The sequence below is a fragment of the Paenibacillus sp. J22R3 genome, from assembly GCF_056269305.1.
This window is the reverse complement of record NZ_JBWDNS010000009.1, coordinates 115,343-162,177: the sequence shown is the minus strand read 5'-3', so window position 1 is coordinate 162,177 and position 46,835 is coordinate 115,343. Positions and strand designations below refer to the sequence as shown.

The window sequence follows — 46,835 nt, the reverse complement described above, 5'->3', positions numbered from 1 at the left end:
TTCGAGGTGGAAGTGCAGCAATGCATGCAGCTGACGAATACTAATCGGTCGAGGGCTTATCCTACGAACATCTGCTCGGATGTTCAACTTCGGACAACAATCAGCTAATGATGACCTTCGCAAAGGTTCGTATCCAGTTTTCAAGGCGCAATACGCCATACATAATGAACCGACCAGAAGCAACTGGTCGGTTTTTTGTTGTGCAAAAATGAAGGATATGGTACCTTGATCTTCGAATACATGACGTTATGGAGAACGCTTACAGACAATAGATCAAGGGGATGCTGCGTGTGTGGAGAAGGATTCAAGGGAATGCAAGAAACTGCTTGCTCTATGAGCCGCTGTTTCTGATCCCATTTAACATGTACATGACCTACGCCTCGATCTATATGCTTGAACTGGGGGTAAGCGAAACTCAGATTGGGCTCATTACATCAATCGGGATGGCGATACAAATCTTCACGTCTTTAATCAGCGGTCATTTGACTGACAAAATGGGCAGGCGGCGTGCGCTGCTCGTTTATGATGTCATTAGTTGGAGCGTCGCGACCTTGATCTGGGCAGTTTCACAGAATTTCTGGTTCTTCCTGGTGGCCGCGGTCGTGAACAGTTTTCAACGTGTGCCGACTACCGCTTGGTACTGTCTGCTCGTGGAAGATACCGATCCAAAGGATCGTTCCATCGTGTTTACCATTCTTATGTTTATCGGCGTTATTGGAGGGTTGTTCGCGCCGCTTGGCGGCTTGTTTGTGAGTCAATTCACATTAGTGCCGGCAATGCGCATTATGTATGTGATTGCTTTTGTAGGGATGACTATCATGATGATTGTCCGTCATTTAACTACGCATGAAACTGCAATAGGCATTAAGAAGATGGAAGAAAGCTCGACAGTCAGCCTTTCGGATACGATTACCGAATACAAAGATGTCATGAAGATGATCGTAGCGAATAAAGCACTGATGATTATTTTCGGCGTGTACATTCTATTCAATTTTCAAATGACTCTCCGGAATACGTACTTGTCTGTATATTGGGTGGATGCCCTGCATATCAATGATTCGGTGATCTCGATTTTCCCGGCGATTTCATCTGCTGCTATGATCTTATTCCTGATGGTGGTTACACCAAGACTTAAGGAGCGCCTCGCCAATCGATACATGATCGCGGGTTTTCTGATTTCAGCGGTGTCGTTCGTCATGCTGTTGACAACCGGGCCTGAGAACATTACGGCGACGATTATGAGTACGGTTCTGATGGCCATCGGCGGACTGCTGGCAAGCCCTTATTTGGAGTCTTCCATACAGAATGCGATCGATGACCATAACAGAGCGAAAGTCTTCTCCATTCTTGGTGTACTCATTCTGATTTTCACGTTTCCTGCAGGTATACTTGGCGGATGGACGTATACGATCAATGCAAAGTTTCCGCTAGTCTTTATCGTTGTGGCGTTTCTGGTTAGTGTAATTATGATGGTCCTTTATGCAAGAAGAACCTCGCGTACAGCCGTTCACAGCTCCATCTCTGGTTAGTAATATTTGTTAGTAAAAGGAAAAACCGTGCTGCTGATGAGGAGTCAGAGCATGGTTTTTTATGTTTTTGCGCGAACAGTGTCAATGTACAATTTGCGATATGAAGTAAAGAATGGAATATATAAACATCAAATGGCCGCCTCTATAATTAGCCTTGTAAGCACCACTACAAAGTAAAGGGGTAGGACATGAAACGGTATGCAAAGCTAGCAAAAGGCGTTACGCTCTCACTCGTCCTTGGCATGCTTCCAACGCTTGCTGCTTGTTCCGACAACAACAACAGCAATCAAGAAGCTTCGAACACCAAAGCAACGGCGACGAACAATCAAGCTGCAAACAATGGTGCAGCAGCAACCGATGAGAAGCCGGCGGCTGATATTTGGAACCAGAAATTCGATCCTCCGATTACGATTACAACTGCGGTTGTAGATGATGGCGCTTCCAGGGGGAATGCCTTCAAGCCCGGAGAGTCGATGGAAGACAACGCTCATACCCGCTGGATGAAGGAAAACATGGGGATCGACATTAAGTTCGATTTTATCGTAACGAAACCGGAAGATTATGATACGAAAATTCGACTGCTGCTCTCCAGCAACGGCAAGCTGCCGGATGTATTCTCGGCACCAGGCGATTCGGTTCAGAATCTGATTTCTGCAGATCGGGTAATGCCGCTTGATGAAGCGATAGAGAAATATGCGCATCCGGAATATAAGAAGATTCTTGAGAAATACAACTATGCACTGGGTGGAGTAAAACGTGACGGTAAGCTTTACGGACTCCCAAGCTTCTTCATGGGCGATGAAGGAACGGTCATGTGGGTGCGTAAAGATTGGCTGGATACACTTGGTTTGCAGCCGCCTAAAACGATCGCTGAACTTGAAAACGTTCTCAAACAATTCACCGAGAACGATCCGGACGGCAATGGCAAGGCGGATACATTCGGCTTGGCAGTACCGTTAAAAGAAGGTCCATGGACGTGGATGGGTCAAACGGACGCGATTGTCGGCGCATTTACGAAGCAAATGATCAATACGTACGACGTGACAAGCTACTGGAACTTAGGCGATGACGGTAAACTGAGCTACGGTGCGATTAATCCGGATGCGAAGAAGTACCTGACAACGATGAGAGATTGGATGAGCAAGGGCTACATGGATAAAGAAGCTGGGATCAAAGATCCAATGAAAGCTTCCGAGATGGCTGCAAGCGGCAAAGCAGGCGTAATGTTCGGACCGTTCTGGATGGGCGACTGGCCGCTTAGCGATGTAACCAAGCTGAATCCAAAAGCAGATTTCGAGCCATTCGAGCTTCCGGCCGGCGCTGACGGAACGGTTGGCCGCGCTGAGAAATCGATCACGGGCGGCTTCACGATGTTCAACAAAGACTTCAAAGATATCGAAGCATGGTTTGCATACTTCAACAAAATCTTCGCTAAAAACCTGGAGCAAGAAGGGGATCCGTACTTCGATCCACGCTTCAAGGACGGTTATCACGAAGGTTACGATTATGTGAATATGGACGGTAAAATCATCAAAGGCAACTACAAGGACGAAGGCGTTCCGGAAGACAAATGGCCGCTGAAAGACGGCAGCCGGATGGATATGCGTTTCATGATCGCAAGCATCATTGGCGGTACGACAACAATTCCGTTCTCCAATGACGCTCCGATCAAGAAATTCCTTGCAGATCCGAACGCAGAGCCTCTGACAACAAGAGAGTTCGACGTGAAACAGATGGCGAAGAAACAAATCGTTGCCGCAGGTGTCCGGATGAACCAAGGCATCGAAGAAGGTAAAAACTATTTCACCGGTCCGATGACAGCTACGATGAAATCCAAGGGCGAGCTGCTGAAGAAACTCGCTACGGAGAGCTACTTGAAAATTATTTACGGCGAGAAGCCGCTCGAGTTCTTCGATGAGTTCGCTAAGCAATGGCTGGACAATGGCGGCGAGAAGATTACCGAAGAAGTGAACGAATGGTACGCCGATAGTATCAAATAACGAGCATGAAGTGACAGAGTACAAACGGGGGAGAGGCTGCTGCAAGCTGTCGCCGATCCCCCGTTTTTCTATGGAAAGGAAGGATGCAGCGTGGCGTCATATTGGAGGAAGACATGGCCGTTTCATTTACTGGTGTTGCCTGCGTTAGTGTTATGTATCATTTTTAATTACATTCCGTTATTCGGCGTCATCATAGCCTTTGAAGACTATCAGCCATGGCTTGGCATCACCAAGTCGGCATGGGTCGGACTGGAGCATTTCCGCACCTTGTTTGAATATCCGGACAGTAAGCAGGTCATCTGGAACACGCTAATAATTGCATCGTTTAAACTAGTCATTAATTTGTTTATCCCGATTATTTTTGCGCTTCTGCTTAACGAAGTTGCCAAAACCTACTTCAAACGAATTCTACAGACACTTGTTTATTTGCCACACTTCCTATCTTGGGTAATTCTTGGCGGGATCATGATCGATATCCTATCTACGGATGGCGGGATCGTGAATAGGCTGATCGAAGCGTTTGGCGGCAAGAGCATATTCTTTCTAGGTAACGGCCAATGGTTTCGTTTTACGGTCATTGTAAGCGACGTGTGGAAGGAATTTGGCTTCTCGGCGATAATTTTCCTGGCTACTCTCGTTGGCATCAATCCGGCTTTATATGAAGCGGCAGAGATTGACGGGGCCACCCGTTGGCAGCAAGTCATTTACATATCCGTACCACTCATACTGCCTATCGTTATCGTAGTAGCAACATTGTCCCTTGGGCGTATCTTGGATGCGGGATTCGATCAAATCTTAAATCTCTACAATCCGCTTGTATTCTCGCACGGTGACATTATTGATACGTTTGTGTATCGCGTTGGCTTGAACAATGGGCAATTCAGCTTTGGTACGGCCGTGGGGCTATTCAAGTCGGTGATCGGCTTCATCTTGATTATTGTCAGCTACAGATTGGCGTACAAGCTAGCCAACTACCGAATCTTCTAAAGGAGGCCCGTAATGAAATTTCGCTCCCGAGGTTACGCTGCGTTTGCGATTTCTAATAACATTCTGCTGAGTTTACTTGGCATTCTCTGTATTCTTCCATTGATCCACGTCTTTGCGGTGTCCTTCAGTTCTCGTGCCGCTGCTACAGCTAATATCGTCAACTTCTGGCCGATCGGCTTTACATTGGACGCTTATGCGAAGACATTGGCCAATGAGAAATTTCTATTGGCGATGTGGATCGGCGCAGAGCGTACGATACTGGGTACGGTCATTTCCATGGCTGTCATAACGATGGCGTCCTACAGCTTGTCGAAAACAAGCCTTCGCTTCCCCGGGCGTCAAGTGTACACGTGGATCTTCGTCTTCACGATGTTATTCTCAGGAGGCCTCATTCCTTCGTATATCGTCATCAGCAAGCTTCATCTGCTAGATAGCATCTGGGCGCTCGTATTGCCCGGAGCGGTAAGTGTGTGGAATATGATCCTCATGCTCAACTTCTTCCGAACCATTCCACAGGACCTTGAAGAAGCGGCCTATATCGATGGTGCAGGTCATTTGCGCGTACTATGGAGTGTCTATTTACCGGTATCCATGCCATCTATCGCTACATTGTCACTGTTCACGATGGTATCGCACTGGAACTCTTGGTTTGATGGCATTATCTATATGTCGAAGCCGGATGGCTACCCGCTAGCCTCGTATCTGCATTCCATGATTGTCAGCGACAACTTATCCCGTATTGGCGTATCGACGGAGTCGATTGCCAACTTCTCGAACCGAACGGTCAAAGCAGCGCAAATCTTCATCGGCGCACTGCCGATTCTGATGGTGTATCCGTTCCTGCAGAAATATTTTGTCAAAGGGATCGTGCTCGGTTCTGTAAAATCTTAATCGATATTCAGGCCAAAGAGGAACGGAATCGGATGGTGACCATGCATGATGCGATTCAGACGTGTCGTAGGCGGCAGAATTAATATTTTTACCAAGATTATGATCGTCATCGTGCTCCTGCTTGTACCGATCGTGATGATGTACAACTCCTCTAACAAAATAAGCACAGGCGTAGTGGAACGAGAGCTGCTTCAGGTTAACCTGAATCGGCTCCGTTTCTTTGTCGATCAGATGGATACGGAGGTAGATCGGCTGTGGAGGGCGGCATTCGTCATCGCCAGAGAACCGGATGTGGTTCAGTTGCAGTTCCGATCCTCAAACGTGCAAACCTATTCGAGGCTTGAAGCGAAGAAGCTGCTGCAGGAGAAGCTCGATATGCAATCGACCACCTTAGCCTGGACCAATAAACTGACTGTCTTCTCACCGCCGTCCGGTGTAGCAGTATCGACCAATTGGATGGAAGAGTACAATGAAGCTTATTTCGAGAATGCGGTTCAAGACTATTGGGATTATCGACTTATTGAAACGGAACGGGGAGAAGAGAAGGCGTTCGTGCGCCATTTGATATTGCCCTTTACCCCGCAGGGAAAACCCGAGAATCCGAATTTATATGTGGAAGTAACCTTCTCGACGGAGAATCTAGTCCACATGCTGGAGCGGTTCATGCAGGGCAGCGGCGGCAAGCCTTTCTTATATAATCCGTCATTCGAGACGATTCAAACGCATGATTCGGATAAGCAGTTGATCGGGGAGATGACTCGTCAATTCGCCGTCCTGAAACAGAATGCGCTGAATAAAGAAGGCTCCATCAAGATTACGTTTCACGATGAGCCATACTTGGTTAACTATGCGGCATCTGCCGCATTAGGCTGGTATTTGGTTGATTTTGTGCCGATGAAGAAGGTGCTGCAGCCGATTGATCAGAGCAAACGGATTTTCTATGGGGCAGGGCTGCTGCTTCTGGTGCTTGGTGTTGCAGCTGCGGCACTGCTGTATCGGAATGTACAAAGGCCGATCTATGAGTTAATTCGTGCGGTGAAGTCGCTGCGCCGTGGTGAATATGGTCATAGGATTGAACGCGAGCCGCAGAATGAATTCCATTATTTAATCGAGCAGTTTAACTTGATGTCAGACGATATCCAAACGTTAATTGATAAGGTTTATATCGAGGAGCTTCGCGCGAAGGAATCCTCGCTGAAACATCTGCAAGCGCAGATTAATCCGCATTTCTTATACAATAATTTCGCTTATATCCAAAGTATGGCGCAGCTGGACAAGACGAAAGCGATCGTCGCTTTCACTCAGCATCTAAGCCAATATTATCGCTATACGACGAAGACGGAGCAGCAGCTGACCTTCCTCGCGGAAGAGATGGATCTGCTTCGCAATTACTTGGAAATTCACCGGATGCAGTCGGAACGGCTTCGCTACGATGAACATATTGAAGAAGGCATGATGCAGCTGCTCCTGCCGCGGCTTCTCCTTCAGCCGCTTGTCGAGAATGCGATCGTGCATGGTATGGGTGGAAGGAAAGGCGAATTCCGGATCATCATCTCCGGCTATCGGACCGAGAACGGCTGCGAGCTTGCGGTTGAAGACAATGGAATCGGCATGAAGCAGGAGGCGATTGCGGCTCTCTGCAGCTGCCTTCAGCAATCCAGTGCGTTGCTGAGTCTCGGATTATGGAATGTGCATCAGCGATTGCGGCATTATTTTGGCCCACTATCGGGTTTGCATATCGATCACTCTGCTTTAGGCGGATTGCGTGCACGGCTCGTAATTATCAAAGAGGGAGGCGATTCCCATATTTGAAATACTGATCGTCGACGACATCCCTTCTCAGGTGGATAGCATCGCGGCAACGATACCGAAGGATGAGCTCGGTATTGTGCGTATTCATAAGGCGTTCTCAGGCGAAGAGGCGCTCGCGATATTCCGAGAGCATTCCATTCAGCTTGTCATTACGGATATTCGGATGCCGGAGATGAGTGGCGTTGAATTAATCCAAGAGATTAGAAGAACGAATCAGAAAGTGAAATTGATCGTTCTGTCGGGGTATGCGGATTTCGAATACGCGCAAAGTATCGTACCGTTTAACACTTCAGGCTACCTCATGAAGCCGGTTAACCCGGAACAGCTGCGCTCGAAGCTGGAAAAACTCGTAGACGAGATTGCGGACGAGCTGAAGGTGCATAATCAGCAGCAGCGCAGTGTGTATGCTTACAGAGAGAACCTGCCAACCTTACGCAGCGAGCTGCTGGGACGGTTATTAAGCGAGGGACGCGTAGCAGATGCGGAGCTTGAGCGGAAACTATCCATGTTGGAGCTGCCTTTCTCGACTCAACAGGATACCGGTATGTTCGTCGTACGACTGGAAGGGCGAATGCAGGACTATAAACGAATGGATCGAGCACTCATTGAATATGCGGTCATGAATATGGCGGAGGAAGTGTTTCATGATGCGTTCCATCTATGGTTCTGCTTGGATCAGAATGAATATCTTGTATGTATCGCCTCGCCAATCGGGAGCAGAGACGGCATATTCACAGGGATGGACCGCTCTGCACTCGATTGCCGAGCAGCCAAGCTGAAGAAGAAGGCGGAATCGCTGCTAAACAACAGCTTGTCCGTTGCGGTGGCCGTGAAAGGGACAGCCTTTCCGGAGGGATTGCCCAAGCAATACCGAATGATCGTGAACGGGATGAGGACAATTGAGAAGGATAGCCTGCAAAGTGTATTTCTGCGCGTGGATGATGGGCCGGAGACGCCCGCAATCGGGAATATGACTTCCCTGTATAAGCCGCCTCTGCTGCTGCATTTGCTCGATACCGGGAATTGGGCCGGAGCAGACAAGAAGCTGAATGAAATTTTCGATGAATTGAGAAGTGTTCATTACCCGCCGGAGTATGCGAATGAAGCGTATTTTACGATCGCAGGGGCTTATCAGTATATGGCGCATAAGAAGGGGAAGCTGCTGAGTGAGCTTGGCAGCTCTACCTTCGGCCTTATGCCTGCCGCTCCTTCCTTAGCGCAGCTGGAGAGGTGGGCTTACTTCCTCTTTCGAAGTATTCAAGAGCTGTTCGGCGATCAAGCAGATAAGCAGAAGGTCAGCCTGATGGATAAGGTACATCTTTATGTGGAGCAGAATATGAATGGCAGCCTGTCGCTGCAGTCGGTTGCGGCGCACATTGGCTTACATCCGGCCTACCTGTCACGAGCCTATCGGGCAGAAACCGGTACAAATCTAAGCGATTATATTCTAAAATATCGGATGGAGCTGGCAACCTACATGCTGCGCAGCAGCGATAAGAAAATTTACGAAATTGCGCAGACGCTCGGTTATCAAGCTGTGCCGCATTTTATCAAGCTGTTTAAGGCTCATTCCAATATGACCCCACAGGAGTATCGGGAACGGGCGGTACTATGATCGGATTTGCGGCACAAGGATCGATTTCATAGGAAAAAATGTGCTTATTAAAGGATTTTGCCATGACCCTCCCGAAGTTCTAGGTGTCAGGTTGTCGAATAGGTGGAGGGAAATGTGCATGACGATTGTCAAAGATTTACGAGATGGCGAAGAATTTGTCGGTTTCTATCTCATTAAAGAGAGTGAAGTGAAACAAACCAATACGACGCCTCCTAAGGATTTCATGAATATTGTGCTTTCGGATGCCAGCGGTCATGTGGCCGGGAAGCTGTGGGACGCGACACCGTCGGATAAAGAAAACCTAGTACCGCTTACCCTTGTAAAGGTGCAAGGTATGGCTCAGCTCTACCGGGAGAAGCTGCAGGTGAAGATCGTTCGCATTCGTAAGACGACCGAAGCCGACGGCGTTCAGTTAACGGATTTCGTAAGATCGGCACCGGTTCAGCCGGAGGTGCTGCTTGCAGGTATTCATAAGGCCAAAGACAGCATAGCGGATACAGAGATTCGCGGCGTTGTAGACTATTGCTTGAACAAAGTCGGGGATAAGCTGCTTCATGCGCCTGCGGCCAAATCACATCACCACGCGTACTATGCCGGTCTTGTGTATCATATCTCACGGATGCTGGAGCTGGGAGAGTTCATCTGCATGCAGCGGCCGTTCTTGAATGCGGACCTGCTGAAGGCCGGCATCATTCTGCATGATATCGCGAAGCCGGTGGAGATGGTTTCTGAGCTTGGCATCGTGTCAGACTATAGTAATGCGGGCAAGCTGATCGGGCATATCTCGCAAGCCTCGCTGTGGGTAGCGGAAGCGGCAATGCGTCTCGCCATCGATCCGGATTCAGAGCGCATCATGGCTCTGCAGCACCTTGTGCTCTCCCATCATAATCTTGGTGAATGGGGAAGTCCTGTTCAGCCGCAGCTGGCAGAAGCGCTGGCACTGCATCATATCGATTCAATCGATGCGAAGCTGCAAATGATCGAGGATGCTTTCGACACTACAGGCAGCCATGAGGCATGGACGCCGCAAATTCGTGGCTTGGAGAATAAAGCCTTCTACCGGCTTACATTCTAAAAGCTACTTGCGAAGGATGGCGGCAGCCGATTCTTCTTGCTACAATAGAACGTATCACCTTTGTCGGAGGATTGTTATGATTAGATTTGGCGTTATCGGAACGAATTGGATTACGGATTCTATGATCGAAGCAGCAAGCGAAGTGGAAGGGTTCAGCCTAACCGCAGTTTATTCCAGAACCGAGGAGCGGGCGGAGGCGTACGCAGCCAAGCATAACATCCCATTCACATTCACGGATGCTGCGGAGATGGCGGCAAGCAGCGAGCTGGATGCGGTCTACATCGCCTCGCCAACATCGCTCCATGCCGAGCTGGCTATCTTGTTTATGAGCAAAGGGAAACATGTACTGTGCGAGAAACCGGCAGCATCGAATACGCGCGAGCTGCAGCTGATCGTTGATGCGGCGAAACAGTATGACGTTGTTTTCATGGAAGCGATGAAGAGCACGCAACTACCTGGTTTCACGTCGATCATCGAGCATCTGCCGAAGCTTGGGAAGGTCCGGCGGTATTTTGCAAGCTACTGTCAGTATTCTTCGCGCTACGATGCCTACAAAGCAGGACAAGTATTGAATGCGTTCAAACCTGAATACTCCAATGGGGCATTAATGGACCTGGGTGTATATTGCATCTATCCGCTTGTGGTTCTGTTCGGTCAACCGGATGAGATTCGGGCGAGCGGCTACCTGCTGGAATCAGGCGTAGATGGACAAGGAAGCTTGATTGCGAAGTACCCGGACATGGAAGCTTCCATTATGTATTCCAAAATCAGCAACTCCTCGCTGCTGGCGGAAATCCAAGGGGAGGAAGCGACTATGACGATCGACAGCATTAATTTGCCGATCCACATACGCATCCATTACCGGGACGGACGTGTGGAAGATGTGTCCAAACCGGTTGAACGCCACACGATGAGCTATGAGGTGGAAGCCTTTATCGAATTGGTTCAGAGCGGAGAACGGGAATCCAAGCTGAATTCGCATGCGAATTCCATAGCTGTTATGAACATCTTAGATGAGGCACGTCGTCAGCAAGGTTTGGTATATCCAGCTGATCTGAAATAAAAGGAAGAAGCTGCAGTCGCATGAGTTTGATACTCATAGGGCTGCAGTTTTTTTGTGCGCGCAATTAGGGACTTCGATCATCTACACGTTTATAATGTGCGGGGGTGCTGCCCGCCACTTTCTTGAACATGCGGTAGAAATGCGGCAGGCTCTCGAAGCCGCACATGGTTGCGATTTCAGCTACCGTATAATCGGTGTCAGCAAGCAGCTCCTTGGCATGCATGATTCGTTTGGCGATGACATATTCCGTTACATTTAGCCCGGTCATCTGTTTGAACATTCTGGAGAAATAGGAAGGACTGACGGCTGCGCGCGCCGCGAGTGCGGACAAGCTTAAGCTCTCTACCAGATGTGCGTCGATGTAGTTCAGCGCGGATTGCAGCCATACCGGTCGTGATCCGCCATGTTGCTGCTTAGGCTCACCGGGGTTCATTTTGCGATTCGTATGGAGAAGTACGGTCTGCAGCAGCAGCAGCACCGCTTGTCGGTAACCGGGCTTTCGCAGAAGGAACTCCTCGTTCATCTCGTCGATGATGGATTCGATCCGAATGCGTTCAGCCGGGAGCAGCTCAAGGCGGTAATTGCGCAGCGTCTTGGCCAAATCGAAACTGCGCAAGAAAGAGTACGAATCCTTGCCGATTGCGGTCGTTTGCACATATTGTCCGCTGAAGAACATAGCTGATGACGTGAGCGGTTCATCCGAATGAGGAAGTGTACGATGTATCGTATTGCCAGGGATCAGATAGAGATCTCCGGCCTGCATCTCATAGAAGGTATGATTGATAAAGAACGAGCCGGCGCCGCTGTGAACATAGATAATCTCATACCAATCATGAAGATGATCCGGCAGCTCCGACTGCAGATTCTTCGTACTGTGCAGGGCGAGCTCAATTGGCAGCGAGGAGTCGGGATCAAAATGTTTGCGAAGCGGGTTCAACGGATTGTCACCTCCAGGATGTGAATAGTGCAAAAAAAGGTATATTTTCAGCGATATTGATTATTTATATTCTGTTTCTTAGTTTCTATAATTGAACTATATCGAAGCTGAAGAAGATTGTCTATCATTCTGTAACACCGGAAGGCGGAGCTTACGTGGAACACCGTATTGAAACAGGCGCAGACGCATTGTACATGGACGAGCGCGATCATGTAGCAACAGCGCTTCGCGATATGAAAGCAGGAGAATCGATTCATTACCGCAATGCAGCCGAGCTGCAAATGATTACACTCGCAGAGGATATTCCTTTTGGCCATAAAGTGGCGATCTCGGACATTGCTTCCGGAGAAGACGTTCGCAAATACGGAGAAGTCATCGGACGGGCTGTGAAGCCGATTACGCTTGGCTGCCATGTGCATGTACACAATATTGAAGGCATCCGCGGCCGCGGGGACCTGGGGATGAAGGAGGCAGCGCAATGAGTAAGACATTCATGGCGTACGAACGCCCAAATGGAGATATCGGAATTCGCAATCATCTGCTGATCATCCCGACCGTTATTTGCTCGAATCAGGTATGCAGCCGGATTATGCAAATGGTACCAGGCAGCATTGCGATTCCGCATCAGCACGGATGCAGTCAAATCGGCGCAGATAAAGAGCGTACGTTCGATGTGCTTGCCGGTACAGGCAAGAATCCTAACGTTGGCGCCGTTATCATCATCAGCTTAGGATGCGAGGTTGTAGACCCGATTGCATTGGCTGAGGAAATTCGCAAAACAGGCAAGCCTGTCGAGGTGTTCGACATTCAATCCGTCGGCGGTTCGGTTAAGGCGATTTCATATGGTACGGAATTGGCGAAACGGATGATGGCTGAGCTGGAGAAAGAAGAGAAGGTGCCGGTTCCGCTTAGCAAGCTTAAAGTAGCAGTCAAATGCGGCGGATCTGACGCCACTTCCGGACTTGCATCCAATCCGGCACTCGGTGCGGCTGCGGATTCGCTAATCGCTGAAGGCGGTTCTATCGTAATTGGCGAGACGACGGAAATTATCGGCGCTGAGCATTTGCTGGCTGAGCGCTGCGTAACGGAGGAGCTCTCTGACCGACTCTACTATATCGTTAGCCGCTTTGATAAAGAGGTTGAACGGATGGGCGCAGACATGCGCGGCGGTAACCCGAGCCCGGGCAACATTGCCGGCGGATTGTCTACGATCGAGGAGAAGTCGCTGGGTTGCATTAGCAAATGCGGCAAAGCGCCAATTAAAGGCATCATAGAATATGCGGAGTATATCCCTGAGAACGGGCTTTATTTTATGGATTCGCCGGGTAATGATATTGAATGCGTATCGGGTATGGCCGCCGGCGGTGTTCATATCGTCTGTTTCACAACAGGTCGCGGCACGCCGACAGGCGCTGCAGTCGTACCGGTCATTAAGATTACCGGTAACAAAATGATGTTCCAGCGAATGGAAGATAATATGGATATTGACGTCAGCGATATGCTGGACGGAACGGCTAGCCTAGAACAAGCGGGCGAGCGGATCTGGCAGGAAATCGTTGAGGTTGCGGAAGGCAAATGGACGAAAGCGGAAGTACTGGGTCATCAGGAGTTCAGTATTAACCGGATCGGACCAAGCTTGTAGAATGGACGGAGGTGCGTAAGGCGTGAGTGCGATGAAAGAGAATTGGCTGGATCTAGAGTATCGCCCGGCCCTGCCTGCCAATAAGGAAATGGGCATCGGCATTATCGGTGCAGGTGAAATAGTGGATGCCTGCCACCTGCCGGCCTATCAAATGGGCGGTCTACGCGTTGTCGGCATATATGACGTGAATACGGAGCGGGCAGAGAAGCTTGCAGCTAAATTCGGCATTCCGAAAGTCTATAAGGAGCTCGATGAGCTGCTTGCAGACCCGGAAGTTCGAATAGCGGATCTCGCAATCCCTGCGAAGATTCAACCGGAGATTGCGGAGCGGGCAGCAGCGGCGGGCAAACATTTTCTTTGCCAGAAACCATTGGCAGAATCCTACCCTGAGGCTGTGCGAATTCAACAAGCATGCGAGCGTTATGGCGTCAAAGGTGCCGTCAACCAGCAGATGCGCTGGTCGCCAAGCATTCGCGCGAGCCATACGATCATTCAGCGCGGATGGCTCGGGGAGCTGCTGCAGGCTTCGATTCAAGTGAATGTGAAGCAGGACTTTGCCAACTGGGGCTGGCTGCGTGAAATGCCGACGCTGGAATTCATGTATCACAGCATTCACTACATGGATGCGATTCGATTCTTGTTCGGTACGCCGGAGTATGTGTATGCCGATGGAGCACGTTTCCCGGGACAGCGCACGATCGGGGAGACGCGCACGCTGCTGCACATCAAGTTTGCGGGCGAAGCTCGCGGCATCATTCATGATAATCATAACCATATCGCTGATGAAGATGACTGGTATGCGACGTATCGCTTCGAAGGCACGGAGGGCATCATCAAAGGGACGAACGGATCGCTTTACAACTATCCGGTTGGTCGTGAAGACACACTCAGCTTCTTTACCAAAGCGATCCATGAGGATTACTGGTTCACGCCGAAGCTGCATGGCAAATGGTTCCCGCATGCCTTCATGGGGACGATGGGCGAGCTAATGCGTGCCGTGGAAGAAGAGCGCGAGCCAGAGAACAGCGTAGCGGATAATTTGAAGACGATGCAAATGGTGTTCGGGGCGTATTTGTCCATGAAAGAGAACCGTCCTGTGACGCTTCAAGAGATCGCGGATAACGTATAAGTTGGGAAGAGTCTTGTCATGTGCGATGACAAGGCTCTTTTTGTTGTGGCCGTACAGGCACGTATAGGCCGCCGCCTACATACACTGTAGAACAGTCTTCACTGTCGGTAATGGGAGAACGGCTTCGTTGTCTTCCTGTTAGAGGCGAAATTGTATGGAGGTGGCTTTTCGATGCCCGGATTGTTTGCGGCGATCGCATTGTTTATCAAACAGCTGTCGCTCCTTGTTTCTTACGTCAAGAACAACGCTTTTCCTCAGCCGCTGCATGAAGAAGATGAGCTTAAGCACCTTCAGCTCATGGCGGAGGGAAATCAAGTTTCGCGCAATCTGCTCATTGAGCATAACCTTCGTTTGGTTGCCCATATCGTCAACACGTTGTGAACACAACCCAACGTCACTACCATACGGGAGGGATAGGAATGTCTGGATTGTTTGCTGCTATTGCGTTGTTCATTAAACAGTTATCGCTGCTTGTTTCCTATGTGAAAAATAATGCTTTTCCGCAGCCGTTGCAGGAGGAGGAAGAAGCGAGGCATATTCAGCTGATGGCAAACGGCGACCAAAAATCCCGGAACCTCCTGATTGAGCACAACTTGCGATTAGTCGCTCATGTCGTGAAGAAGTTCGACAACTCGAAGGAAGATACTGAGGATTTAATATCCATCGGCACGATCGGGCTGATTAAAGCGATTGAATCCTATTCGCCGGATAAAGGAACGAAGCTGGCTACATTCGCCGCGCGATGCATCGAGAATGAAATTCTCATGCATTTCCGTTCCAAGAAGAAATCCAGCAAAGATATCTCGCTGAATGATCCGATCGGCACGGATAAAGAAGGCAACGAAATCTCGTTAATCGATATTTTGGGAACGGAGCAAGACGAAGTGCTAGAGAAGGTGCAGCTGAGCATTGAGAAATCAAAAATCTATCGAAATCTCGATATACTGGATGCTCGGGAACGGGAAGTCGTTGTCGCGAGGTTCGGCTTGGAAACCGGCGGGGAGGAAAGAACGCAAAGGGAAATTGCTAAGGATTTGGGAATATCCAGGTCGTACGTATCTCGTATCGAGAAACGAGCTTTGATGAAGCTGTATCATGAATTTTATAAGGCGAAGCGATAATAGTCGGTTTAAGGCGGCGAGGGATTAATGAATCCCTTGCCGCCTTTCTGCTGGTAAAAGCTTATGCTCCCGATATACGCGGCATCGGCATCACTTCTTTACCTAGCTCCGCCCAAATGTACTTGAGCATCAGCTTGGATTTCAACGCTGCATATTCGGGATCGTCCCATAAGTTATTCAGTTCCTTCGGATCTTCCTGCAAATCGAAGATTTCACCATAGGTTTGATTGTAATAAACGGTGATTTTGTAACGCTTATCCACGTAAGTTTTCTGATGAATCGTCGTGGGCTCATGACGGAATTCGCAAATCGCATGATCTCTGGCGGAAGAAGCAGCTCCTCTCCATACCAGGCTTTGGTCTACGCCTGTCATCGCAGACGGAATCGGAATACCGCTTAGCGACAGGAACGTTGGCGCCAGGTCAACGAGCGACTGTATGGCATCGGATGTTGCCCCTGCGGTAACATGTCCCGGATAACTCACAATAAACGGGAGACGAATCAAGTCCTCGTAATGGAAGCCGCCTTTGGCCTGTAAGCCATGCTGGCCGAAGAAGTGACCATGATCGGTAGTAAATACGACAATCGTGTTGTCTGCGATTCCGAGCTCGTCCAGTTTGTCCAGTATAGTACCGATATATTTGTCCATTAGGCTGATCATGCCATAGTAGACGGCAATAAGCTTCTTCTTGTCGTATTCGGTCAGCTTCTTCCGCTCTCCGTATTCGTAATAATGATGCGAGCGGTAGCCGTGAATGCCTTTGCCGGTTTCAACCCAAGGCGAGAAGTCCGGAGCGTGTTCTTGGGTTAAGCCGAAATGAGGCGGGTTCTTCTCATGCTCGCCCGGCACGAGCGAAGGAACAGTGAGCGTGTCCGGGTCGTACATCGCATCCCATGGCTCCGGTGCCAAATATTCCGGATGCGGATCGAAGAAGCTGGACCACAGGAAGAATGGTTTGTCTTCCTCCTTGTACTGCTCCATAAGCGCATTCGTGCGCTCGGCAATCCATGTGTTGTAATGGTATTCTTCCGGGATGGGCCATTTGTACGTGATGGCAGGATCCATATTCCCGGTAGGGGGAAGGAAGTAGTCACGCCAATTGGTGCAGCCTTTCTCCTCTAACCATAAGGCATAGTGCTGACCGACATGTGCTTCGTTTGTATGGTTGCGCGTGAGCTCAACATGCTCGAAGCCATAGAAAGGTCCATGGAAGCTTTTCCATTTATCCAAATCCTGCAAAATCGGGTAAGCCTCCACTGAAGGGTATTGATCCGTTGACGAGAGAGGCTGAAAATGAGCTTTGCCAACAAGGGCTGTACGATAGCCGGCAGCGCTGAAGTCCTCTCCTACACAGTGACGGTCTTCCAATAGCTTCGTTCCAAGCGTCCATGCGCCGTGCTGGCTAGGGTATTGCCCCGTAATAATGGATGCCCGGCTTGGCGTACAAGTCGGATTCGGGCAGTAGGCTCTGGTAAACGTTGTGCCTGAACGAACAAGACGATCTAGATTAGGTGTACTTAATTCGTTATTGAAATAACCCAGCGTGTCCCAATGCTGTTGATCGCTTGTAATTAACAAAATGTTTGGTTTCGTCATGAATGATACACCTCCGTTAATAAATTGTATTGCAAAGTAAGAAGTTGTAAAATAGCGTCGTGTATGGTTTGCTTTATCAAATTGTCAGGTCGGAAGGCGGAGCAGAATGGATACTCTGGTAACAGGCGTCAATGAATCGGCTGCGTTTATCTATTACGCTTTGAATGAACAGGACAAGCAATGTTCCATCTGGCCGGTACGCGGCGGGATTACGGAGACGAAGCCTGGATACTACGTTGGACCCAAGCGAATCGAAAGCTATAGCTTGCACATCGTGAAGGAAGGCTTGCTTCGTGTAGATTGGGATGCCGGACACCACGTGACGTTATCGGAGGGCGATGTCTTTTGCTTATTCCCTATGCGTACTTATACTTATTATTCGATCGAAGGCGAAGCGCCGCCGAAGATGAGTTGGATCGTGATTGACGGTCCGCGAGCTGCAGAAATGATAGCACTGACCGGGATCAAAAGCGAGTACCCTTTCCTGCATGGCAAATGGACTCAGGAAGCGGGGCTGGCGCTTCATGATCTTCTTAGTTTGATGCGTGAAGCCGAGAAGGAAAACGCCTTTGTGCGCTCGCTTGACATGCAAAGTTTGCTTTATCGTCTCTTTGCGGCACTATGCCGGACAATACCGAAATTAGCTGCAAGGGAGCCTGCGGATTGGGTTGAGCAAAGCATGTCCTATATCCGGCAGCACGCCTCGGAAGGCATTACCGTCGAACAAGCGGCAAGGGCGGCGGGGCTGAACCGCACCTATTACTCGGTCGCTTTCGCGAAGAAGGCGGGAATGCCGCCGAGCGATTTCATTACGCAAGTACGTATGGATGCAGCCAAGCGGCTCCTCGCAGAGACGGATGCCTCCATTACCGAAATCGCTTATACGACGGGGTATTCGTCCTTATACGCATTTACCAGAACATTTAAGAATCGTCTTTGCTTGTCGCCGACGTCCTATAGGGAAGCCGTAAGGAAAGGAATATAGGGTTTTTATTGAATCGGACTAAGTCAAGCCGCTTTTCGAATACATCAGTATTGAGGTGGTTAGATGGAGAAGACAGCCTATGTGTTCACCTATGTATCCATGGCCAACACTGAAGCAAATAAGAGGAGTACTGAATCATCGAGCGTCAATACAGCTGCGATTGAAGCCAAGTGGCGCGTCATTGACTACATTCTCAAGCAGTTCATCATCCAAACCGGCTGAAGTTCTTCAGTCGGTTTATTCTAGTAGGCATGATACCGGCGAAGGAGCCTCTGCAAGAAAGGAGGTCAATCAGATGTATACCGCTGTTTACGTGCGGGTGTCGACTGGCATGCAAGCGATGGAGGGAACGAGTTTAGACGGCCAAGTGGAGCTTTGTATCAAGAAAGCTAATGAGCTCAATGTAGCAGCTGCAGCTATTAAAGTGTATAAGGAAGAGGGGGTTAGCGGCGAGGATATCGATCGTCCGGCTATGAACCTGCTTAGACAAGATATTGGGGCAGGGCTGATTTCACAAATCATCATTACGCATCCGGACAGACTGTCGCGCGATCTAACCGACAAGTTGTTCATTTGCCGTGAGTTCGAGGCCAAGCATGTGCAATTGACGTTCGTGGACACTGAATATAAGAACACTCCGGAAGGGCAGCTCTTTTTTAACCTGATCAGTGTTATTGCGCAGTATGAGTTATCCCTGATTAAGAAGAGAACTGTTCGCGGACGGCTAAAGGCAGTCGAGAAGGATAAAAAGATCATGCCGATGCGAGTCCCGCCCTATGGGTATGATCGGATCGGAAGCAGTTTAGTGATAAATGAGAGCGAAGCAAGGTTTGTGAAGCTCATTTATCAATGGTATATCCATGACAATCTGACGATGAGGGCGATTGGAAATCGATTAGTCGAAATGGGAGCAGAACCGAAAAGGGCAGAAAGCAAAACATGGAATGCCAGTTCCATACACCGAATATTGAGAAGTGAAATTTATGTCGGGAAGTATTATTACAATCGCAGATGTACGCAGAAAGTCAAAGGGGAACGAACAACAAAGGGAGCACCTAAGAAGACCTATTCTTATCGCGACGAAAGTGACTGGATCCTTGTCGAGGTGCCGGCCATCATGGATGACCGTTTATTTCTGTTGGCGCAAGAGCAGCGCGTGAAGAACACCAGAAATGCAGGCAACCAGAAGCACGAGTTTTTACTTCGTTCGTTGTTAAGATGTGGACATTGCGGCCGTAAATGGGAGGGAACCACATATTCAGGACGAGTCAATAAGTCTACGGGGACTAAGGAGAAATACAAATGTTACCGGTGTCCGAACAGAAATCCAAGGAGGTTTGGCACATCGGTAAAGCTTTGCCCCGCTCCATCCATACGAGCTGAGCTGCTTGATGAATATGTCTGGGGTTTAGTGATGGAAGTGGTTGCCGATCCGGCGGAGTATAAGAAACGGTTAAATCAAAACAAAGAGTCCGTGATGGACGAGTTCGTTATGATGTCAGATTCCCTGCAGAAGCTGCATTCTACCAAGCAGAAACAAGCGGATAAAATCAAAATTATGTTTACAAAGGATCTCATCGATGAAGAGGAGATGGAGTCGGAGTTCCGATCGTTAAAGGCTGAGATGGCTGAATTACAGCAACGATATGCGTCATGCCAAGAGCAAATGCGATTATTGAAGCAGGAAGCATCATTAACACTAGAGAACCGATTGGTCTTAGATCAAATAAATGCGTTTATTGGGAGCAAAGGGGAACACTTAGCGTTTGAAGTGAAGAGACATATGCTCCACTTACTGGTTGATGAATTGATGATTAGCGTTGAGGATACGGCTATTCATATTACGGCTATCGGTCACTTAGACACACTCCTGTCCCCAAAAACGCCAATCCAATAGGACCGGCATGCACAGGACAAGAGTTGCACTTCGAAATGAGCACTGCTACTATAACGGGGATGCCTGGATAAGGCGTCCTCGTTTTTTTTGGACAAATCGATCTACTACTACTACATGTGAAATAGGTGACCCCTACATGACTCGTCTTTTTCGAATCCGCCATTATTTGCCCTTCACTTACAAAATGATGATCCCCTATTTGCTGCTCGTTCTCGTCACAGACCTTGTAATCGGTTACGTGTCTTACAGCATGCTTGTAAAGTCTCGCACGGAGGTGACCGAAACCGGAATTCAGGCGGCACTAGAACAAACGAGGAATAACGTGGATTATCGGATGACCGAAATCCAGCGTATATCCGATCAGTTATTTGGCAATTTGGCGTTTCAGAAGGCGCTGCAGAAGCACGGCGACCGGCTGGAAATCTACTACACCATGATCGACGATATTTTCCCGCAGTTGAGAGCTCCGCTGGATCTGTATGGGAGTCCGCTGCGGTTGACGTTATATGCCGTTAATCCGGATATCGGTGATGCAGGGAACTCCTACGATAATCTTGGTGCCTTCAAGAGCAGCGAATACTTCGTAATGCCCTACTCCCTTCTCGAAAGCCGACCGTGGTTCCAACAACTGAGAGAAGAGAAGGATACGAACATCTGGATCCAGGCCGACACGGATCATGAGCTCGGAAACGTATCCCATTTGCGAAAGCTGGTCTCGTTCGTCGATTATCAAACCGTCATTGCTTACATTCGGATTACGGTTAATTTCGATGATCTCTTGAGCAATCTAACGAAATATCCGGAAGAACTGGGAATAGGCATCCGTATTCTGGATCGGAACAGCAATAAAGTGATGTATTCGCGAGACCCAATCGGTACGGAGGAGGAAAATGACGAAGGGTTTCTGAATTTGCGCGAGGAACTGGATGAATCGCCATTCATTATCGAAATTCAAGTGCCTCATCATTATTTGAACAAAGATGCTAAACGACTTCAGGTCACGATCGGTTTAATTTGTGCTATAAGTTTCGTCGTCATGGGTGCAATCGGTCTCGTCGTGGCTGCATTATCAGGCAAACGAATGAAGCGAATCGTCTCCCATGTTCGATCCTTCCAAGATGGCAATCTGGAACGAAGGCTCGTTATGGGCGGCAACGACGAGTTTGTGCTGATCGCGCATTCCTTTAATACCATGGCTACAAGCATTCAGAGCTTGATTCAGGACGTATACATGCAGGGCATCCAGAGGAAGCAGGCGGAGCTTGAGGCGCTGCAAGCGCAGATCAATCCTCATTTCTTATACAACACCTTGTCTACGATTAGCAGCTTGAGCAATCTCGGCAAGACGAAACAGGTCACGGAGACCGTAAAGCAGCTGTCGCGGTTTTATCGATTGACGCTTAACAATGGGCAGGTGCTCATACCGCTATATAAAGAATTGGAACAGATCATGGCTTATTTGGACATCCAGAAAGTCAAGTATGCCGATTCGGTTCATGTCTATGTGGACGTGGATCCCGAAGTCCGTCATGCCGAGATTATCAAACTGCTCTACCAGCCTTTTGTCGAGAATGTCTTTAAACATGCCTGGTACGGCGAGACGATCGACATCCGTCTAACCGCTAAGCTCGTGGACAACAACAACCTGGAACTGAAAATTATCGACACGGGCATCGGCATGCGGCGCGAGACGATCGATCAAGTGCTTCGAAGTACTGCGCAGTCGAATTCGTACGGCTATAAGAATGTGGAAGAACGAATTAAACTCAGGTACGGCCCCGAATATGGCGTGCAAATCGCGAGCGTGTATGGCGGCGGTACCACGATACGGATTCTGCTTCCCATGCAGATGGAAGGTCAGGAATCGATAGACGATGGCAAACCGCCTTGGGAGAAGGAGTAGAACGATGATGGAGATTACGATACTGCTTGTAGACGACGAAGCGATTGATTTGGAATGGCTGCAAGTCAGAGTCATCAATAGCGGAATTGCAGGTTTAAGTACGGTAAGAACGGCAAAGAGCGGATTCGCCGCGTTAGCGATATTAAAGCAGGAGAAAGTAGACATCATCTTGACGGATATCCAGATGCCCATTATGTCCGGACTCGAATTTGCGCGACAAGCAAAGGAGCTCCAGCCTGATGTCAGCATTGTAATCATCAGCGGCCACGAAGATTTCCACTATGCGAAGGAAGCGATTAAGCTCACAGCTTATGCCTATTTAATCAAGCCCGTGGATGATGGGGATCTGGTGGCAACCTTGTCCGGTTTATGCGAGAAGCTGTGGGAAGAGCGGCGCAAACGTTCCACCGTGATGGAGGCGCTCCCTTACGTACAACGGGAATTGCTTCTTCGCTGGTTTCGAGCGGTGTCTCCCGGAACGGCCGAGCGGCGGATAGCGGATTATCTTGCCCCTTATCTGGCCAAAGGGGTTTCTACCGCATTAATCGAATCGGATGAATTTGACCGCTATGCAAAGGATCTGACGATTGAACAGCGGCGGGAACTGTGGCAGAACGTGGAGGCATTCCTGAGATCCTTCGTTCAGGAAGAGGAGCTCGGTGAATTCATAACCGGATTCGATAACCGGTTCGTGCTGCTTACGCCAAATGAGGGGAATAACGATCTCGCGCTTGAACGATTGATTCAAGCGTTCCAAGCGGAATTCCCGTTTACGATTACGATCGGCACCGGAGACCGTGCATTTGGCGAGGAAGAACTCCATGATTCATATCGACAAGCCGAGGCGGCATTAAGCATTAAGTGGATCATGGGCAGAAATCGCGTCATCCGCAATGCATCGTCCATGTCGCCGGGCAAGCCGGCCGGCGCAAGCGTGGTCAAGCTTGTGGACGAGATGCTGCAAGCCATTCTAGACTACGATCTGGTGAAGATCGATGATTGCCTGCTTGCTCTATTCTGGCAGGACCATGGGCAGCTTCGCAAGAGCGAGGCGTATGACCTCATCGTACGCATAACGTCCAAGCTGCACAGCGATTTGCAGCTGCTCAATGAGAGTTTGTACGAGCTGCTAAACTGGGATGCCAACCAACCGAATGAATTATTCGAATTCGAGACGATGAACGATCTCGTATCGTGGTTGAGAAGGCGGTTCTTCGAGCTGTCCGAGCTGTTGGTTACGAAACGTCGGAAGCAAGATCGCAAGCTGATCGCGGATATTATCCGCTACATGGAGGAGCATCTGGTCAGCAAGGTCACGCTCAAGGAGGTTGCCGCACACTTTCATTTTACGCCGAACTATCTTGGCTTTCTCTTTAAAGCGGAGACCGGAATGGCATTTAGCGACTACCTGAACGATACCCGAATCAAGCAAGCTCGCATGATGTTAGGCGATCCGAAGCTGAAGGTGTATGAAATCGCAGAGCGGGTCGGGTACAAGAACGTCATCTATTTCAACCGCATGTTCAAACAAGCCTTCGGCATGACGCCGGGCGAATATCGGAAAATGATAAAAGTTTAGTCACGATCGTAGATTTGTATTAGTTTTAGTTGCACGGCTTGCTTATGTCGAATCCTGCGAATTTCTTATAATGGAGCCAGACATAAGAAAGGAGCAGAGCATAGTGGCAGAAAGAAGAACTACCTTCTGGCGCGACCTTGTGAAATACAGGATGTTGCTGTTCATGATAGCACCGACAGTACTGTTGTTTCTGTTATTCTCGTACGTGCCGATGGCGGGAATCATGATCGCGTTTAAACAGCTGAATTACACGGGCGGTGTGTTCGGAAGTCCGTGGGTCGGGTTCGATAACTTCAAATTTTTCTTCGAATCCGGAGATGCTTGGCGAGTAACCAGGAATACGGCCTTATACAACATTGGCTTTATGGCAATCGGTAATGTACTGCAGATGACGGCAGCCATCCTGTTGTTTGAGGTCGGAGGTAAATGGTTCCGGAAAATCATTCAATCGGCGCTTTTCCTGCCCTATTTCATTTCGTGGGTCGTCGTCGGTTCCATTGCTTACAATTTGTTCAGTTACGATTTCGGAACGATAAACAGCGTGCTGACTTCACTTGGATTGGAACGGATCGATATCTACAATACGCCGGTATATTGGTCGTATATCTTGTTATTCTTCCATACATGGAAAGTGCTTGGTTATGGAACGGTCATGTACTTGGCTGCGATTACAAGCATAGATACGGAGATGTACGAAGCGGCAGAAATCGATGGAGCTAACGTGTTCCAGCGGATTATGAAAGTGACGGTACCGAACTTGCTTCCGACTTTCATCATTCTCATGCTGCTCGCAGTAGGGAATATATTCCGCGGCGACTTTGGGATGTTCTACAACATGGTCGGGAATAATGGCATGTTATTCTCTGCAACGGACGTCATCGACACATTTGTCTTCCGTATGCTCATCAATACGAATGACTTCGGCATGTCTTCGGCAGCAGGCGTATACCAATCGGTGCTTGGATTTATCACGATCTTAGCGGTGAATTATGCCGTGCGCAAATATGACAAGGATCGTGCTTTATTCTAAATCGAGAGGAACTTGCCTTATGAAAGAGACAATCGTAAGTCGGGGCAGTCAGAAGGATCGGCTCCTTCTTGCCATCATCGCATTCGGATCATTGACGATCCTGGCACTGATTTGCATTCTGCCATTCGTGCTCGTGCTTTCATCATCTTTATCTGACGAAGACTCCATTCGCATGAATGGGTATACATTGATTCCGAAAGTGTTCTCCCTGGAAGCCTATCGCATCATCTTCGAATTTCCGGATGACATCATCAGGGCTTACGGCGTTACGCTTATTGTAACCATTATCGGTACGGTTCTAGGTTTGTTCTTGACCGCGATGACTGCTTATGTGCTCTGCCGCAAGGATTTCAAGTGGCGCAACTATTTCGCGTTTTACTTCTTCTTCACGACGCTGTTCAGCGGAGGGCTCGTCCCCTGGTACTTGTTAATCGTGAATTATCTGGACATGAAGAACACGCTCGCTGCATTGATCCTGCCGTCGCTCGTGAATGTCTTCTATATCATCGTCATGCGATCGTTCCTTTCAGGTATCCCCGATGCGATTACGGAATCCGCCAAAATCGACGGGGCCGGAGATTTCCGAATATTCACAACTTTCATTCTTCCTCTATCCAAACCGGCTCTGGCTACAGTAGGTCTATTCCTCGCGCTTGGCCACTGGAACGACTGGTATAGCGCGTTATTGTTCATCTCCGACGATAAGTTAATGCCGCTGCAATATTATCTGTATCAAATGCTCGGCAACCTTGAAGGCATGCGAACGGCCATGCTGGGAGCCGGCGGAGATATCGCAGTCGATATCCCGGGCGAAAGCTTGAAGATGGCGATGACTGTCGTGGCATGCGGTCCGATATTGTTCGCGTACCCGTTCATTCAGAAATATTTTGTGCAGGGTCTCACGATTGGCGCAGTCAAGGGATAAACACAGGAAATCCTGGTTTATTATAAAGCTTTCAATCATTCATACGAATTAGGGGGAAGGCACGAAGATGAAGAAACAGAACATGAAGAAAAAACTGAGTTTTACGTTGACCGGCGTATTAGCAGCTTCCATGATTTTAAGCGCATGCGGAAGCACGACAAACGATTCATCCACGAACACGGGGAATAACACTGGGAATAATGCAGGAGCGGGAAACACGGCAAGCAATAATGCCGGCAGCGATACGATCGACACAAGTGAGGCCGTCAAGCTGAATATGGTCATGCTCGGACCGAAACCGGCTGATTATGACCAAGTTTTCGGCGAGATTAACAAGCAGCTTGCGTCCAAAGTAAACGCGACAATCGATGCAGAGTTCCTTGACTGGTCGGACTGGTCTCAGAAATATCCGTTGAAATTCGCTGCGGGTGAAGATTTCGATCTTATCTATACCTCCAACTGGGCGCAGTACAATGCGCAAGCCGTTAAAGGCGGGTTCCTTGAACTGACGGACGAACTGTTGTCCAAATACATGCCTCTGACATCGGCTGCGATGCCGAAAGTCAAATGGGATCAAGCGCGCATTAACGGCAAGGTGTATATGGTACCGCAGAACCAAAGCAAAGAGTTTACGGATAAGCTGATTCTGTACCGTGAAGATCTTCTTGAGAAATATAAGCTTGCGCCAATTGACAGCCCGGAAACTTACAAGGCCTACTTGGAAACCATTGCTAAGAATGAAAAAGGAATGACGCCATATGGAGTGGAATCCAGCAACAGCAAACTCCATAATCTGGATACGCTCCTCCTGAAACAGAAGAATAACTGGAACATTCTCCAGGATCTGCCGCTTGCTTTCAAAGTGGATGATGTCAAAGGACAAGTCTTCAACGTTTACGATACGCCTGAGTTTAAGGATCTGCTGGCTTACTATAAGGATCTTGCCGACAACGGCGGTTGGTCGCGTAACGCACTGACGAACAAGAGCAGCACGACGGACGACTTCAAGTCAGGCAAAGTAGCATCGATGTCCCATAACGTTACTGCACTTGGCGGCATTATGGCTCAGGTTAATAAAGATCATCCGGATTGGAAAGTGGCGCTGGCAGATCTTTCTCCTGCTAGCAAAAAAACGGCCGCGATTTCCACGCAGAACGGTATTGCCGTTCATGCTTCTTCCAAACATCCGGAACGCGCGCTTATGGTGCTTGATTTGCTTCAGAACGATAAGACACTTCATGACTTGATCATGTATGGAATTGCCGGGACGAACTATGAGCCTAACGGCGATGACAAATTTACGAAGACAGATAAATACGGCAATTTCAACACGTTCTCGAACTGGGCATGGAATTCTCCGCTTAACCGTATTGACACGACTTACCCGCAAGCTGCACAAGATGTCGAGAACAAATGGATCGGTCAAGTATTCCACTACCCGCTCGAAACTTTCGTCTTCGACAACTCGAAGGTGCTGAACGAAGTCACGAACGTAGGAAATGTGATGCTGCGCTACGGAACACCACTTGAATACGGTCTCATCCAAGATACGGATAAAGGTCTTGCGAACTTGCAACAACAGCTGAAGGCAGCTGGCATCGATAAAATTCAAGCAGAACTGCAAAGTCAAATCGACGCTTTCTTGGCTGCACAGAGCCAAGGCTAGGATGATATTCAAACAGGATGCAGAGCGGATTGTGCTTTGCATCCTGTTTGAATTTTCGAAAAGACAGAGGAGTGGGAAGAGTTGCATTCTCATATACGCTGCAAGGGAGGAAGGATTGAGCATTGGCTAATTCACGATTTGTTCGAAAACGTCCGGTGGGCATGTCATGGGGGCAGGGGACCGGGATAATCTGGCATCCTGCCGAGGTAGAAACGCATTATGAGCATCCTTATCAGTCTTTCTGTTATTTCCGCAAAACCTTTGAGTTAGCAGAGGATAGCCTGACATCAGGTAAGCTGAAGATATTCGCAGATTCCAGATACATTCTTTATGTGAACGGCAGGTATGCGGGGAGAGGACCTTGCAGGAGCGATCCCCGCTGGCAGTATGTGGACGAAATCGAGGTATCGGGACTGCTCCGGAGCGGGCTTAACACCATTGCCGTCATGGTGTTGTATTATGGCTACGGTACCGGCCAGTCCATCGACCGTATTCCTGCCTTGGTGGCGGAGTTGCAGGTAGCTGCCAATGGGAAAGAGCCGTTGCTCATCGGGACAGATGCCACCTGGTCCTGCCGCAAATCCGATGCTTACGATAGCGGAGCTCCCCGAGTCAATGGCTGTCAAGGGCCGGTTGAGATCTTTGATGCCAGAGAAGAATTGCAAGGATGGCAGCTTCCGGATTTCATTGAAGAGGATTGGCAGCAAGCTAAGCAGCGGGGAATCGGACTATCGCCTTTCTGGAATTTTATCGAGCGACCCATACCGTTAATGGAAGAGAACGAAATCGATGCTCTCAGGTTGGTAAGCCGGGGCAGCGTCCGTAAGTCGGCCGAACCCTTGGAAAGACTGCACCTGACTATAATAGAAGAAACGAATGCCATTGAAGTGTCGGAAGTGACTTCTGAGCCGTTTGATATTTGGTCGCAGCCATCAGATCCGGATCATGCGGAGATCCTGACCTATGACTTCGGGCGGATAGAGCCGGGCTACTTGCAGCTTGACGTAACGGGAACTTCAGGTACCATCGTGGATGTTGTATATGCCGAAGAGTTGTGGAATGGCAAAGCCTATCTAAACGTCAATAATAACCGTTCCATGGATCGGTTTATTCTGCAGGAAGGCCGGCAACAAGTTGAGGTTCGCTTTGGCTGGAAGGCAGGCCGGTATATGCAATTGAGGATAAGGCATGCGGATGACCGCTCTATTATCCTGCACCGCGTCGGATTGCGGACTCGCAGATATCCGGTCGAACGTCCGGCTGCTTTCCGATGCAGCGATGAACGGCTGCAGCAGATATGGGACATTTCCGAGCATACGATTCGGATCTGCATGCAGGATGCTTTCGTCGATTCTCCAAGCCGCGAACAGCAGCAGTGGATGGGGGACGGGCGTTGGCAGGGCATTTATCAGACCTATTATTCCGGGGATGGAAGATTGCATCGCAAGCTGCTGGAGCAGATCGGCCAGTCGCAGGATTGGCAGGGGATGACCGCGCAGCGTTATCCGGACGGCCATCATAATTATCCGCCCATTCCATCCTTCTGTCTTCATTGGGTCAGCTCGTTTGGTGAGTACGTGTCCGCTTATGAAGATGATGGCCTGCTGGCCCAGTGGTGGCCTAACATCGTCCAGGCTCTCCGCTGGTTTTCCGGCTTCGAGAATGAAGAGGGTCTGCTCGAGAATGTACCGTACTGGGCTTATATCGACGCCGGCGAAGCCCCTCTTGGCCGATGGCCGGACGTAGAACGCGGAGGCATCGTATCGGCACTTAACCTTCTTTATTTAGAAGCCATTCAGCTTATGGTAAACTACGCGGCACTTCTCGGAGATCATGAGGCGCTTGCGTATTACAGCGAAACTGCCGGCCGACTGGCAGCAAGCATCCGGAATAAACTGTGGGTTCCTGAATGGAATGCCTACATGGAATGTCTGGTTGACGGACAACCAAGCAGCCAGTTCAGCGAATCAGCCAACGCATTGGCCATACTTGTACTGCATGAGGCCGGGGAAGAACGAAGCGAAGCGATTTACCGTAGTGTATTCGCGCCGGATGCTGAAGGAAAGGCCATTAAAGCGAGTCCTTTTTTTATGATGGTTGTCTACCGAGCTATGCTGAAGATGAAACGGGAAGATCGAATGCTGGAGCTTGTAAGGGAGAGATACGGCAGCATGTTGGATGCCGGCGCGACTTCGGTCTGGGAATGGTGGGATCTATTCTATCGGGATGAACACTCCGCAGAGATCTCTTTTAGTTCCGCTTGCCATGCATGGGGCAGTATGCCGGTCATGTTGTTCCTTCATTCTATCGTTGGTATACAGCCTCTGGAAGCCCATAACCGGTCGCTTCGGATTCAGCCCCGTTTATTAGGCGAACTGAATTGGGCAGAAGGGTCCATTCCCACCTTAGGAGGTCCTTTGCAAGTACGAATAGAACGCCAACCGGAAATGCCGGAGGTCGCGCGTATAAATTTATCCGTACCGGAAGGAGTGACGGCTCTCTGCGGGGATTCATCGTATGGTCCCGGTGATCACGTCGTGCTGAATTGGCCGTTATACTAGCAACTAATGACATCGGGTTGCGTACACAACGTCAAGAAGTTCGACAACACCGGTGAAGATCTGGAAGACCTCATCTCGATCGGTACGATCGGGCTTATTAAAGCGATTGAAAGCTTCCAGACAGGAAAAGGGACGAAGCTCGCGACATTTGCGGCTCGTTGTATCGAGAATGAAATTTTGATGCATTTGCGGTCATTGAAGAAGACGCGTAAGGATGTGTCCCTCCACGATCCGATCGGAACGGATAAGGAAGGCAACGAAATCACCTTGATCGATATCCTCGGCACGGAAGCCGATGATGTTGCGGAGAAAGTGCAACTCAAAATCGAGAAGAGCAAGATTTATAAAAATTTAGATATATTGGATGACCGCGAGAAGGAAGTCGTCGTCGGCCGATTCGGCCTGATCGCAGGCGGCGAGGAACGGACGCAGCGGGAAATTGCGAAGGAGCTCGGCATCTCGCGTTCGTATGTGTCGCGCATCGAGAAGCGGGCGCTGATGAAGCTGTATCATGAGTTTTATAAGGCGAAGAAGTAATAAGGGATACAAGCACAAAAGATAAGGCGTTAATGCCAATATAAACAGCCACCGCTGAATGACTTATTCGGCGGTGGCTGTTTTGTTGTCGGGGAATCGCTGACAGGAAGTGCGGAAAAGTCAGTCAACGGATTACAGTAGTCGGGGCAGATGAAACGATTTTATAATGAACCTGACTCGGTGGTATGACATGCCGCCTTTTCTTTGTTTTCTTAGGACTGAATAATAGCTTAGGCAACATTTGTCGAATTAGCTTCGTTGAATAAATGAAAGTGCGATTAGTTGAATCACCTTTACATTGAACTACGGAGTTGATCCTATGTCATTAAAAACCAGATACATGGTGCTCACATCCCTGCTGCTGGGATTGACTGTTATTTGCTGTGTATTGATCATCCAAACCTATCATGCTCGCATGCCGCTGGTCGGACGATTGTTCTATGGAGCGGGGAGTGCCGCTGGTAACCGTGATTTAAGGCCGGGCCAGAATGAACCTCATGGCGAGTATTATAAGGATCGCGTGATTGTACTCATGTATCACGAAGTCATGAAGAATCCGCACAACGATGCCGGAGCGCTATCGATAAGCAAGTTTGAGCGCCAGCTTGAATTAATGAAGGCCAACAATTTTCACTGGATAACGATGGATCAGTACCGCGGATTTATTTTGCGGGGAGACCCGGTTCCGGATAATGCGGTACTGCTCACGTTCGACGACGGTTATGAATCCTTCTATCAGGATGTCTATCCGGTTCTGAGCAAGTATGAGGCACCGGCGACCAACTTTCTAATCGTCAACACGATTGGCAACCCTCGTCACGTCGGGGTTTCCAAGCTGAATTGGGACCAGGTAAAGGAGATGAGCCGGACCGGCATTTCATTTTACAGTCACTCGTTTGATTCTCATCGCTATGTGCCCACGGATGCGAAGGGCAAGCATCGGATTGCTGCGTTGACCGGACCTATTTACTTGAAAGATAAGGGCAGAAGGGAGACGAAGGAGGAATATAAGGAGCGGATAAAAGCCGATTTAGAGCAAGCGAATACCATATTGGAGCAGAAGCTTGGCACCTCGAACCATGTGCTCGCTTTCCCGTACGGAGCGTTCTCCAAGCCATTGCTCGATATTTGCGCGCAGCTGGGCATTGATGTGACGCTGACTGTAAAAGATGGTCTCGACAGCCCCCGCCAGAGCAACGGTTTCCGTCTTAACGCCGGAGGCGCGCAGAATGATCCCGATCTGCAGGTGGCGCTGATGAAGCAAGCGGAGCAGCGGCTTGGCCATGCCCGCTTCGACCGCGCGCCGGAGCGTAAACGCGAGGCGTTATGGACATTGGCCGCGATGATGATCGTCGCCGCGTTGTTGGCGGAATCGGCGTTCAAGCTGCGGCAGGAGAAGAGGCGCATGAGCAATGGTTGGTGAGATGGACCGTACGGGAGCGAGTATGAGGTGGTGGCAAACATGGAAACCCGGTGTCGTGGATGAGGACGCGGTGGGAGATGCGAGCGGATGGAGGAGCTGGGCAAGCACCAGAGACATGATTTGCCCAATGCTGCATGCCGTAATAAGCATGTTCGAAATTCTAACGAATCGTACGGGCCTTATTTGGCCGGAATTCTGGGCTTTGAAATTCTAACGAACCACGGCGGCCTTATTTCAGGAAAAATCGCTCAAAACGACCCATTCGCAGCCAGATAAGACCGCTACGGTTCGTTAGATTTATTTTGCTGGTGTTATCGTCAAAATAAGACCTGTACGGTTCGTTAGAGCGTTCTGTATGCCTGGTGCCGCTGCTACTCGTCTAGAACGAAACATACGCTTGCGTATTGCGAAGCAGGTACGAACGATCCCAAAGATACCGTTTATCCTCATTCTGCAATACAGCCGGTTCAGGATTCCCGTTCAGCTTCAATAGCGCTGATGCAACGAGCTCGGACCTTACGGGTCCCCAAGAATCCGTCTTGCTCTGAACGTAGCTGAAGCTCTCGAGCAACGTCTGCTCCTTCATCCGCTGAAGCGGGGAAGCCCACATGACCAAGTCACAATTGAGACTCTTGCGTGGGAGGGCAAACTCCGCCAGCCCGACTGCTCCCGTTGTCGTGGTAATCGCAACTAAACCACAGAAATAATCGCGGCCATGGCCGGGCTGCAGCTTCTCTGCAAGCTCGCTTTCGAATTGAAAACATTCAATACGGCTAATTTTGCACTGCTGCATAAACTCGAGCGAATAGCCAATGACCGAATTTCTCAAATTGAGCAAAGCAATCAGCTGGGGCAGCGTATCCCGTTGATACTCGGCCGATTCATCTATCGTCGTATGGTCAGGAATCGTGTTTAGCATCATGATCCTCCTTCGCAGATTGGTTTGCGTTCGAGCCAATGCTTCGAATGCAGCATTCTGCGTTACATAAGTGTTGTAGTTTATAGAAAACAAAAATGACCTCCTCTGGAATCAGAGAAGGTCATAGGAATGTAATGTCATTGATCCTCGCTCTTATCTCCCAGATTCGCTTAATTAAGCGTTCCGCAAGAATTAGCACCGTGCATCCCATTGATTATGACGATAAGCATTCGCCAGTTACAAAGGTTTGTCGGTTGCCGGGTATCATCGGGCTTGTCCCTCCACCTACTCTTGATAAGAAAAAACATATTAAATTTTTACCATTATGCTACATAAACAGGCTTGATGTCAAGGGATACTTCATTTGGCGGCGTCTCCATTTAAGGTATAATAAGTTAATAGACTCGTCATGAAGGAAGGGGCTCAGCAGCTATGAAATATCGTTATCTCGGAAGAAGCGGGCTGGAAGTATCCGTATTAGGATTGGGAACCAATGCATTCGGGAAACGTGCCGATCAGAATACATCGATACGGATTATCCATCACGCCATGGATAAGGGCATTAATTTTATAGATACGGCTAATATTTATGCAGGCACAGAATCGGAACGAATCATAGGGTTGGCATTAGAGGGGAAACGGGACCAAGCCGTGCTGGCTACGAAGGCGGGGTTAGTGAGTGGCGCAGGTCCGAATGCTAGAGGATCCTCTCGCCGCCACCTCATGCAAGAGCTGGAGAATAGCTTGAAACGTCTCCGAACCGACTACGTCGACCTGTATCAAATTCACACCTTCGATCCGAACACGCCGCTCGAAGAAACGTTAAGTGCGCTCGAAGATATGGTTCGTTCAGGGAAGGTTCGCTATATCGGCGCTTCCAACTATGCAGCATGGGAGCTGATGAAGGCGTTCGGGATTAGCGATTCTAAAGGAACTGCGCGGTTTGTTTCCACTCAGACCAGCTACTCCCTTGCAGATCGGACACCTGAGCAAGAGCTTGTCCCGGTGTGCTTGGATCAAGGCGTAGGCATCATTCCGTATTTCCCACTGGCGGGCGGTATTCTGACCGGCAAATATGGCTTAACGGCTGAAGAAGCACCGACAAGCTCCAGAGTGATTACGGACCCGAGCTTTATTCGCTTCTTAGACGAACGCCGAGTTACGTTGGGGCAACAGGTAAGCAGCCTCGCGGCTGACAGCGGACATAGTGCGAGTGCAATGTCGCTGGCTTGGCTTATGGATAAGCCCGCAATCTCGACTGTCATTGTCGGTGCGACACGAGTCGAGCAGCTCGAAGATAATTTGAACAGCGTAGAAATGAATCTCGGCTCGGAATTGACGGATACGCTGAATGAATGGAGTGACGCATTCCGTTTCGGCAAACCGTTCGCGCTCTACCGATTACCTTAAGGAAAAGGACAGTCTCCAATCATCCGACGGATCTGGCGATACAGAGGCTGTCCTTCTTTGTCAATCTGCTATATCGTCCGCGACAGCTTCCTGAACTGCATGGCAGACATCCCTTCCCAGCGTCTGAAAATACGGCTGAAATAGTGGAAATCCTCATAGCCGACCGCCCCTGAAATCCACTCGATCGTCTGATCCGTTTCCCGCAGAAGCCGTTTGGCTTCCTGATGGCGCACCGTCTGCACGAATTTATTGGGACCGACACCCATCATCGCTTTAAACTGCCGGCTCATATAATCTTCGTGGACGAGCAGAAACTTCGCCATATCCGTGCTCGACCAGCGACGGCTGCAGTCGTTGCGAATCTCTTGTACCAGCTCGAGCAGACGCTTCTCATATTTCGGATGCGGCGTGCCTCGTCCTTCGTTCTGCTGACGGAGCAGCAATCCGATCAGTTGGATCATCAGCCCTTTGCACACACTGTCGTAATCCTGCTGCCGATCATTCCATTCTTGAATGACATTTTCAAACAGGGAGATGATTCTCGGCGACACGTTCGTCAGCAGTGATTCGGTTATGATCGGTCGATCTGCCCCCAAATAAGGCATGTCGCTGAATGCATCCGGGTCCGGATTGTACTCATCGGCGATGATGGTATGACTATTAGCCGCGCCATCGAAAAAGTCAAAATGGATGCCGAGCAGCTCCGCATGCGGCGCTGTCAGCACTTCAATTCGATGATGCTGCCAAGGTGCCAAGATGAGCAGACTGCCAGCACGAGCCTCTATGAGCTCACCTTCGATCGTAGCCCTGATCTCACCATGCTTCACATAAATGAGCTGAAAATCATAGATTCGACGGCTCCACCTGAAATCCGGAGTACGGCAATGCTGCCGCGCCCAATGAATAACAGGAGAAATGTCCCGCAAAGTGGTTTGCCTAATTCGAGGAAATAGAACGTTGTCCAATTGTTCAGCACCGCCTTGTACGCCGAGTTCGGAAAAGTCCAAAAAACGATCACCTTTATGTAAAGCCTTCCAGATACTGAAATGGTAACATGTAAGCGCATTCCTTAACAAGGATGAAAGGACCAGGTGATCTCCAGATGAATAGCAGCCATAGTCAATTATTTCAATTAACAGGTAAAGTTGCTTTACTTACAGGCGGGACCGGCGGACTTGGTATTGTGATGGCACAAACCTTGGCACAAGCAGGGGCAGCAGTCGTCATTACAAGTCGTTCGGAGGAGAAAGCAGCTGCGATTGCCAAGCAACTATCTATCGATACAGGCAGTGAAATCACAGGAATGGCAGCAGAGCTAACGGATGCCGACCAGGTAGAGCGGCTGGTGCAAGCCGTTAAGGAGCGCTTCGGACGCATCGATATTCTAATTAACAATGCCGGAGTCAACGTTCGCAAGCCGATCGAAAGCTACGACGAAACAAGCTGGGATCTGGTGATGGGCACCAATTTGAAAGCTCCGTACCTGTGCATCCGCGCCGTTACACCGCTCATGAAAGAGCAGCAATCCGGTCGCATTATTAACGTAGCCTCGATGCTGGGGATGGTTGGACTGCCGGAGAGAAGTGCCTACTGCGCGAGTAAGGGCGGCGTCATTCAGTTAACCAAGGTGCTGGCACTAGAGCTTGCCCCCTTCAACATTACCGTGAACGCGCTATGTCCCGGACCGATCGCGACCGAGCTCAACACGGTTGTGATGAACAATCCCGAGGCAAATCGTTTCTTTGTAGATCAAATTGCGCTGGGTCGGTGGGGGAGACCGGACGAAATTGCGGGTCCGACTTTATTCCTCGCCTCAGATGCATCCAGCTTCATGACAGGCTCTACGTTAACGGTCGACGGCGGTTGGACGGCCAAATAACCGGGCTTCATCTCCTAGCTGAATAGCTGGATACGAAAGGGTGATCGGGATGCGTTTTGGCTTATCTGTATTTGGCACGACTTATGCAATGGGATTGCACCCACGTGCAGGAAGGCCGAAGATTTCGGCGGAAGGGGTCATTAACCTAGCGCTGCAAAATGGCCTTCAAGGCGTCGAGCTGCCCCTCTCGATGCTGGCAGACTGCGACCACAGAGCTATAGCAAGCAAAGTCGAGGCGAATCAGCTTTATATCACGATCGCTTCTGATGGCTTCGACGCGGCACGGCTAGGTGAGGCTTTCGATACGGCAAAGTCCGTGGGAGCAAAAGTAGTACGAACGGTGGCAGGCGGAGCGAAGTTCGGCGGAGATCGCCGTCACTTAGTCGGGAAGTGGCAGTCATTCCTGGAGGAGGCACGCGCCGGTCTTACTGCAGCGACTGCTCTGGCGGAAGAAGCAGGCGTCATTCTGGCGCTGGAGAATCATCAGGATCTCTGCTCCGAAGAGCTGATTTGGCTGTGTGAGTCCATTGCATCGCCGAACTTCGGATTAACGCTGGATACCGGCAACCCGCTTGCTACCGCAGAGGAGCCGGTCGAATTTGCCAAACGAATCTCTCCTTATCTCAAACATGTCCACTTGAAGGATTATTGGATTTATCCGAGTGCGGAAGGCTACATGCTCGTCCGTTGTCCGATTGGACAGGGAGCGGTGGACTTTCCTGCGCTGATGGAGGTTTTTCGCGCCAGCCAAGCAGCGCAGACGCTGTGCATGTCCATCGAAATCGGAGCATTGGAAGCGAGGCATACCAGGGTCCTTGCGGATGATTATTGGCCGGAATACCCGAATCGATCCGCCAGAGAGCTGGCGGAGCTCCTTCGTTGTGTCCAGCGCAATGCCAGGCCGACAGCGGATTGGCGTACGCCGCATGAACGGGGCGAATCGGCGGCGATCATTGCAGCCTATGAGCAGTCACAGCTCATGTCGAGCATCGCATATGTACAGCAGCTGATGAACAGCTGGAACACTTCGAGACCAGAGGAGGAGGCATTCTCATGATCATCGATTTACAAGGAAAAGTAGCCATCGTTACCGGTGCGGGCAGAGGAATTGGACGTCATATCGCACTGACGCTTGCGAAGGAAGGCGTCATTACGATTGGAACAGATATTAAGCAAGAGCTGCTCGATGACCTGGCTCTGCAATTTGCGGAGGAACAGCTTAACGGAGCGCAATTCATCTGTGATGTGCGAGATTCGGCAAGAATCGCTGAGGTTGTGGAGGAGGTACGGAGCCGATTTGGGCGAATAGATATCTTAATCAACAATGCCGGAGTGGCCAGCGGCGGCACTGTTGAGCTGCTCAAGGAAGACATTTGGGACGCCAATATGGATATTAATTTGAAGGGCACCTTCCTGATGTGTCAAGCAGTAGTCCCGATTATGAAAGCACAAGGCTCAGGCCGCATCTTAAACGCTGCTTCCTTCGCTGCCATCGTACCGTCTTACGGCAGTGCTGCTTATGCATCATCCAAAGCGGCTGTAAAACAGTTCACACGGGTGCTTGCAGGCGAGCTTGGCCCTTACGACATTACCGTGAATTGTTATTCGCCGGGGATGATTCCGACGGAGATGAACCATTTTGCCGAGCAGCCGGAGGAGCGGCAGCAACGGCTCCTAGATACGCTAACACTTCGGCGCTGGGGCAGCAAGGAAGATGTTGCGAACCTGATCTGTTTCCTCGCCTCTAACCTTGCCGGTTACATTACCGGTACGATGATCGATGTGAGCGGCGGCAAATTCGCGACGCAGATTCCGAGTATCGCCTATGAGGCGGCGCGGAAGGATGCGCTGCGGACATGACGGCGCCGCTCATTACGTTTGAAGGGAAGACGGTCGTAGTCACAGGCGGGGCGAAAGGCATTGGCCGTGCGATAGTTAAGCGATTCCTAGCGTGTGGGGCAAGGGTCGTCATTGCCGATTACGACGAGAGCGGTGCAGAGACGGCGAGGCAGCTTGCGGATACGGGAGATGAGGTTCATTTTATCCGCTGCGATGTTTCCAAGCGGAGTGAAGTGCAGTCGCTCGTTGCCGAGTCGATCCGCCAATTCGGCGGTTCAATTGATGTGCTCGTCAACAATGCCGGGATTTTCCCAAGAGCAGATCTACTGGATACGGATGAAGCGTTCTGGGATAACGTGCTCGGCATTAATCTCAAAGGCGCCTATATGCTGTGCCAAGCCGTCGTGCCGGGCATGATCGAACGGGGCAGCGGCGTCATTATCAATATTGGCTCCAATCACGCGACAGCAGGCGAGCCGGCTACGATGGCTTATGCGGTTTCCAAAGGCGGCATCGTCACGTTGACGCGAAATCTCGCAAAGGCGTTTGTGAAGCACGGCATTCGAGTGAACTGTGTGCAGCCGGGCTGGGTGGCCTCGGAGGGCGAGGTCGCAAGGTGGAAAGCGAACGGAATGGATGAGGAGCAAATGGCCGCATTAGCCGGGCGATTGCAAACCGGCGAGGATATCGCGGATGCCGTCTTGTTTATGGCGTCCGGCATGAGCAAGCAGATTAACGGCCAAGTGCTCATTGTGGACGGTGGAATTACTTTAAAGTAACTTGTCGAGCATGCGGCTGGCCGAAAATGAATGCGGGGAGGAATTGAATTTATGCGTTATCGCAACATACCGGGAACACCTTTAAACGCTGCCGTCATCTGTATGGGGACAGCCGGATTTGGCGGCGGAATGCCGCGCGAGGATGCATTCCGCCTGTTTGATCTTTACGTCGAACAGGGCGGAAATTTTATTGATACAGCGCTTGTATATGACGACTGGCTCGGACGGGAGAGAAGCTTGACCGAAATCCGGATCGGTGAATGGCTGAAGGAACGAGGTCATCGCGAGCAGCTCATTCTGGCAACGAAAGGCGCGCATCCTGAGCTTGCAACGATGCACATCCCTAGGCTAGGACGAGCTGACATCGAAGCGGATATCGCCAGAAGCTTGCGCCAGCTGCAGACCGATTATATCGATCTCTATTGGCTTCATCGCGACGATGCGAGCGTCCCTGTTGATGAGATCATGGAGACGCTGCATGACGAAGTGAAAGCCGGCCGCATCCGCAGCATCGGTTGCTCCAACTGGACGGTGGAGCGGATCAAGCAAGCCCAAAGTTATGCTGCCGATCATGGCTTGACGCCATTTGCTGCAAGTCAGCCGCTTTGGAATTTAGCCGTATGCACGCCTGGCTCAGTCGGAGATCCGACACTCGTGGTGATGAGTGATGCGGATCGGAATTATTTTGCGGAGACGGGGATGACCGTAATTCCGTATTCTTCGCAAGCGAACGGCTTCTTCAGCGGTCGCTATGCACGGGGCAAGGATGCAGGCACGCAAGGCAGTGCGGCCGGCGTGCAGAAGATGTATTTCAACGACGCCAGCTTTGACCGGCTGGAGCGTGTACAGCAGCTGGCATCGGAGCTCGAAACGACCAGCACCGTTATAGCGCTGTCGTATTTAACCTCGCAGCCGTTCCCGGTGTTCCCGATTATCGGCGCTTCGAAGCCGTCATATGTGCTGGATAGCTGCGCTGCAAGCGAGGTTACGCTCACACCGGCGCAATTGCGATTCTTGGAGACGGGCTCCTACGTTTCCGTATAGTAATGGAGAAAGGCTTGCACCCTACAGTACAGGGATGCAGGTCTTTCTTGCTTTTCACGCAACGCTGCGCTCGATATAATAGATTCATGTGTACTCGTGGAAGCGAAAGCGAAAGTGAAGGAGTGACTTACAGTATGACAGCATCGGCTTATTTGGAATCGGCGAATGGCGTTTTTCCATCGGTCTGCTCATTGGATTGTCCCGATCAGTGCGGACTTCTTGTTCATAAAGAGAACGGTCGAATTGTGAAGATAGAAGGTGATCCCAAGCATCCGGTTACGCAAGGGGCGATTTGTAATAAAGTTCGGAATATGACGGAACGCATCTACGATAAGGATCGTTTGCAATATCCACTTAAGCGCGTCGGTCCCAAGGGGAGCGGGCAGTTTGAACGCATTACCTGGGAGGAAGCAATCGGTACCATAACGTCGCAGTGGAAGAATACGATTGCAGCCGAAGGGCCGGAAGCGATACTGCCTTATAGCTTCTATGGCAACATGGGCCGAATTGGAACAGAAGGTTTGGGCCGCCGATTCTTTAACCGGATGGGTGCGAGCAAGCTGATTTATTCGATCTGCGAGGCTGCTGGTACAGAGGGCTACGGCTATACGATGGGTGGCAGCTACGGTACAGATCCAGAGGAAACCGTCCATGCGAAGCTCATTATCATGTGGGGTATCAATGCCGTAAGCACGAATATGCATCAAGTGACGATTGCCGAGAAGGCGCGCAAGAACGGTGCGACTGTTGTCGTGATTGACGTACATCGCAATCGGACAGCGAAGTGGGCTGATTGGTTCATCCCGGTTATGCCGGGTACGGATGCTGCGCTGGCGCTGGGAATTATGCATATTTTGTTCGCTGAGAAGCTTACGGATGAGTCGTTCATGGAGCAGTTTACGATAGGCCATGAGCAGCTTCGTGAACATGTGCAAACGTACACGCCGGAGATCGTCTCCTCGATTACAGGCGTGCCGGTCGATGATCTCTATAAGCTGGCTCGGATGTATGGAGGCAGTGAAGCCGCGTTTATCCGTATCGGCAACGGTCCGCAGCATCATGATAACGGCGGCATGACAACTCGAGCGATTGCCTGTCTGCCTGCAGTAACAGGTCAATGGCTGAAGCGGGGCGGCGGCGCGATCAAAGGAAATGGCGGCTATCTGGCGCTGAATAAGTCCGCGCTCGAACGACCGGATCTGCGGGCTAACAGCGGGGCTCGCGAAGTGAATATGAATCTGCTGGGCAGCGTGCTGATGGATTCGGAACAGCCGCCGATCTCCTCTTTGTACGTGTTTAACTCGAATCCAGCTCTCGTTGCGCCGAGTGCAACCAAAGTAAGAGAAGGCCTCATGCGCGAGGATCTGTTTACGGTCGTGCATGATTTGTTCCTGACCGAGACGGCTGCTTATGCGGATATTGTGCTGCCGGCTACGTCCAACTTAGAGAATACCGATCTGTACCTGTCCTATTGGCATCATTATGTGCACCTGCAGCAGCCGGTTGCAGCGCCATATGGGGAAAGTAAGTCAAATTCCGAGGTGTTCCGGCTTCTTGCGGCGGCGATGGGATATGAAGAAGAAGCGCTTCAGGATTCGGATGAAGCCATGATCGAGCAGGCACTGAACAACCCGAATAATCCGAATTTGGCCGAAATTTCTCTGCAGAGACTACAGGAGCACGGTGCGATGAAAGCCAATGTAAAGCCGCTATTCCCGGGCAAGCTGCGGACGCCGAGCGGCCGGATCGAGCTCTACTCTGCGGCGATGGAACGCAAAGGCTACCCGCCAATGCCGACGTACACGCCGCTTGTAGAGGACGGTCCATACCCGTTCCTGTTCATACCGACGGCTAACCATAATTTTTTGAATTCGACGTTCTCCAATAACGAGAAACATATCGCGATGGAGAAGACACCTAAGCTCTACATGAACCGAGCGGATGCTGAAGCTCGGGGCATCGAAGACGGCGATGTGTTACGCGTCTGGAATGATCGCGCCAGCTGCGAGCTGACAGCGGCAGTAGGTGATGATGTGCTCGCAGGTGTCGTTGTCAGCCAGGGGTTATGGGCAGACGGGATTGGTAGCGGCAAGGCAATGGTCAATGCACTGACCCCAGACCGGGTGGCAGATATGGGGAGAGGGGCAACCTTCTTCTCCGGACGTGTGCAAGTCGACAAACAGTAATGAGGTGGCAGGTGCATGAGCTTACGACTGGTGATGCAGGGGCAGAGCTTACGTCCGGAGCATGTTACGACTGATCGACAGCAAGGCCGTAAAGGGGTGTTAACGACAAGGCACCAACACCCGGTTTTTCATTTGATGTATATTACCGGGGGAGCGGGCAGCTTCCTCGTTAACGACAGGAAGAGCCGGGCTTTGCCCGGCTTCTTGTATGTAATCAACCCGAATGAATGGCATCAATTTCATGCTGATGATGACATTGGACTACATAATTTGGAATGTACGTTTCTACTGCGTGATGAAGAGAGTAATGAGCCTGCACAAACGGTGAACTTATTCGATTGGATGGAAGAGAAGAGAGGTTATTTGCTGCCTGCCGTTTTTCGTAACGAGCCCATTCTCGTACCGCCTGCACTCAGGCCTTTTCTGCTTGAAGGATTTAATCGGCTGCTTGATCCCAGCAATCGATATTTCACAGCAGAGCATCTGTCACTGCTGGTGATCGAGTTAATGCTTCGCGTTGAACAAACGATAGGGAAGCTTAGTGAGCAGGTCGTCGATTCGACGTCGACGGAACGACAAGCCAGTGCTCTAACCGGTGCAATCAATGCGCTCCAGCAATATATGCGTGCACATATCGGAGAACAGCTCAAGCTGGAGGAGCTGGCCCACCATGTACATTGGACGCCGAATTACCTGTGCCGCGTATTTAAAGCGCATACATCGATGACGCCAATGGCATATCTGCAGCAATTGCGTATGATTGAGGCAGAAAAATTGCTGCTGTACACCGATTTTCCCGTATTCAGCATTGCTGAGATGCTCGGCTACGAGGATGCTTCTTATTTTGCCAGACTGTTCCGCAGAAATCATGGGCGTGCACCTAGCGAATATCGGATAATATAGTCCGCATTCCGTGTGAGATTCTACCTTCCTATCAACTGGCGGCATCGCTATGATGAAGAAGAGAAGAACAATCCCAGATCAAAGGCGGTCGGTGGGCAAATGCGATTAACGCTTGAGCAAATGATCCGATATCAAACCGAAGGATATTTGATTGTGCCGAATGTTTTTACGGATGAGGAGCTGCAGCCCGTTATCGACGAGCTTTCGGCGGAGCTTGATGCAAGAGCCAGGCAGCTTCTGGCTGAGGGCAAGTTGACAGAGCTGCACGAGGATGAGCCTTTTGAGAAACGTTATACGAGGCTGTATGAGCAGAATAAGGAAATCAGCAGAGGTTTTGATATCAACGGCTATTTGGGTGAGGCCATCTTCCGGTTCATGGGCAGCGAGGGGCTGCTTGATCTCGTAGAATGCCTGTTGGGAACGGAGCTTAGCTGCAACCCGATTCAGCATATTCGCGCGAAGCATCCTGCGAAGTCGACACAGTCAGAACCGGATTATTTTCAAAATGTCCCTTGGCATCAGGATTGCGCCGTCACCTCGCCGGATTCGGAAGCGTCGGAGATTATTACGTTCTGGCTGCCGCTTGTGGATGCAACCGCCGAAACCGGCTGCATGGAGATTATGCCGCATGTATTCAAGCAAGGCTACATCAACCATCGCGCAGAAGGCGGCACAACGATCGTCCCGGAGAAGCTGCCTGCGGTAACGCCTGTGTTAGCGGAGTGCAAGAAGGGCGGCCTCGTCATCATGAATAAGTATACGCCGCATCGGGGCATCTCGAATCGTTCGGATATCATCCGCTGGTCGATCGATTTGCGCTATCATAAGACAGGCGCTCCGTCCGGACGTTCGATGCATCCTTCCTTCCCGGTTCGGAGTGCGTATGACCCGGCAAGCGTGCTGACAGATGTAACGGAGTGGCGCAAATTGTGGCGTGAGGTAAAAGAAGAGAAAGGGAAGAGTATGCACCGCGTGTAGCTTGTTTATTTTTGTCCGCACCGCGCGCGCCTCCCGGCGGGCAGTGCCATCCCGGCACGCGGTGCTCGGTCACACGTCGACGATACGAAACGGACCCCATTACGGGGGGCCGACAGTATGTCGAAAAACCGCGTTGATACAACTTCGGTTGTTTCAACGCGATGAGTGCATGCTTTGTCGCAATTACCGTACGCATGCCAACTCTAGCGGTTGTGAAAGTGGTTATTTGGCCTGCATTTACCCTTTTTATTTTCTAACGGTTGCCAGCGAGCTTATTTGCACGTTTTCCACTGGGAATCGGTCGATTTGCTGCAAATAACGCCTGTCACAACCGTTAGCGTTTCAAACAGGTTTGTCTTCATGAAATAGCCACTCTGACAACCGTTAACATTTTATTCATGATTGATGTCTAGACAACAAACTGGTTGTCTGTTGACTAGACTTTCTCGGACAGCCTGACGGCCTCATTATTGGGGTCGTTTTGCTTTGCGATAGGCCATCGGCACCATGCCTTTACGTTCACGGAAAATACGGACAAAGGTTTTGTAGGAGCCGAAGCCGACCTCAAGTGCGACATCGACGACGCTGTAATCGGTTGATACCAGCAAGCTGCTTGCATGCCGCAAACGCAAATCATGAACGAAATGAACGAAGGTTTGGCCGGTCGTTTCCTTAATCACCTCACTAATGCGAGAGACGCTCATACCGAAACGATCCGAAAGCTGCGATAATGTCAGCTCTTCGCGGTAGTTGCGGTGAATGTAGTGGATGATGGGCCAGATCGACGGGTTTGTTTTGGCTGTCGAGGTTATTGGAATGTTCTCCGGCTGATTGGCTCTGCGCTCTCGGTCAAAGCAAACGAGCAGCTCCTTCAATCTGGCCTGCAGCAATGTTTGCCGCCAAGGCTCGTTCCCGGCATACTCCGTCAGCATGTCTTCCATGAGAAAAAGCATTCTCTTCTGCTTCGAGCCGGCAAATGTCGTATATGGCTCTAGTAGGCTTGGTTCAATTAAGTCTGTGAGACCGTCGCCGTGTCCGGAATCGATGAGCAGATCCATACTGAAATTGCAGTTATAGAGCACAAGCGTGCTTCCGGGTTCGGTGAAGATCTCGTGGACTTGATAAGGCTGCACGAACGTAAACGTGCCCGGGCGCATCTCATGTTTCTCGTCGTTGATGCTTTCCCAGCCTCGACCTTCTATGACATAAGAGAACTCAAGGAAATCGTGGCGATGCGCACGAAATCCTTGTTTGAGTGTGTTTAAGCTCATATGAAGCGGGAAAGCGGTATCCATATTCGGGTATGTTTTCAAGTAATCCGGAAAAAAGGTCATAGAATAGGAGGCCTCCGAAGAAATGGGACGTTTATCGAAATATAAGTCACGCTTTTTTCTCTGTACTACTTTATCATAGAAATGGTGGAAGTAGTGATGGATCCGAGGAGGCAGATGGATTAACATGGCGATTCGAATTGGTATTATTGGTGCAGGAAATATTGGAAGCGTTCACGCAGCACAATTCTCGCAGCTTGGCGAGCTCTGCCAAATAACCGCAATCACAGATGTGTTTCTGCCTTTGGCTGAGCAAAGGGCCAAGGAATACGGCATTGCCGAGGTGCTGGCATCGCCCGAAGCATTGATTCAAAGCGATAATGTGGATGCTGTTGTAATCGGCGTTCCCAACCAATATCATGCGGAGCTCGCGATTCAAGCGATTGAAGCCGGCAAGCATGTGCTGCTGGAGAAACCGATGGGGATCAATGCCGATGCAGCCAGACAAATTCTGAAAGCGAGCCGCTCCTCCGATCGTGTCGTCATGATCGCACATCAGATGCGCTGGGAGTCGGTTCCGATGCAAATCAAGGAACAGATCGACCGCGGCGAATTGGGGCATATTTATACAGCCAAAACAGGCTGGTATCGCCGCAAAGGCATACCCGGCTGGGGCACATGGTTTACGCGAACTGATCAATCCGGCGGCGGTCCTCTGATTGATATCGGTGTTCATATGCTGGATCTTGCGCTGTACCTCATGGGCAATCCGAAGCCGGTATCGGTCTATGGTGCCACCTATGCGGAGTTCGGTCCTAAGCGTAAAGGGATTGGTACGTGGGGAAAACCGAATTGGGACGGTATCTATGATGTCGAGGATCTGGCAACCGCTTTGATCAAAATGGATAACGGCAGCACGCTGTCCTTGGAAGTCAGCTGGGCCGTTCATATGGACACGGACAATACGCCATTCGTGCATTTGATGGGTACGGAAGGCGGGGCAAGCTACCGTGGTGCTAAGGGTAAGCTGCTCACGGAGAAGTTCAATCAGCCGATGGAAATTGCGCTCGGCAAACCGGAGAACGACGAGAATGAGCGCTTGCGTCTCAGCCGCCATTTCTTGAGCTGCATTAAAGAAGGAAAGCAGCCGATTACGTCTGCGCTGTCCGGGTTTACGAACAATCTGGTGTTGGATGCGATCTATGAATCCTCCCGCACAGGTAACGAAGTGAAGCTGGACTGGAATCTATAAAACAATTGGAGGATCATTCCTATGCTAAGAGGATTATCACATGCCGGACTCGGCAATATCGGAAGCGATGAGAATCTAATCGTCGCAGCAAGTCAGTACGGATTCCAATCCGTAGATATTAATGCGAAGGGACTTATTGAGCGCAATGGTTTGGAAGGCGCAAAGGCGCTTCTGGCGAAACATGAAGTTGCCATTGGTTCAATCGGCCTTTCCGTAGAATGGCGGGACTCGGAGGAGAAATTCCGTGAGGGACTCAGCAAGCTGGCCGAGGAAGCCGCAGCCGCAGCCGCTCTTGGCTGCACGCGCTGCTGTACGTATGTGCTGCCTGCTACGAACTTTAAAGCAGCGCATTTCACAGTGCTCGCAACGCGCAGACTGCGCACATGTGCACAAATTCTAGGTGCGTACGGCATTTCCTTGGGGCTCGAATTTGTTGGCCCGCATCATCTGCGCAGCGCGTGGACGAATTCG

At 50.2% G+C, this 46,835-nt stretch carries 41 protein-coding genes and 1 riboswitch (1 of these 42 cut by a window edge); of the genes, 36 read left to right on the top strand and 5 right to left on the bottom strand.

All coding sequences use genetic code 11. The annotated features are described in order from the left end of the window. Positions 1 to 281 precede the first annotated feature (281 nt). From AC0YN4_RS28815 to AC0YN4_RS28780, 8 genes are all read left to right on the top strand, one after another. A complete protein-coding gene (locus tag AC0YN4_RS28815; RefSeq protein ID WP_475837378.1) occupies positions 282 to 1,529 on the top strand; it encodes an MFS transporter in 1,248 nt (415 codons plus the stop codon). 188 nt (positions 1,530 to 1,717) lie between these two features. After that, a complete protein-coding gene (locus AC0YN4_RS28810) occupies positions 1,718 to 3,529 on the top strand; it encodes a type 2 periplasmic-binding domain-containing protein (RefSeq protein ID WP_475837377.1) in 1,812 nt (603 codons plus the stop codon). A 90-nt stretch (positions 3,530 to 3,619) separates the two neighbouring features. Further along, on the top strand, positions 3,620 to 4,516 hold the full coding sequence (locus AC0YN4_RS28805; RefSeq protein ID WP_475837376.1) for an ABC transporter permease: 897 nt from the start codon (positions 3,620 to 3,622) through the stop codon (positions 4,514 to 4,516). Positions 4,517 to 4,528: 12 nt separating this feature from the next. Continuing rightward, positions 4,529 to 5,407: a carbohydrate ABC transporter permease gene (locus AC0YN4_RS28800; RefSeq protein ID WP_475779069.1), complete on the top strand. Its 879-nt coding sequence runs from the start codon at positions 4,529 to 4,531 to the stop codon at positions 5,405 to 5,407. A gap of 45 nt (positions 5,408 to 5,452) precedes the next feature. Next, positions 5,453 to 7,219 (top strand): histidine kinase, encoded by a 1,767-nt coding sequence (locus AC0YN4_RS28795; protein WP_475837375.1) that lies wholly within the window; start codon positions 5,453 to 5,455, stop codon positions 7,217 to 7,219. Further along, entirely contained in the window at positions 7,206 to 8,834 is a 1,629-nt protein-coding gene (locus AC0YN4_RS28790) for a response regulator (protein WP_475837384.1), read from the top strand. Before AC0YN4_RS28795 ends, AC0YN4_RS28790 begins: the two co-directional genes overlap by 14 nt. Positions 8,835 to 8,952: 118 nt before the next feature. Continuing rightward, positions 8,953 to 9,909, top strand: coding sequence for a 3'-5' exoribonuclease YhaM family protein (locus AC0YN4_RS28785; RefSeq protein ID WP_475837374.1), 957 nt, complete (start codon positions 8,953 to 8,955; stop codon positions 9,907 to 9,909). Between the two features lie 76 nt (positions 9,910 to 9,985). Continuing rightward, complete coding sequence (locus AC0YN4_RS28780; protein WP_475837373.1) at positions 9,986 to 10,972, top strand: Gfo/Idh/MocA family protein; 987 nt, start codon at positions 9,986 to 9,988, stop codon at positions 10,970 to 10,972. Positions 10,973 to 11,036: 64 nt separating this feature from the next. Here AC0YN4_RS28780 and AC0YN4_RS28775 read toward each other — a convergent pair whose 3' ends face one another. After that, the gene (locus AC0YN4_RS28775; protein WP_475779073.1) at positions 11,037 to 11,909 is read right to left on the bottom strand and encodes a helix-turn-helix domain-containing protein; all 873 of its coding nucleotides are present in this window, start codon (positions 11,907 to 11,909) and stop codon (positions 11,037 to 11,039) included. 155 nt (positions 11,910 to 12,064) lie between these two features. Here AC0YN4_RS28775 and AC0YN4_RS28770 point away from each other — a divergent pair, with 155 nt between their 5' ends. The 5 genes from AC0YN4_RS28770 to sigK (AC0YN4_RS28750) all read left to right on the top strand — a co-directional run bounded on the left by AC0YN4_RS28770 (position 12,065) and on the right by sigK (AC0YN4_RS28750) (position 15,801). Then, positions 12,065 to 12,391: a UxaA family hydrolase gene (locus tag AC0YN4_RS28770; RefSeq protein WP_475779074.1), complete on the top strand. Its 327-nt coding sequence runs from the start codon at positions 12,065 to 12,067 to the stop codon at positions 12,389 to 12,391. Continuing rightward, positions 12,388 to 13,551: a UxaA family hydrolase gene (locus tag AC0YN4_RS28765; protein ID WP_475779075.1), complete on the top strand. Its 1,164-nt coding sequence runs from the start codon at positions 12,388 to 12,390 to the stop codon at positions 13,549 to 13,551. The genes AC0YN4_RS28770 and AC0YN4_RS28765 overlap by 4 nt, the downstream gene beginning before the upstream one ends. Before the next feature lie 31 nt (positions 13,552 to 13,582). Further along, positions 13,583 to 14,680, top strand: coding sequence for a Gfo/Idh/MocA family protein (locus AC0YN4_RS28760; protein WP_475837383.1), 1,098 nt, complete (start codon positions 13,583 to 13,585; stop codon positions 14,678 to 14,680). 171 nt (positions 14,681 to 14,851) lie between these two features. Beyond that, on the top strand, positions 14,852 to 15,061 hold the full coding sequence (locus AC0YN4_RS28755) for a hypothetical protein (RefSeq protein WP_475837372.1): 210 nt from the start codon (positions 14,852 to 14,854) through the stop codon (positions 15,059 to 15,061). Positions 15,062 to 15,099: 38 nt separating this feature from the next. Next, positions 15,100 to 15,801: an RNA polymerase sporulation sigma factor SigK gene (gene sigK, locus AC0YN4_RS28750; protein WP_475779077.1), complete on the top strand. Its 702-nt coding sequence runs from the start codon at positions 15,100 to 15,102 to the stop codon at positions 15,799 to 15,801. Positions 15,802 to 15,862: 61 nt separating this feature from the next. Here sigK (AC0YN4_RS28750) and AC0YN4_RS28745 read toward each other — a convergent pair whose 3' ends face one another. Beyond that, a complete protein-coding gene (locus AC0YN4_RS28745; RefSeq protein WP_475837371.1) occupies positions 15,863 to 17,398 on the bottom strand; it encodes a sulfatase family protein in 1,536 nt (511 codons plus the stop codon). A 106-nt stretch (positions 17,399 to 17,504) separates the two neighbouring features. On the opposite strand from AC0YN4_RS28745, the gene AC0YN4_RS28740 reads away from it, so the two are divergent. From AC0YN4_RS28740 to AC0YN4_RS28685, 12 genes are all read left to right on the top strand, one after another. Then, complete coding sequence (locus AC0YN4_RS28740) at positions 17,505 to 18,383, top strand: helix-turn-helix domain-containing protein (RefSeq protein ID WP_475837370.1); 879 nt, start codon at positions 17,505 to 17,507, stop codon at positions 18,381 to 18,383. Positions 18,384 to 18,446: 63 nt separating this feature from the next. Further along, entirely contained in the window at positions 18,447 to 18,605 is a 159-nt protein-coding gene (locus AC0YN4_RS28735; protein ID WP_475837369.1) for a hypothetical protein, read from the top strand. A gap of 73 nt (positions 18,606 to 18,678) precedes the next feature. Beyond that, positions 18,679 to 20,280: a recombinase family protein gene (locus AC0YN4_RS28730; protein ID WP_475779081.1), complete on the top strand. Its 1,602-nt coding sequence runs from the start codon at positions 18,679 to 18,681 to the stop codon at positions 20,278 to 20,280. 136 nt (positions 20,281 to 20,416) lie between these two features. Next, the gene (locus AC0YN4_RS28725) at positions 20,417 to 22,183 is read left to right on the top strand and encodes a sensor histidine kinase (RefSeq protein WP_475837368.1); all 1,767 of its coding nucleotides are present in this window, start codon (positions 20,417 to 20,419) and stop codon (positions 22,181 to 22,183) included. Positions 22,184 to 22,187: 4 nt separating this feature from the next. After that, positions 22,188 to 23,762: a response regulator transcription factor gene (locus AC0YN4_RS28720; protein WP_475837367.1), complete on the top strand. Its 1,575-nt coding sequence runs from the start codon at positions 22,188 to 22,190 to the stop codon at positions 23,760 to 23,762. A 151-nt stretch (positions 23,763 to 23,913) separates the two neighbouring features. Then, on the top strand, positions 23,914 to 24,792 hold the full coding sequence (locus AC0YN4_RS28715; RefSeq protein WP_475780064.1) for an ABC transporter permease: 879 nt from the start codon (positions 23,914 to 23,916) through the stop codon (positions 24,790 to 24,792). 19 nt (positions 24,793 to 24,811) lie between these two features. Then, entirely contained in the window at positions 24,812 to 25,717 is a 906-nt protein-coding gene (locus tag AC0YN4_RS28710) for a carbohydrate ABC transporter permease (protein ID WP_475837366.1), read from the top strand. 67 nt (positions 25,718 to 25,784) lie between these two features. Further along, positions 25,785 to 27,383: an ABC transporter substrate-binding protein gene (locus AC0YN4_RS28705; protein ID WP_475779085.1), complete on the top strand. Its 1,599-nt coding sequence runs from the start codon at positions 25,785 to 25,787 to the stop codon at positions 27,381 to 27,383. 122 nt (positions 27,384 to 27,505) lie between these two features. After that, positions 27,506 to 29,944, top strand: a complete 2,439-nt coding sequence (locus AC0YN4_RS28700; protein ID WP_475837365.1) for a family 78 glycoside hydrolase catalytic domain — start codon at positions 27,506 to 27,508, stop codon at positions 29,942 to 29,944. 6 nt (positions 29,945 to 29,950) lie between these two features. After that, complete coding sequence (gene sigK, locus AC0YN4_RS28695; RefSeq protein ID WP_475779087.1) at positions 29,951 to 30,481, top strand: RNA polymerase sporulation sigma factor SigK; 531 nt, start codon at positions 29,951 to 29,953, stop codon at positions 30,479 to 30,481. Positions 30,482 to 30,821: 340 nt separating this feature from the next. Next, entirely contained in the window at positions 30,822 to 31,904 is a 1,083-nt protein-coding gene (locus tag AC0YN4_RS28690) for a polysaccharide deacetylase family protein (protein ID WP_475837364.1), read from the top strand. Beyond that, on the top strand, positions 31,894 to 32,118 hold the full coding sequence (locus AC0YN4_RS28685; protein WP_475779089.1) for a hypothetical protein: 225 nt from the start codon (positions 31,894 to 31,896) through the stop codon (positions 32,116 to 32,118). Before AC0YN4_RS28690 ends, AC0YN4_RS28685 begins: the two co-directional genes overlap by 11 nt. 165 nt (positions 32,119 to 32,283) lie before the next feature. Here the strand turns inward: AC0YN4_RS28685 and AC0YN4_RS28680 are convergent, their stop codons facing one another. Continuing rightward, a complete protein-coding gene (locus AC0YN4_RS28680; protein ID WP_475779090.1) occupies positions 32,284 to 32,916 on the bottom strand; it encodes a hypothetical protein in 633 nt (210 codons plus the stop codon). A gap of 57 nt (positions 32,917 to 32,973) precedes the next feature. Then, positions 32,974 to 33,124, bottom strand: a riboswitch (SAM riboswitch). A 131-nt stretch (positions 33,125 to 33,255) separates the two neighbouring features. Between AC0YN4_RS28680 and AC0YN4_RS28675 the strand changes: the two genes are divergently transcribed. Beyond that, on the top strand, positions 33,256 to 34,233 hold the full coding sequence (locus tag AC0YN4_RS28675; RefSeq protein WP_475837363.1) for an aldo/keto reductase: 978 nt from the start codon (positions 33,256 to 33,258) through the stop codon (positions 34,231 to 34,233). A gap of 68 nt (positions 34,234 to 34,301) precedes the next feature. Here the strand turns inward: AC0YN4_RS28675 and AC0YN4_RS28670 are convergent, their stop codons facing one another. Then, positions 34,302 to 35,240, bottom strand: a complete 939-nt coding sequence (locus AC0YN4_RS28670; protein ID WP_475837362.1) for a helix-turn-helix transcriptional regulator — start codon at positions 35,238 to 35,240, stop codon at positions 34,302 to 34,304. Between the two features lie 95 nt (positions 35,241 to 35,335). On the opposite strand from AC0YN4_RS28670, the gene AC0YN4_RS28665 reads away from it, so the two are divergent. From AC0YN4_RS28665 to AC0YN4_RS28630, 8 genes are all read left to right on the top strand, one after another. Further along, a complete protein-coding gene (locus tag AC0YN4_RS28665; protein ID WP_475779093.1) occupies positions 35,336 to 36,112 on the top strand; it encodes an SDR family NAD(P)-dependent oxidoreductase in 777 nt (258 codons plus the stop codon). 49 nt (positions 36,113 to 36,161) lie between these two features. After that, positions 36,162 to 37,169, top strand: a complete 1,008-nt coding sequence (locus tag AC0YN4_RS28660; protein ID WP_475779094.1) for a sugar phosphate isomerase/epimerase family protein — start codon at positions 36,162 to 36,164, stop codon at positions 37,167 to 37,169. Further along, a complete protein-coding gene (locus AC0YN4_RS28655) occupies positions 37,166 to 37,972 on the top strand; it encodes an SDR family NAD(P)-dependent oxidoreductase (RefSeq protein WP_475779095.1) in 807 nt (268 codons plus the stop codon). Before AC0YN4_RS28660 ends, AC0YN4_RS28655 begins: the two co-directional genes overlap by 4 nt. Continuing rightward, positions 37,969 to 38,730, top strand: coding sequence for an SDR family NAD(P)-dependent oxidoreductase (locus tag AC0YN4_RS28650; protein WP_475779096.1), 762 nt, complete (start codon positions 37,969 to 37,971; stop codon positions 38,728 to 38,730). Before AC0YN4_RS28655 ends, AC0YN4_RS28650 begins: the two co-directional genes overlap by 4 nt. 51 nt (positions 38,731 to 38,781) lie before the next feature. Continuing rightward, positions 38,782 to 39,774 carry an aldo/keto reductase gene (locus AC0YN4_RS28645; RefSeq protein WP_475837361.1) on the top strand — a complete coding sequence of 331 codons (993 nt, stop codon included), beginning with the start codon at positions 38,782 to 38,784 and terminating at the stop codon, positions 39,772 to 39,774. Positions 39,775 to 39,908: 134 nt separating this feature from the next. Beyond that, the gene (locus AC0YN4_RS28640) at positions 39,909 to 41,960 is read left to right on the top strand and encodes a molybdopterin-containing oxidoreductase family protein (protein ID WP_475837360.1); all 2,052 of its coding nucleotides are present in this window, start codon (positions 39,909 to 39,911) and stop codon (positions 41,958 to 41,960) included. A gap of 15 nt (positions 41,961 to 41,975) precedes the next feature. Further along, positions 41,976 to 42,863 carry a helix-turn-helix transcriptional regulator gene (locus AC0YN4_RS28635; protein ID WP_475837359.1) on the top strand — a complete coding sequence of 296 codons (888 nt, stop codon included), beginning with the start codon at positions 41,976 to 41,978 and terminating at the stop codon, positions 42,861 to 42,863. A gap of 12 nt (positions 42,864 to 42,875) precedes the next feature. Continuing rightward, positions 42,876 to 43,841 (top strand): phytanoyl-CoA dioxygenase family protein, encoded by a 966-nt coding sequence (locus AC0YN4_RS28630; protein WP_475837358.1) that lies wholly within the window; start codon positions 42,876 to 42,878, stop codon positions 43,839 to 43,841. 467 nt (positions 43,842 to 44,308) lie between these two features. Here the strand turns inward: AC0YN4_RS28630 and AC0YN4_RS28625 are convergent, their stop codons facing one another. After that, positions 44,309 to 45,175, bottom strand: coding sequence for a helix-turn-helix domain-containing protein (locus AC0YN4_RS28625; RefSeq protein WP_475779101.1), 867 nt, complete (start codon positions 45,173 to 45,175; stop codon positions 44,309 to 44,311). A 124-nt stretch (positions 45,176 to 45,299) separates the two neighbouring features. Here AC0YN4_RS28625 and AC0YN4_RS28620 point away from each other — a divergent pair, with 124 nt between their 5' ends. Then, positions 45,300 to 46,364, top strand: coding sequence for a Gfo/Idh/MocA family protein (locus AC0YN4_RS28620; RefSeq protein WP_475779102.1), 1,065 nt, complete (start codon positions 45,300 to 45,302; stop codon positions 46,362 to 46,364). Between the two features lie 21 nt (positions 46,365 to 46,385). Beyond that, on the top strand, positions 46,386 to 46,835 hold the 5' portion of the coding sequence (locus tag AC0YN4_RS28615) for a sugar phosphate isomerase/epimerase family protein (RefSeq protein WP_475837357.1). It continues 390 nt past the right edge of the window; only the first 450 of its 840 coding nucleotides appear in the window; it begins with the start codon at positions 46,386 to 46,388; its stop codon lies off the right edge, out of view.

What these genes read in the sequence shown, in the direction of transcription:
- AC0YN4_RS28815 (WP_475837378.1), top strand. Translation starts at nt 282, where the DNA reads ATGCTGCGTGTGTGGAGAAGGATTCAAGGGAATGCAAGAAACTGCTTG.
- AC0YN4_RS28810 (WP_475837377.1), top strand. Translation starts at nt 1,718, where the DNA reads ATGAAACGGTATGCAAAGCTAGCAAAAGGCGTTACGCTCTCACTCGTC.
- AC0YN4_RS28800 (WP_475779069.1), top strand. Translation starts at nt 4,529, where the DNA reads ATGAAATTTCGCTCCCGAGGTTACGCTGCGTTTGCGATTTCTAATAAC.
- AC0YN4_RS28795 (WP_475837375.1), top strand. Translation starts at nt 5,453, where the DNA reads ATGATGCGATTCAGACGTGTCGTAGGCGGCAGAATTAATATTTTTACC.
- AC0YN4_RS28785 (WP_475837374.1), top strand. Translation starts at nt 8,953, where the DNA reads ATGACGATTGTCAAAGATTTACGAGATGGCGAAGAATTTGTCGGTTTC.
- AC0YN4_RS28780 (WP_475837373.1), top strand. Translation starts at nt 9,986, where the DNA reads ATGATTAGATTTGGCGTTATCGGAACGAATTGGATTACGGATTCTATG.
- AC0YN4_RS28765 (WP_475779075.1), top strand. Translation starts at nt 12,388, where the DNA reads ATGAGTAAGACATTCATGGCGTACGAACGCCCAAATGGAGATATCGGA.
- AC0YN4_RS28760 (WP_475837383.1), top strand. Translation starts at nt 13,583, where the DNA reads ATGAAAGAGAATTGGCTGGATCTAGAGTATCGCCCGGCCCTGCCTGCC.
- AC0YN4_RS28755 (WP_475837372.1), top strand. Translation starts at nt 14,852, where the DNA reads ATGCCCGGATTGTTTGCGGCGATCGCATTGTTTATCAAACAGCTGTCG.
- sigK (WP_475779077.1), top strand. Translation starts at nt 15,100, where the DNA reads ATGTCTGGATTGTTTGCTGCTATTGCGTTGTTCATTAAACAGTTATCG.
- AC0YN4_RS28745 (WP_475837371.1), bottom strand. Translation starts at nt 17,398, where the DNA reads ATGACGAAACCAAACATTTTGTTAATTACAAGCGATCAACAGCATTGG.
- AC0YN4_RS28740 (WP_475837370.1), top strand. Translation starts at nt 17,505, where the DNA reads ATGGATACTCTGGTAACAGGCGTCAATGAATCGGCTGCGTTTATCTAT.
- AC0YN4_RS28735 (WP_475837369.1), top strand. Translation starts at nt 18,447, where the DNA reads ATGGAGAAGACAGCCTATGTGTTCACCTATGTATCCATGGCCAACACT.
- AC0YN4_RS28730 (WP_475779081.1), top strand. Translation starts at nt 18,679, where the DNA reads ATGTATACCGCTGTTTACGTGCGGGTGTCGACTGGCATGCAAGCGATG.
- AC0YN4_RS28725 (WP_475837368.1), top strand. Translation starts at nt 20,417, where the DNA reads ATGACTCGTCTTTTTCGAATCCGCCATTATTTGCCCTTCACTTACAAA.
- AC0YN4_RS28720 (WP_475837367.1), top strand. Translation starts at nt 22,188, where the DNA reads ATGATGGAGATTACGATACTGCTTGTAGACGACGAAGCGATTGATTTG.
- AC0YN4_RS28715 (WP_475780064.1), top strand. Translation starts at nt 23,914, where the DNA reads ATGTTGCTGTTCATGATAGCACCGACAGTACTGTTGTTTCTGTTATTC.
- AC0YN4_RS28710 (WP_475837366.1), top strand. Translation starts at nt 24,812, where the DNA reads ATGAAAGAGACAATCGTAAGTCGGGGCAGTCAGAAGGATCGGCTCCTT.
- AC0YN4_RS28705 (WP_475779085.1), top strand. Translation starts at nt 25,785, where the DNA reads ATGAAGAAACAGAACATGAAGAAAAAACTGAGTTTTACGTTGACCGGC.
- sigK (WP_475779087.1), top strand. Translation starts at nt 29,951, where the DNA reads ATGACATCGGGTTGCGTACACAACGTCAAGAAGTTCGACAACACCGGT.
- AC0YN4_RS28690 (WP_475837364.1), top strand. Translation starts at nt 30,822, where the DNA reads ATGGTGCTCACATCCCTGCTGCTGGGATTGACTGTTATTTGCTGTGTA.
- AC0YN4_RS28685 (WP_475779089.1), top strand. Translation starts at nt 31,894, where the DNA reads ATGGTTGGTGAGATGGACCGTACGGGAGCGAGTATGAGGTGGTGGCAA.
- AC0YN4_RS28675 (WP_475837363.1), top strand. Translation starts at nt 33,256, where the DNA reads ATGAAATATCGTTATCTCGGAAGAAGCGGGCTGGAAGTATCCGTATTA.
- AC0YN4_RS28665 (WP_475779093.1), top strand. Translation starts at nt 35,336, where the DNA reads ATGAATAGCAGCCATAGTCAATTATTTCAATTAACAGGTAAAGTTGCT.
- AC0YN4_RS28660 (WP_475779094.1), top strand. Translation starts at nt 36,162, where the DNA reads ATGCGTTTTGGCTTATCTGTATTTGGCACGACTTATGCAATGGGATTG.
- AC0YN4_RS28655 (WP_475779095.1), top strand. Translation starts at nt 37,166, where the DNA reads ATGATCATCGATTTACAAGGAAAAGTAGCCATCGTTACCGGTGCGGGC.
- AC0YN4_RS28650 (WP_475779096.1), top strand. Translation starts at nt 37,969, where the DNA reads ATGACGGCGCCGCTCATTACGTTTGAAGGGAAGACGGTCGTAGTCACA.
- AC0YN4_RS28645 (WP_475837361.1), top strand. Translation starts at nt 38,782, where the DNA reads ATGCGTTATCGCAACATACCGGGAACACCTTTAAACGCTGCCGTCATC.
- AC0YN4_RS28640 (WP_475837360.1), top strand. Translation starts at nt 39,909, where the DNA reads ATGACAGCATCGGCTTATTTGGAATCGGCGAATGGCGTTTTTCCATCG.
- AC0YN4_RS28635 (WP_475837359.1), top strand. Translation starts at nt 41,976, where the DNA reads ATGAGCTTACGACTGGTGATGCAGGGGCAGAGCTTACGTCCGGAGCAT.
- AC0YN4_RS28625 (WP_475779101.1), bottom strand. Translation starts at nt 45,175, where the DNA reads ATGACCTTTTTTCCGGATTACTTGAAAACATACCCGAATATGGATACC.
- AC0YN4_RS28620 (WP_475779102.1), top strand. Translation starts at nt 45,300, where the DNA reads ATGGCGATTCGAATTGGTATTATTGGTGCAGGAAATATTGGAAGCGTT.